Source organism: Ruegeria sp. K7, from assembly GCF_056531785.1.
Genome location: NZ_JBQFMJ010000002.1, coordinates 283,273 through 340,943, shown reverse-complemented (window position 1 = coordinate 340,943; position 57,671 = coordinate 283,273). Strand labels below are relative to the sequence as shown.

General features: G+C 57.8%; 47 protein-coding genes, 1 tRNA gene and 1 pseudogene (2 of these 49 only partly in view). 28 read left to right on the top strand and 21 right to left on the bottom strand.

Features of this window, described 5'->3' with window-relative positions:
- From yihA to rpmH, 9 genes and pseudogenes are all read right to left on the bottom strand, one after another.
- Positions 1-231: the start of a ribosome biogenesis GTP-binding protein YihA/YsxC gene (yihA, locus tag ACR0FE_RS06265; RefSeq protein ID WP_480527218.1), read on the bottom strand. Its footprint begins 423 nt before the window's first position; 231 of the gene's 654 nt are visible here — the first part of the coding sequence; it begins with the start codon at positions 229-231; its stop codon lies beyond the left edge, outside the window.
- Positions 228-965 (bottom strand): MOSC domain-containing protein, encoded by a 738-nt coding sequence (locus ACR0FE_RS06260; protein WP_480911737.1) that lies wholly within the window; start codon positions 963-965, stop codon positions 228-230. The genes yihA and ACR0FE_RS06260 overlap by 4 nt, the downstream gene beginning before the upstream one ends.
- Positions 962-2,791 (bottom strand): membrane protein insertase YidC, encoded by a 1,830-nt coding sequence (gene yidC / locus ACR0FE_RS06255; protein ID WP_480911735.1) that lies wholly within the window; start codon positions 2,789-2,791, stop codon positions 962-964. The genes ACR0FE_RS06260 and yidC overlap by 4 nt, the downstream gene beginning before the upstream one ends.
- Before the next feature lie 126 nt (positions 2,792-2,917).
- Positions 2,918-4,459 carry an EAL domain-containing protein gene (locus ACR0FE_RS06250; RefSeq protein WP_480911734.1) on the bottom strand — a complete coding sequence of 514 codons (1,542 nt, stop codon included), beginning with the start codon at positions 4,457-4,459 and terminating at the stop codon, positions 2,918-2,920.
- A 70-nt stretch (positions 4,460-4,529) separates the two neighbouring features.
- Entirely contained in the window at positions 4,530-5,423 is an 894-nt protein-coding gene (ttcA, locus tag ACR0FE_RS06245; protein ID WP_480911732.1) for a tRNA 2-thiocytidine(32) synthetase TtcA, read from the bottom strand.
- 44 nt (positions 5,424-5,467) lie between these two features.
- Entirely contained in the window at positions 5,468-7,084 is a 1,617-nt protein-coding gene (locus ACR0FE_RS06240) for an acyl-CoA dehydrogenase family protein (protein WP_480911730.1), read from the bottom strand.
- 70 nt (positions 7,085-7,154) lie between these two features.
- Positions 7,155-7,400 carry a membrane protein insertion efficiency factor YidD gene (yidD, locus tag ACR0FE_RS06235; RefSeq protein WP_480911728.1) on the bottom strand — a complete coding sequence of 82 codons (246 nt, stop codon included), beginning with the start codon at positions 7,398-7,400 and terminating at the stop codon, positions 7,155-7,157.
- Positions 7,397-7,823: pseudogene (gene rnpA, locus ACR0FE_RS06230) on the bottom strand (ribonuclease P protein component). The gene yidD and the pseudogene rnpA overlap by 4 nt, the downstream one beginning before the upstream one ends.
- A 26-nt stretch (positions 7,824-7,849) precedes the next feature.
- Entirely contained in the window at positions 7,850-7,984 is a 135-nt protein-coding gene (gene rpmH, locus ACR0FE_RS06225) for a 50S ribosomal protein L34 (RefSeq protein ID WP_005980833.1), read from the bottom strand.
- A 269-nt stretch (positions 7,985-8,253) separates the two neighbouring features.
- On the opposite strand from rpmH, the gene ACR0FE_RS06220 reads away from it, so the two are divergent.
- The 4 genes from ACR0FE_RS06220 to ACR0FE_RS06205 all read left to right on the top strand — a co-directional run bounded on the left by ACR0FE_RS06220 (position 8,254) and on the right by ACR0FE_RS06205 (position 11,976).
- Complete coding sequence (locus ACR0FE_RS06220) at positions 8,254-9,012, top strand: TVP38/TMEM64 family protein (protein ID WP_480440632.1); 759 nt, start codon at positions 8,254-8,256, stop codon at positions 9,010-9,012.
- A gap of 3 nt (positions 9,013-9,015) precedes the next feature.
- Positions 9,016-10,434 (top strand): FAD-dependent oxidoreductase, encoded by a 1,419-nt coding sequence (locus tag ACR0FE_RS06215; protein ID WP_170613706.1) that lies wholly within the window; start codon positions 9,016-9,018, stop codon positions 10,432-10,434.
- Positions 10,435-10,449: 15 nt separating this feature from the next.
- Positions 10,450-11,835, top strand: coding sequence for an ATP-binding protein (locus tag ACR0FE_RS06210; RefSeq protein ID WP_480911910.1), 1,386 nt, complete (start codon positions 10,450-10,452; stop codon positions 11,833-11,835).
- Positions 11,836-11,899: 64 nt separating this feature from the next.
- A tRNA-Arg gene (locus ACR0FE_RS06205) sits at positions 11,900-11,976 on the top strand.
- Positions 11,977-12,306: 330 nt separating this feature from the next.
- Here ACR0FE_RS06205 and ACR0FE_RS06200 read toward each other — a convergent pair.
- On the bottom strand, positions 12,307-12,492 hold the full coding sequence (locus ACR0FE_RS06200; protein ID WP_480911918.1) for a hypothetical protein: 186 nt from the start codon (positions 12,490-12,492) through the stop codon (positions 12,307-12,309).
- Here ACR0FE_RS06200 and ACR0FE_RS06195 point away from each other — a divergent pair.
- The 5 genes from ACR0FE_RS06195 (at position 12,415) to ACR0FE_RS06175 (ending at position 17,830) form a co-directional block, all read left to right on the top strand.
- Complete coding sequence (locus ACR0FE_RS06195; RefSeq protein WP_480911907.1) at positions 12,415-12,843, top strand: phage integrase central domain-containing protein; 429 nt, start codon at positions 12,415-12,417, stop codon at positions 12,841-12,843. The two genes, ACR0FE_RS06200 and ACR0FE_RS06195, sit on opposite strands and share 78 nt — an antisense overlap.
- A 302-nt stretch (positions 12,844-13,145) precedes the next feature.
- Entirely contained in the window at positions 13,146-14,096 is a 951-nt protein-coding gene (locus ACR0FE_RS06190) for an ABC transporter substrate-binding protein (protein WP_170613702.1), read from the top strand.
- Between the two features lie 79 nt (positions 14,097-14,175).
- Positions 14,176-15,213, top strand: coding sequence for a quaternary amine ABC transporter ATP-binding protein (locus ACR0FE_RS06185; protein ID WP_480911726.1), 1,038 nt, complete (start codon positions 14,176-14,178; stop codon positions 15,211-15,213).
- Complete coding sequence (locus ACR0FE_RS06180) at positions 15,206-16,795, top strand: ABC transporter permease (protein WP_480911724.1); 1,590 nt, start codon at positions 15,206-15,208, stop codon at positions 16,793-16,795. The genes ACR0FE_RS06185 and ACR0FE_RS06180 overlap by 8 nt, the downstream gene beginning before the upstream one ends.
- 54 nt (positions 16,796-16,849) lie before the next feature.
- Entirely contained in the window at positions 16,850-17,830 is a 981-nt protein-coding gene (locus ACR0FE_RS06175; protein ID WP_480490610.1) for an arginase family protein, read from the top strand.
- Here ACR0FE_RS06175 and ACR0FE_RS06170 read toward each other — a convergent pair.
- Together ACR0FE_RS06170 and ACR0FE_RS06165 are read right to left on the bottom strand one after the other, a co-directional pair.
- Positions 17,827-18,798, bottom strand: a complete 972-nt coding sequence (locus ACR0FE_RS06170) for an agmatinase (RefSeq protein WP_480911722.1) — start codon at positions 18,796-18,798, stop codon at positions 17,827-17,829. The genes ACR0FE_RS06175 and ACR0FE_RS06170 overlap by 4 nt on opposite strands.
- Positions 18,799-18,871: 73 nt before the next feature.
- Complete coding sequence (locus ACR0FE_RS06165; protein ID WP_480911720.1) at positions 18,872-20,392, bottom strand: trimethylamine methyltransferase family protein; 1,521 nt, start codon at positions 20,390-20,392, stop codon at positions 18,872-18,874.
- Between the two features lie 183 nt (positions 20,393-20,575).
- Here ACR0FE_RS06165 and ACR0FE_RS06160 point away from each other — a divergent pair, with 183 nt between their 5' ends.
- Entirely contained in the window at positions 20,576-23,011 is a 2,436-nt protein-coding gene (locus ACR0FE_RS06160) for a GcvT family protein (protein ID WP_480911718.1), read from the top strand.
- 89 nt (positions 23,012-23,100) lie between these two features.
- Positions 23,101-24,072, top strand: coding sequence for a LysR family transcriptional regulator (locus ACR0FE_RS06155; protein ID WP_170806004.1), 972 nt, complete (start codon positions 23,101-23,103; stop codon positions 24,070-24,072).
- An 839-nt stretch (positions 24,073-24,911) separates the two neighbouring features.
- Here ACR0FE_RS06155 and ACR0FE_RS06150 read toward each other — a convergent pair.
- On the bottom strand, positions 24,912-26,237 hold the full coding sequence (locus ACR0FE_RS06150; RefSeq protein WP_480911716.1) for a GH1 family beta-glucosidase: 1,326 nt from the start codon (positions 26,235-26,237) through the stop codon (positions 24,912-24,914).
- Positions 26,234-27,271 carry a LacI family DNA-binding transcriptional regulator gene (locus tag ACR0FE_RS06145; protein WP_480911714.1) on the bottom strand — a complete coding sequence of 346 codons (1,038 nt, stop codon included), beginning with the start codon at positions 27,269-27,271 and terminating at the stop codon, positions 26,234-26,236. Before ACR0FE_RS06145 ends, ACR0FE_RS06150 begins: the two co-directional genes overlap by 4 nt.
- A gap of 209 nt (positions 27,272-27,480) precedes the next feature.
- On the opposite strand from ACR0FE_RS06145, the gene ACR0FE_RS06140 reads away from it, so the two are divergent.
- The 5 genes from ACR0FE_RS06140 to ACR0FE_RS06120 are packed head-to-tail and all read left to right on the top strand — an operon-like array spanning position 27,481 to position 33,805.
- Positions 27,481-28,839, top strand: coding sequence for an ABC transporter substrate-binding protein (locus ACR0FE_RS06140; RefSeq protein WP_170619181.1), 1,359 nt, complete (start codon positions 27,481-27,483; stop codon positions 28,837-28,839).
- 55 nt (positions 28,840-28,894) lie between these two features.
- Positions 28,895-29,902 (top strand): carbohydrate ABC transporter permease, encoded by a 1,008-nt coding sequence (locus ACR0FE_RS06135; RefSeq protein WP_480911711.1) that lies wholly within the window; start codon positions 28,895-28,897, stop codon positions 29,900-29,902.
- A gap of 3 nt (positions 29,903-29,905) precedes the next feature.
- Entirely contained in the window at positions 29,906-31,054 is a 1,149-nt protein-coding gene (locus ACR0FE_RS06130) for a carbohydrate ABC transporter permease (protein WP_170613678.1), read from the top strand.
- Positions 31,055-31,063: 9 nt separating this feature from the next.
- Positions 31,064-32,719, top strand: coding sequence for an alpha-amylase family glycosyl hydrolase (locus tag ACR0FE_RS06125; RefSeq protein ID WP_480911710.1), 1,656 nt, complete (start codon positions 31,064-31,066; stop codon positions 32,717-32,719).
- A gap of 3 nt (positions 32,720-32,722) precedes the next feature.
- Entirely contained in the window at positions 32,723-33,805 is a 1,083-nt protein-coding gene (locus ACR0FE_RS06120) for an ABC transporter ATP-binding protein (RefSeq protein WP_480911709.1), read from the top strand.
- Between the two features lie 119 nt (positions 33,806-33,924).
- Here the strand turns inward: ACR0FE_RS06120 and ACR0FE_RS06115 are convergent, their stop codons facing one another.
- Positions 33,925-34,518: a TetR/AcrR family transcriptional regulator gene (locus ACR0FE_RS06115; protein ID WP_480911707.1), complete on the bottom strand. Its 594-nt coding sequence runs from the start codon at positions 34,516-34,518 to the stop codon at positions 33,925-33,927.
- A gap of 71 nt (positions 34,519-34,589) precedes the next feature.
- On the opposite strand from ACR0FE_RS06115, the gene ACR0FE_RS06110 reads away from it, so the two are divergent.
- Positions 34,590-35,063: a cupin domain-containing protein gene (locus ACR0FE_RS06110; RefSeq protein ID WP_321251132.1), complete on the top strand. Its 474-nt coding sequence runs from the start codon at positions 34,590-34,592 to the stop codon at positions 35,061-35,063.
- Positions 35,064-35,343: 280 nt separating this feature from the next.
- Here the strand turns inward: ACR0FE_RS06110 and ACR0FE_RS06105 are convergent, their stop codons facing one another.
- A complete protein-coding gene (locus ACR0FE_RS06105; protein ID WP_170613667.1) occupies positions 35,344-35,985 on the bottom strand; it encodes a TetR family transcriptional regulator C-terminal domain-containing protein in 642 nt (213 codons plus the stop codon).
- Between the two features lie 190 nt (positions 35,986-36,175).
- Here ACR0FE_RS06105 and ACR0FE_RS06100 point away from each other — a divergent pair, with 190 nt between their 5' ends.
- The 7 genes from ACR0FE_RS06100 to ACR0FE_RS06070 all read left to right on the top strand — a co-directional run bounded on the left by ACR0FE_RS06100 (position 36,176) and on the right by ACR0FE_RS06070 (position 44,977).
- Entirely contained in the window at positions 36,176-37,039 is an 864-nt protein-coding gene (locus ACR0FE_RS06100; protein ID WP_480812551.1) for an ABC transporter permease, read from the top strand.
- Positions 37,036-37,830: an ABC transporter permease gene (locus ACR0FE_RS06095; RefSeq protein ID WP_480812552.1), complete on the top strand. Its 795-nt coding sequence runs from the start codon at positions 37,036-37,038 to the stop codon at positions 37,828-37,830. Before ACR0FE_RS06100 ends, ACR0FE_RS06095 begins: the two co-directional genes overlap by 4 nt.
- A gap of 19 nt (positions 37,831-37,849) precedes the next feature.
- Complete coding sequence (locus ACR0FE_RS06090) at positions 37,850-38,965, top strand: ABC transporter ATP-binding protein (protein WP_480911704.1); 1,116 nt, start codon at positions 37,850-37,852, stop codon at positions 38,963-38,965.
- Positions 38,962-39,861: an extracellular solute-binding protein gene (locus tag ACR0FE_RS06085; RefSeq protein ID WP_480911702.1), complete on the top strand. Its 900-nt coding sequence runs from the start codon at positions 38,962-38,964 to the stop codon at positions 39,859-39,861. The genes ACR0FE_RS06090 and ACR0FE_RS06085 overlap by 4 nt, the downstream gene beginning before the upstream one ends.
- Before the next feature lie 247 nt (positions 39,862-40,108).
- Positions 40,109-42,175: an oxidoreductase gene (locus ACR0FE_RS06080; RefSeq protein ID WP_170613658.1), complete on the top strand. Its 2,067-nt coding sequence runs from the start codon at positions 40,109-40,111 to the stop codon at positions 42,173-42,175.
- A gap of 8 nt (positions 42,176-42,183) precedes the next feature.
- Entirely contained in the window at positions 42,184-43,383 is a 1,200-nt protein-coding gene (locus ACR0FE_RS06075) for an aromatic ring-hydroxylating oxygenase subunit alpha (RefSeq protein WP_480911700.1), read from the top strand.
- A gap of 25 nt (positions 43,384-43,408) precedes the next feature.
- Positions 43,409-44,977 carry a trimethylamine methyltransferase family protein gene (locus ACR0FE_RS06070; protein ID WP_480490596.1) on the top strand — a complete coding sequence of 523 codons (1,569 nt, stop codon included), beginning with the start codon at positions 43,409-43,411 and terminating at the stop codon, positions 44,975-44,977.
- Positions 44,978-45,190: 213 nt separating this feature from the next.
- On the opposite strand, the gene ACR0FE_RS06065 is transcribed toward ACR0FE_RS06070, so the two are convergent.
- Positions 45,191-47,014 (bottom strand): BCCT family transporter, encoded by a 1,824-nt coding sequence (locus tag ACR0FE_RS06065; protein ID WP_480911697.1) that lies wholly within the window; start codon positions 47,012-47,014, stop codon positions 45,191-45,193.
- 471 nt (positions 47,015-47,485) lie between these two features.
- Between ACR0FE_RS06065 and ACR0FE_RS06060 the strand changes: the two genes are divergently transcribed.
- The 4 genes from ACR0FE_RS06060 (at position 47,486) to ACR0FE_RS06045 (ending at position 55,109) form a co-directional block, all read left to right on the top strand.
- The gene (locus ACR0FE_RS06060; protein WP_480911695.1) at positions 47,486-48,373 is read left to right on the top strand and encodes an adenylate/guanylate cyclase domain-containing protein; all 888 of its coding nucleotides are present in this window, start codon (positions 47,486-47,488) and stop codon (positions 48,371-48,373) included.
- Between the two features lie 113 nt (positions 48,374-48,486).
- Positions 48,487-48,951: a hypothetical protein gene (locus ACR0FE_RS06055; RefSeq protein WP_480911693.1), complete on the top strand. Its 465-nt coding sequence runs from the start codon at positions 48,487-48,489 to the stop codon at positions 48,949-48,951.
- A gap of 15 nt (positions 48,952-48,966) precedes the next feature.
- The gene (locus tag ACR0FE_RS06050) at positions 48,967-53,385 is read left to right on the top strand and encodes a WD40 repeat domain-containing serine/threonine protein kinase (RefSeq protein ID WP_480911692.1); all 4,419 of its coding nucleotides are present in this window, start codon (positions 48,967-48,969) and stop codon (positions 53,383-53,385) included.
- A gap of 77 nt (positions 53,386-53,462) precedes the next feature.
- The gene (locus tag ACR0FE_RS06045; RefSeq protein WP_480911690.1) at positions 53,463-55,109 is read left to right on the top strand and encodes a hypothetical protein; all 1,647 of its coding nucleotides are present in this window, start codon (positions 53,463-53,465) and stop codon (positions 55,107-55,109) included.
- Between the two features lie 52 nt (positions 55,110-55,161).
- On the opposite strand, the gene ACR0FE_RS06040 is transcribed toward ACR0FE_RS06045, so the two are convergent.
- From ACR0FE_RS06040 to ACR0FE_RS06025, 4 genes are all read right to left on the bottom strand, one after another.
- Complete coding sequence (locus tag ACR0FE_RS06040; RefSeq protein ID WP_480812562.1) at positions 55,162-55,545, bottom strand: carboxymuconolactone decarboxylase family protein; 384 nt, start codon at positions 55,543-55,545, stop codon at positions 55,162-55,164.
- 28 nt (positions 55,546-55,573) lie between these two features.
- Positions 55,574-56,314, bottom strand: coding sequence for a sulfotransferase-like domain-containing protein (locus ACR0FE_RS06035; RefSeq protein WP_480812563.1), 741 nt, complete (start codon positions 56,312-56,314; stop codon positions 55,574-55,576).
- Between the two features lie 52 nt (positions 56,315-56,366).
- On the bottom strand, positions 56,367-57,185 hold the full coding sequence (locus tag ACR0FE_RS06030; RefSeq protein WP_480911687.1) for an aspartate racemase/maleate isomerase family protein: 819 nt from the start codon (positions 57,183-57,185) through the stop codon (positions 56,367-56,369).
- A gap of 64 nt (positions 57,186-57,249) precedes the next feature.
- On the bottom strand, positions 57,250-57,671 hold the 3' portion of the coding sequence (locus tag ACR0FE_RS06025; RefSeq protein WP_480911685.1) for an aromatic ring-hydroxylating oxygenase subunit alpha. Its footprint extends 667 nt past the window's final position; 422 of the gene's 1,089 nt are visible here — the last part of the coding sequence; its start codon lies beyond the right edge, outside the window — the gene reads right to left on this strand; it ends in the stop codon at positions 57,250-57,252.

The window sequence follows — 57,671 nt, the reverse complement described above, 5'->3', positions numbered from 1 at the left end:
CGTGTTCGATGCGCGCGCCAATCCCTTGGTCCCGGTCAGCGCGTTGATCAGGCTGGATTTCCCCACGTTCGAGCGGCCCGCAAAACACACCTCAAGCCGGTCGGGGGCGGGCAGGCCGTCCATGGCAACCACGCCTTTGACGAATTCGGACGGGCCAGCAAACAGCTTGCGCCCGGTTTCCTGCGCAATCGCATCCGGCGCGTCCGCCATTGGAAAAGGAAGCGTGCTCATACCGGTTCTACCTTGTCGCCGACACGGATATCTCCGCCCTGGATAACTTCGGCGTAGACGCCAAAATCCTGATGATCCCAAGCGTTCAGGGCGCCCAGCGTGTCTGCATCCCGCGTGCCGGTTTCCGGGTTGGCGGTCGTGGCCAGACAGCGCGTGATACGTTCCCGAACTCGCAGAACGGCCTGACCGATGCGAATGTCGCGGTTCAGCCAGTCAAATTCTTCCCACAGGGGCAGCCCGTCGAACCAGATGTTGCCGCGCCAGCGGACAAGGGACAGGTCCTGCCCCAGCTTCTGCTCGACCGCCCGGTGCGAGGCCATGTTGCACAGGCTGATCGAGGGGAAGTCACTGTCGGTCATTCCCCGTCCCGGAACCCGGATGATCCGCGCCGACGCAGCCCTGTCGACGGGCATCAGCGGTTTGACCCAGTCCAGAAAATCATCCTGCTGCGTGTCGGGATCGAAGTTGATCTCGGGGCGCCCCGGGTGGCTGAGCGTCACGGTGCCGCCGTTCATCCGGGCCGATATGGCCGCCAGTTGCGGGGCTTTGGAGCAGCGGCTGAAATTGGCACAGGGCGCCCATTCCGAACCATCGGCCTTTGACGCCTCATGCGCGACGGCCCAAACGCGATCCCCGGGCATTGTCTGCCCGGGGGTCACGGTTACATCACTCAGGCTTTCCCGCCCGTGACTTTTGATTGGATGCCGCCAGAGGCTGGTGACAGACCCGCTCATTTGTCATCCGTCTTCGGGGTCCGCTTGAACCCGGACTTGATGTTGCCGAAGACGTCCGGCGTGTAGCCCTGGCTGCGCATGATCAGGTACTGCTGCGTGAACGTGATCGTGTTGTTCGCAATCCAGTAAACCACCAGGCCGCTGGCAAACCCGCCCAGCATGAACATGAAGACCCACGGCATCCAGGCAAAGATCATCGCCTGTGTCGCATCCGTTGGTGCCGGGTTCAGTTTCTGCTGCAGCCACATCGAGATACCCAGCAGCAGTGGCAGGACACCGATGAAGATCAGCGCCATCAGCGTATCAGGCTGCGGTCCGGCCCAGGGCAGCCAGCCAAAGAAGTTGAATATAGAGGTCGGGTCCGGCGCGCTGAGGTCCTGGAACGGGCCAAACCAGGGGGCCTGACGCAGTTCAATGGTGACAAAGATCACTTTATACAGCGAGAAGAAGATCGGGATCTGCATTAGGATCGGCAAACAGCCAGCGGCCGGGTTCACCTTTTCCTTTTTGTACAGCTCCATCATGCCCTGCTGCATCTTCTGGCGGTCATCGCCGGCAGCCTCTTTCAGGGCCTCCATTTGCGGCTGAAGTTCCTTCATCTTGGCCATCGAGACGTAGGACTTGAACGCCAGCGGGAACAGGATCGCCTTGATGATCAGCGTCAGGCCGATGATGGACCACCCCATATTGCCGATCAAAACGTTGATGTTGTGCAGCAGCCAGAAAATCGGTTTGGTCAGGAAGTAAAACCAGCCCCAATCGATGCTGTCCACGAACTTCTGCACACCTTCCGCCTGATACTCGCGGATGGTTTCCCATTCCTTGGCGCCTGCAAACAGGCGGGTGGTGACTTCCTCGGTCGCGCCGGGCGCAACGGACAGGGTCGGCAGTACGGTTTCAGTTTGATAAATCTTGCGGCGCGCGTCGTATTTTGCCGCCGCCTTGAAGGCCGAACCTTCAGCCGGGATCAGGGTGGTCATCCAGTAGTGATCGGTAAAGCCGACCCAGCCACCTTCCTTGATCTGAAAGACTTCGGCTTGCGCGCGTTCATTCGGATCAATGTCGAAGTCGCGGACATCGCCATAATCGATCTCGTCCAGAACGCCGTCCGCCATGACCATGACGCCTTCGTGCAGGATAAAGAAGTTCTTCAGGCCCGGCAGGTCACCATCCTCACCCATCCCGTGGCGCGCCAAAATGCCATAGGGCGCCATGCCAACTTCGGACTGCGTGGTATTCTCGACCGATTGCGTGACCGAGAACATGTAGTCTTCATCAACCGACACGGTGCGTCGGAAGATCAGGCCCTTACCGTTGTCCCAGACCAGTGTGACCGGGCTGTCGACGGTAAGCGTGTCGCCTTGTTCAGTCGACCAGAGCGTGTTCGGCCCAGGGACATCCGCGCCGGCAACGCCCGCCCCGGGCGCCCAGCCATACAAGGCGTAATAGGCAGAATCGGACCCGACGGGCGAAAGCAGCTCGACGATCGGGGCGCCTGCTTCGATCGAGACCTTGTAGTCTTTCAGAAACAGCTCATCGATGCGCCCGCCGGCCAGGGACATGCTGCCAGACAGGCGAGGCGTGTCGATCTGAATGCGCGGGGCCTCGGCTTCGGCTTGTGCTTCTTCTGTGACAGCAGATGCATCGCCGACGGCTGTGTCACCCGCTGCGCTCGGAGTCTGAAGCTCACTGCCCTCGGAGGCGCTGACTTCCACCTGATCCGGTGTCGGTGCCTGTTCCGGGGGTGGGAAAAGGACGAACCAGACGAGGATCACCAGAAAGCTGAGCGCGGTTGCGAGGATGAGATTCTTGTTCTGATCGTCCATCTGGGACAGCCACCTTGAGCTGGGAAACACACCGGAGGTGTTCAACAGAGTGCAGCCCCAAAGGTCAAGTGGAATCGCCCGTCAATTTGCCACCGGAAGGGATTGCGCCTTGCAAAATCCCGGATTTCATCCGGTTTGCCGTCCAATCCCGGGAACCTTGTTCACTTTTGCGCGGTGCGAAGCGATCCAGTCGAGCGGCTGCTCGAGTGGCATCGGTTTGCCAATTCCGAACCCCTGCACATGATTGCAGCCAAGCTGCGCCATCAGGGCATGCTCGCCCGGGGTTTCCACCCCTTCGGCCAGTGTTTCCAGGTTAAGCCGTTCCGCCATCGTCAGGATGGCACTGGCCAATTGTTGCTGACCGGGATCCCGATCGGATTTTGTTACAAAGGACCGGTCGATCTTGATCCGCGAAACATCAAAGCGCTTAATGGACGCGATCGAGGCATGACCGGTGCCGAAATCATCCAGATCGATACAGCATCCCAGCGCGGCCATTCCGGTCACATTGCGGGTGATGACGTCATCGGGGCGTTTGGCAAATACCGTTTCGAGGATTTCGACCGCAAGTCTGTCCGGTTTCAGGTCAAACTGGTCCAGTTCCCATTTCAGGCGATCCATGAGCCCCGGGTCGCGGAGTTCATCGGACGAGAAATTGATACCGATCCGAGGAACCACAACGCCAGCCCGGTCCCAGGCCTGCATGGCAGTAAACGCATGGTGGCACATCGCATGGCCCAGCCGTTCCATCAGTTCCGCCTGCTGGGCGAAGGGTAGAAACACCTGCGGGCCCAACACACCTTTTTGCGGATGCTCCCACCGGGCCAGTGCCTCAAAACCTGTGACGCGCCCTGTGTCTGTCGAGATTTGAGGCTGAAACCAGGGGCGAATTTCACCATTGTCCAACGCTGCCTCGAAATCCTTGCGCAGGTTTGTGCGGATCCGGGACCGGCGGCGCGTTTCGACGGAATAGGCCCGAATGGTCGAAGGGCCGTTTCTTTGTGCTTCGGCAAGTGCGGCGTTCGCCGCCTCGATCCCGTCGGTTGCGTCACCGTCGAAGTCATGAGGCATCAGGCAAAACCCGATCGAGCACGAGACGCAAAGCCCGGCACCATTCAGCATGATCGGTTCTTCGATAGCAGTTTGGATGCGGCCGGACATCTGAATGCAGGATTCCAGGTCAAGATGCGGAGATGCCCCAAGACCCAAAGCGATTTTGTCTCTGCCGTCCCGGGTCACGATGTCCTGGGACCGGATCGTGGACAAGGTCCGGCTGCAGGCCAGTTCGGCGATATGGGCGGCCGCCGCCTGCCCGTGCAGGTCTAGCAGCGACCCATAGTCATCCAGTGAAATCACGAAACAGGCCGAGCTTTCCATATTTTTCCTCGCGCCATCCAGCAGGTTCCCCAACCTGGTACGAAACACCTGTTCCGGCATCATCCCGCCAGAGTTGTCGCGAAGTGAATTCCCAATCGCAGGCCAGATATTTGCAGCGCTCGCTCCGGCATGGATCAGGGGCAAGCCCAATGCGACGATCAACAGCACTTGCTCTCCGCCGATCCAGAAGGCTGCAAGGCTGAGTGCCGGTATGAAGGCCAGTGCGGAAGGGCCGTTCAGGCCCGCGACAATCGTGTTGAGGACTCGTTTAAAGATTAATCGGTTCCGCATTGGTTCTAACGGCCTTCAGCTTGGACTCAGCGCGCAAGCCCAACCGTAGGAAACCAAACTGAGTCAGTCGTTAACGCAGACGCGGAATTTTGTCCGATTTTTCGTTTTTTTGACCCGGATCAAGCGAAAGATTCGCGAAATCGAACAATTTCGGGTCCAGCAGATGCGAGGGCCGCGCGTTTGTCAGGGCCCGGAACATCACCTGACGCCGGCCGGGGCTGTTCTTTTCCCACTGATCGAGAATCTGTTTCACCTGTTGGCGCTGCAAGCCGTCCTGACTGCCGCAGAGGTCACAGGGGATGATGGGATAGTTCATGGCGGTTGCGAATTTCGCGCAATCGGCCTCGGCCACATGGGCGAGGGGGCGGAAAACGAACAGGTCGCCCTCTTCATTCACAAGTTTAGGCGGCATGGTGGCCAGACGCCCGCCGTGGAAGAGGTTCATGAAGAAGGTTTCGAGGATGTCGTCACGGTGATGACCCAGTACCACGGCAGAGCAGCCCTCTTCGCGGGCGATGCGATACAGGTTGCCGCGGCGCAGGCGTGAACACAGCGCACAATAGGTGCGGCCCTGCGGAACCTTGTCCATCACGACGGAGTAGGTGTCTTGGTATTCGATGCGGTGAGGAACTCCCATGCGTTCCAGAAACTCGGGTAGAACGGTGGCGGGAAAACCCGGCTGACCCTGATCCAGATTGCAGGCCAGAAGGTCGACCGGCAGCAGTCCGCGCCATTTCAACTCGTGGAGAACCGCAAGAAGGGTATAGCTGTCCTTGCCGCCTGACAGGCAAATCAGCCAGCGGGGCGGTTTGCCATCCTTGTCATGGGCGGACGGGTCCACCATCCTGTAATGCTCAATGGCCTCACGGGTCTGGCGCACGATGCGCTTGCGCAGCTTTTTGAACTCGGTGGTCGAGGGCGCACCAGCAAAAAGCGGGTGGATATCGTCAGCTTCGTCAAACATGGGCTGCCCCTACAGCAGTTGCGGCAACCGGGCAAGTGGGCGGGTCAGCCCAGACGCGCCAGCAGGGCGTCGGTGTCCAATCCTGTGACCGATCCCGGGATGCGACCGCTTTCACCTGACAGGCGCGTGGCAATAAACCCGTCGGCAACTGCGCCAGGGGCATGTCGTACCAACTGCGCCGCCGCCAACAACAGTGCTGTACGCTCGGCAAACCACCGTGCCTCTGCCTCGGGTGGCAGGTCGGGCCAACGGTCGCGATGCGCCTTCAACGCTGCGTCATAGCCCCGGTCTGCACCTCGTGCGGCGTCCAACTCGGCCTGCAGTACTTCGGCAGCCAGCGGTTCTCGGATTACGGTGCGCAGAATGTCGAGGCAGATCACGTTGCCTGACCCCTCCCAAATGCCGTTTAGCGGGGCTTCCCGATAGAGCAGGGGCAGAGGGGTATCCTCGACATAGCCCATGCCGCCCAGCACCTCCATCGCCTCGACCACGACAACCGGACAGCGCTTGTTGTTCAGGAATTTGGCCAGTGCGACGCTGATGCGGGCAAAGGCCCTGTCTTCGGGCGACCCGCCATCGAATGCCTTCGCGACCCGCATCGCCAACGTCAGAGCGCTCTCCCAATCCAGTGCCAGGTCGGCCAGCACGGCGCGCATCAGGGGCTGGTCGATCAGACGGCGCTGAAACGCGGTTCGGTGGCTGACCCAATGATGTGCCTCGGACAGGGCGGCACGCATCAGTCCGGCCGGAGCCATGGCAGTGCCCAGCCGGGTGTGGTGCACCATTTCGATGATGGTCTGCACGCCAGCGCCTACGTCGCCCAGCTGATAGGCCAGCGCGTCGTGGTATTCGATTTCGGCAGAGGCGTTGGATCTGTTGCCCAGCTTATCCTTCAGACGCATCAGATGGATCGCGTTGCGCTCGCCCTCCAACCAGCGGGGAACAAGGAAACAGGTCAGCCCACCCGGCGTCTGCGCCAGCGTCAGGAAGCCATCCGACATCGGGGCCGAGCAGAACCATTTGTGACCGCGCAGACGCCAGTGATGGCCATCGCGGGTGGCAATGGTGGTATTGGTGCGTACGTCCGAGCCACCCTGTTTCTCAGTCATCGCCATACCCAACGTGGCGCAGGCTTTTTGGTCGATCGGACGCGTCGACGGATCATAGCTGTGGGCCATGAGTTTTGGGCGCCAGACCGAGGCGATCTGCTGATTGACCTCAAGCGCCGGGATTGCCGCATAGGTCATGGTCATCGGGCAACAATGCCCCGGCTCGACCTGTCCCGCCAAGTAGACCATGGCTGCGTGGGTGGCGTGCCCACCCGGCTGACCGTCCCAGGCCATTGCGGCGTAACCGGCGGACTGGCTGATCTGCATCATCTGGTGGTAAGCGGGGTGAAACCGCACCTCGTCCAGACGCCGACCGCCCTGATCGAATACCCGGAGTTCGGGCGGCTGTCGGTTGGCTTCGCGCCCCAACTCTCGTGTTTCGGCACGTCCAAGTGTTTCGCCGAAAGCCGCCAAAGGCGCTGCGCGCGCGCCGGACATGTCCACCGTGTCTAGAAGCACCGGGTCGCAGGCCCACAGGTCAATGTCACCACGAATTTGCGGTTGGTTGTGGACGGTGTGCGTGGGCAGAGTGCGGCGTGCGTCTGGTGGCATCAGAACCTCGGGTTGGACTGATCCGAATGTTGAGCGCAGGTTCAACCGGGTCAAGTCTGACCGGGGGTCATTAAGTTCTGCGCTGCTCGTCAGGGCGTTCCGGCACGGGATCGTAGCCGTCACCGCCCCAAGGGTGGCATCGGCCAATCCGTCGGGCGGCCAGCCACGCGCCCTTGATCGCACCGTGTTTTTCCAATGCTTCAAGCGCATAGGCCGAACACGTGGGCTGAAAGCGGCAGTTGAACCCGACCCAGGGGCTGAAAACCAGCCGATAAGCCCTGACAGGCAGGGCAAGGATATGAGAGAACAGGGTCATTTCCGCCCGCCGTGGATTTTGCGCAGCGCATAGCGGAGGTCATCCAGAAGGGCGTCAAACGGGCGCGCGGCGGTCACTTCGGCGCGACCGACCAGTACATAGTCCCACCCATCAAGCCCACTGACGGGCAGCACAGCGCGGGCGGCCTCGCGCAAACGCCGCTTGGCGCGATTGCGGGCAACGGCATTGCCGACCTTCTTTGAACAGGTAAACCCGACGCGAATTCCGGTCGCTTCGTCAGGCGCGCGTTTGCGGCCCTGCACCATCATCGAGGATGTGCCCTGCCTGCGCGCGCGCGCGGCTTTCAGGAAATCGGATCGTTTCCTGAGAATGGTCAGAGTTTCAGGCGCGCAAACGGACGCCGCCGGGGGCGTTTCCCCGGGCTGGTCCTTACCATCCACGAGGGGCCTCCGGCGGCGTCATGTTCATAACCTGACAGGTCGAGCGGTTTACGCGCTCAGCGACTTGCGGCCACGTGCGCGGCGCGCATTCAGGATCTTGCGGCCGGCCTTTGTGGCCATGCGCGCGCGGAAACCGTGGCGGCGTTTGCGAACCAGGTTCGAAGGCTGATAGGTGCGTTTCATCGCTCCGTCTCCAATCTATGCGGTCGGGTGCGGCGCGGATTCGCCTGCCCGTGGTGTTCGAAGCCCGTCCTCTACTGGGTAGCGGGGGGTAAGTCAAACCCCAAGGTGGGGGTTTTGGCGGCTTTTGCAACAATTCTGTAACCCAGCCCGTGAAAAGGTTTCAAAAAGACAGGTCAGCGGCCCCAAACCCTCACATTCCCGGACAAAAACATCAAGGCAGCGTGAGGCCCCTGTTGCCGAGGCGCCATGCGGCGCATGTTGTTTGCAGAATGAAACACACGAAACCGGACAGCCACATGAGTGATGCAACTCAGGCCCCGCGCAGAGGGCTTGCGCGACATATTCCGTTGCTGGTGATTCTTACCGTTGCAGCGGTGGGGTTTTTCACACTGGGCGACTATCTGACGTTCGAAACTCTGCGCGACAACCGCGAGGCGCTTTTGGCGTGGCGTGACGCCAATTACTGGGCAATGGCCGGTGCTTTCGTGACGATTTACATCGTCATCGTGGCATTTTCTTTGCCGGGTGCGGCGGTGGCCTCGATGACGGGCGGGTTCCTGTTCGGACTAATCGCCGGAACCGTCTTTAACGTATTTGCGGCCACGGTCGGTGCATCGGTGATCTTTCTGGCCGCGCGCTGGGGGTTGGGCGAAGCCCTGACGGCCCGCCTCGAATCTTCGGAGGGCAGCATCAAAAAGCTCAAGGACAATTTGCGCGAGAATGAAATTCCGGTGCTTTTTCTGCTGCGCCTTGTACCCGTCGTGCCGTTTTTCGTGGCCAACCTTGTGCCCGCTCTGGTGGGCGTGAAATTCCGCAATTTTCTGATCACTACGGCGCTGGGCATTATCCCCGGAGGGATTGTGTACACCTGGATCGGCGTGGGGCTGGGCGGTGTGTTCGACCGGGGCGAGACGCCTGACGTTTCGCTGCTGTGGGAACCCTTTGTCATAGGTCCCATCATCGGCTTGTGTGTGCTGGCCGCTTTGCCGATTGTCATCAAATCCGTTCGAGGCCGAAAGGACGCCTGATTCATGCAAGATCTGAATGCCGATATCCTGGTGATCGGAGCCGGGTCAGGGGGGTTGTCCTTGGCCGCAGGGGCCAGCCAGATGGGGGCAAACGTCATCCTGCTGGAAGGCCACAAGATGGGCGGCGATTGCCTGAACTTCGGATGTGTTCCGTCCAAAGCCCTGATTGCCAGCGCCAACGCAGCCCATGCGCAGGCCCATGCCTCGGTGCTGGGCGTGGCGGATGTGGCTCCGCAGGTGGATTATGCTGCGGCCAAGGATCACGTCCGGGACGTTATCGCCCAGATCGAACCGATGGACAGCCAGGAGCGGTTCGAGGGCTTTGGCGTCAAAGTTATCCGCGAATATGGCAGTTTTGTTTCTCCGACCCATGTGCAGGCGGGTGGTCACCTGATCACTGCGCGGCGTGTGGTGATCGCAACGGGTTCTTCCCCCCTGGTGCCGCCGATCCCCGGGTTGGATCAGGTGCCGTATTTCACCAACGAGACCATCTTTGACCTGCGCGACAAGCCCGATCACCTTCTGATCATCGGCGGCGGGCCCATCGGCATGGAAATGGCGCAGGCCCATATTCGGCTGGGATGCAAAGTCACTGTGATCGAAGGGATGACAGCACTGGGCAAGGATGACCCCGAAGCGGCCGAGGTTGTTTTGGAGACTTTGCGCGCGGAAGGCGTGGTGATTCACGAAACGGCATTGGTCGCGCAGATCAGGGGCAACGCTGGCACGATTGAGGTAGTGACCGAGAATGGTGACGTCTTCTCGGGCTCGCATCTGTTGCTGGCGGCGGGGCGCAAGGCAAACACAGACCGCCTGAACCTTGAAGCCGCCGGGATCGAACTGTCCCCTACCGGGGTCAAGGTTAACGAGGCGTTGCGGACCACCAACCGCAAGGTCTATGCCATCGGTGACGTCGCCGGTGGGCTGCAATTCACCCATGTAGCCGGGTATCAGGCAGGGATTGTCATCCGCTCGGCGCTGTTCGGCCTGCCGTCCAAGGCGAAGACGGCGCATATCCCGTGGGCCACCTATACTGATCCGGAACTGGCGCAGGTTGGCCTGACCGAAGCGCAGGCGCATGCACACCATGGTGACAAGGTCGAGGTCGCCCGTTTTGACTATCATCACAATGACAGGGCGATTTCCCAGCGGAAAACGAAAGGCTTCATTAAGGTCATGGTCGTAAAAGGCCGGCCCGTGGGTGTTACAATCGTGGGTCATCAGGCGGGCGAACTGATCAACTTGTGGTCGCTGGCCCTGGCCAATAATCTGAAGATGGGTCAGGTCGCCGCGATGGTGTCCCCCTATCCGACGATCGGAGAGCTTAACAAACGCGCGGCGGGCGCTTATTTCTCGCCAAGGCTGTTTGAGAATCAGGCAGTTAAACGAGTGGTCAGGTTCGTCCAGCGCTGGATCCCCTGACCGGGAAAGGAGCGCATATTGAACTCGCTGTCGGGCCGATTTCTGATCCTGACGACGGTCTTCGTGATGTTGGCCGAGGTGCTGATCTTTGTGCCATCGATTGCGCGGTTCCGCGAAGATTTCCTGCTGAACCGGCTTGAACGGGCGCAGATCGCCTCGCTGGCGTTGCTGGCTGATGACATGCTGGCCGAAGATCTGGAGGCCGAACTTCTGGCCAATGCGGGCGTCTACAATGTGGTGTTGCGGCGTGACGAGGTGCGTCAGCTGATGCTGTCCTCACCGATCCCCGAGCCGATCACCAAGACCTACGATCTGCGCGACGCGAGCCCTTGGGTTCTGATCCGGGACGCGATGGCCCGGCTGTTCACTCCGGAAAACGAAGTCATCCGAGTGATAGGCGAGCCGGTCAAGGGTGCCGGGCTGCTGATCGAAGTGACGATCGACAGCGCGCCGCTGCGCATGGCGATGACGGACTACGGCCTGCGAATTCTGGGGCTGTCCTTCGTGATTTCCATCATCACCGCCTTTTTCCTGTTTCTTGCGGTGCGTGTCGTTCTGGTGCGTCCGATCAAAAGCGTGGTCGGATACATGCAGCGTTATGCCAGCGCACCTGAGGATGCGCGCGGCATCATCTCGCCGGATTCCCGGGTGACGGAACTCAGGGAAGCCGAGGAGGCCCTGCAAATGTTGCAGAAGGAGCTGACGCAGGCCCTGAAACAGCGTGAACGCTTGGCTCAGTTGGGTGGGGCCGTGGCCAAGGTCAGTCACGATTTGCGCAACATCCTGACCTCGGCACAATTGTTCACGGACCGCATCGAATCCAGTGACGATCCGGTGGTTCGGCGTCTGGCCCCCAAGCTGGTGAATTCGATCACCCGTGCGGTGTCCTTATGTGAAAGCACGCTGGCATTTGGCCGCGCCGAGGAACCGGCACCCACATTGACCATGGTCCGGTTGCGCGATGTCGGTGAAGATGTTGTGGCCAGTGAAAGGCTGGCGGTTGCCGATTCTTGCGTGGAAATTGTCAACAACCTGCCGCAGGACCTGATCGCCCGCGCCGACCCCGAGCAGATGTTCCGGGTCATGATGAATCTTGTCCGCAACGCCCGTCAGGCGCTTGTCGCCTCGGGCAAGCCCGGGAAGATCACGATAGAAGGCCGTGAAGACGACGATAGCTGGTGCGTTGAAGTCCGCGACAATGGTCCGGGCCTGCCCCCGAAAGCGCGGGAAAACCTGTTTACCCCGTTTCAGGGCGGCGTGCGCAAAGGAGGTTCGGGTCTGGGCCTCGCGATATCGCAGGAACTGGTGCGCGGACATGGCGGAGATCTGGTGCTGAAGCACACAGGTCCTGACGGAACCACCTTTGAAATAAGCCTGCCGCGCGGCGACCGGACTTTTTGAAAGTTTTTTTGAGAATCGACTTGCACGTCCCCGGACCTGGGTCTAAATACCGCCTCACCAACGCGGACCGATAGCTCAGCTGGATAGAGTACTTGACTACGAATCAAGGGGTCGGGGGTTCGAATCCTCCTCGGTCCGCCACTTGGTGATCTCCCTGAATTTTGTTGAACAACACTAGGTCGCTAAAACCTTTGCGTCATATGATTGTAGCCGCGCTAGCGGGTTTCATTGAATTTTCGCCAATGACACCAGTATACTTTCATTAAGTGGTATTTTTTGTTGTAGTTTCATGTCGGCGCTCAGCGGAAAGCTGGCAAAGAAGCTGGTAGAAAATCTTGGTCCGGGACGACACGGTGACGGTTCTGGCTTCTATCTTGTTGTAGATCCATTGGGCGCACGGTGTTGGATCGTACGTGTTACGGTCAAAGGGCATAGAACCGCACGGGCGCGCCGCTTCGAACGGAATTCGGTTTAGGCTGCGCGGATGTCGTCGCACTGAAACAGGCTCGAGAACGAGCCATCGAATTGCGGCGAATAGCGAAAGCGCGGTGGATCCCGCGCTTCAACGCCAAGCGCGAAATTCCAACTTTTGAAGAACTCAGCCGGCAGGTTCACATTGACCGCCTGCCAACATGGAGGAATGCCAAGCATCGCCATCAATGGCTCAACACTTTGCGTGATTATTCGTTCCCCAAGATCGGCCGTATGCCCGCAGATAGCATCGATCAGCCCGAAGTGCTGATGTGCCTGTCGCCCATCTGGACCGAGAAACACGAAACCGCAAAGCGACTGTCGTTGCGGATAAGGACGTTACTCGACGTGGCGAAGTCCAACGGCTTTCGCTCGGGCGAGAACTCGGTGACCGCAATCCGCGAAGGTAAGATGCTGCCCAACGTCAAAGCCAAGGTCCAGCACCATGACGCGATGCGTGGCGAGAGGTGCCCGCGTTCTAAACCGAGTTGCAGACCCGCTCTGCTGTGGCTGCCAAGGCGCTCATATTTGCCTTAAAACAGCGTTCGATGTGTTCTGTGTGACATACAAAAGCCGGCTTCGGGTTACTCGTAACATTACTTGCGAATCCTAAATAGTCGAAACTATTTTGCGATAATTTCTAATACAGGAACTAGAATAACGTATCTCTTGATGGGCAGCGCGCTCGCGTGCTTCACTTTTGTGGCTATGTCAGCCTCAAGTTTCGCTGGCCAAAAAGGACCGGAAGGCACGACCTTCCCGAAAAAAATTCCAAGCGCACCACCGTCCGAAACGGTGAGAAAAACAAGCGCGGAAATTTCCCAACATGGAGATACCAGATGAAAAGAATTGCAACGCTACTAGGAAGTGCTTCGGTCGCGATTGCCGGCCCGGCTATGGCCGCAGATATCGTGATCGGTGTGCCGAACTGGGCCTCGGTGAATGCCACGGCACATATTCTTGAGGTAGTGATCGAAGAAAACCTTGGTCTGGACGTGGAACTGCAAAACGGCACGAATCCGATTGTCTTCGAAGCCATGGACAGCGGCTCGATGCACGTCCACCCTGAAGTGTGGATGCCCAACCAGCAAAACCTGCACGACACCTATGTCAAAGAAAATGGCACGGTTGTCATGAACCAAAACCCGGTTCAGGCCGAGCAGGGCATGTGCGTCCCGACCTACATCGCTGAACAGCATGACATCAAGTCAATCGACGACTTGAGTGACCCGGACAAGATGGCGATCTTTGATACAGACGGGAATGGTACGCCTGAGGTCTGGATCGGTGCTCCGGGCTGGGCTTCGACCGTTGTCGAGAAGATTCGGGCCAAATCTTATGGCTATGATCAGATATTCGACCTGACGGAATACGAGGAAACCATCGCCTATGCCAACCTGGCAAACGCGACCAAGGCGGGCGATCCGTGGATCGGGTTCTGCTACAGCCCCCACTATATCTTCGTGACACAGGATCTGACCGTACTCGAAGAACCGGCACATGATCCTGCCACGTGGACAATTGTTCAGCCCACCGATGACCCGGATTGGCTGTCGAAATCCGAAGCGTCCACGGCCTGGAACGGCGCGACTCTTCACCTGCACTACGCGAAAGAGCTGGAAGAGAGTTATCCTGAAGTGGCCGCTCTGTTCAGCAACTATCAGATGTCAGGAGATGATCTGAGCGCGATGGGCAAGGCTCTGGCTGTAGACAACGTCGAAGCTGCGGATTTTGCCAAGCAGTGGGTGGCAGAGAATGAAGACACCGTGATCGGCTGGCTAACCAACTAAACCACGACCTTGCAGGCCGTCGCGGAAAATCGCGGCGGCCTTTTTTCTGTTGGGCAGGGCCATGCCCTGTGGGGGATAAATGGACGAACCTGTCGTAAAACTGGAAAACGTTTGGAAGATCTTCGGCGCACGTGCTGAAGAGGCAATGCAAGCTGTCCGAGACGAAGGAATCGGCAAGCCGGAAGTTTTGGAACGGTTCAACTGCGTTGTCGGTGTTCAGGGTGCCACATTCGAAGTGCCGCGTGGCGAAATCTTCTGCATCATGGGGTTGTCCGGTTCGGGCAAGTCCACGTTGGTACGACACGTGAACAGATTGATCGAGCCGACGGCCGGCCGGATCGAAATCCTGGGTCACGATGTATCGAAACTATCGGAATCCGAATTGCGCCGCATTCGCGCCCAGCAAATCGGCATGGTCTTTCAACATATGGCGCTTATGCCTCATCGTTCCGTCCGCGATAACGTGGCTTACCCCCTGGAGATCAGAAAGGTCCCGAAATCCAAACGTTGGGCTGTTTCGGATCACGCTTTGAGCCTGGTAAACCTAACTGGTTATGAGGACCGCCTGCCCAAGGAGCTTTCCGGCGGGATGCAGCAACGCGTGGGGATCGCGCGGGCGCTGGCGTCGGACCCCGAAATCCTGTTGATGGATGAACCCTTTTCCGCCCTTGACCCTCTGATCCGCCTGCAGTTGCAGGACCAGTTCAAGGCGCTTGTGGCGCAGCTTAAAAAGACCACGCTGTTCATTACTCATGATCTGGATGAAGCTATTCGTATAGGCCACCGAATCGCGATCATGAAGGATGGGGTGATCGTACAGATCGGCACGCCGGAGGATATTGTTATGAATCCATCCGACGATTACGTGCGCGAATTTGTTCAGGGCATCTCCAAGCTCAAACTGGTCAAAGCGCATTCCATCATGGAACCGATGGACAGCTATTCAGGGCCACTCGACGGTGCGCCCCGGGCGGACGAAGGCGCGGATCTGGACCAGCTGATCGATCTGGCCGTGAAGTCCGACTTGCCGGTCGTCATAACGGATGCGGGCAGTGACGTGGGTGTCGTGACCAAGCCACGCCTGTTGCGTGGTATTCAGGGGGGCAAAAATGACTGACGCAACTTCTGAGCTTAAAGTAACGGCCGCCTCTGACATCGAGGTTGATCGCGAGGCTCTTGATATTTCCATCAAGAAGTTCGCTGGTCCGAACGGAGCCTATTACGTCAACGCTTTTCACAAAATCCACGACGCTACCAGTGCAATTCCCAACACGTTCAACACGTGGGCGGCGGTGATGGGGCCGTTCTGGTCCGCGTCACGGGCCATTTGGGGCATGTTCTGGACGTTTCTGATCCTCGAGATCATCGCGTGGGTCCAAATCGGCAGAGGCGCGTGGGGCAATCCGGGTGCGGACTTTGCAGAGCGTGCCGCCCGTCAGCAAGAGCGCGCAGCCGAACTGCTGGCCCGAGCGGCGGACGCAACTGAAAAGGCGGATATCGATCGGTTCACCAAGCTGGCTGAGAACATTCAGAAAGCGGCTGATACCAGCTTGGAAAGGGCCGCTGCTGCCCAGTCCGAGGCCACGGGTATTCTTATCACCGGGTTGCTGATGTTGCTGGTTTTCAAGGTGGTTCAGGGTTTGTATGCCGACCGAGTCTACGAAAAACAGTATTCAAACTGGCGTATCGACCCGGGCAGCACGGAAAGCGGACGCTCGACCCGAAACACGGTTTTGGGCGCAATCCTTGTCGCCGCCATTGGTCCCTTGATCGTTTACAAGTTCACCGTAAACGCGTCGCTTCCTTTGCTGGATGCTTTCCCCGAGCAGCAGGTATCCGCGATGATATTGGGAGAGGGCAACGGCACGTTGTTCTCAAACCTGGCTGGCTGGATGGAAGAAAAGATAGACGCGGCCGCTGCAGCAGGGGGCGATGTCTTCGACGGGATAGTAGCCGGTGTGCGTTCTGTTCTTGATGCGTTGACAGTGGCACTTATCGGCTCACCTTGGCCAGTTGTCATGCTGGTCATCTGTGTGACCGCATGGCGCGCGGCGGGACCAAGGGTTGCCATCTTCACCGCAGCTTCGTTGGCCTATATCGCTTTGCTGGGATATTGGGACGTAGCGATGGAAACCGTTGCGCTGGTGGGTGCGGCGGTGTTGCTCTGCGTTGTCTTCGGCATTCCGCTGGGTATCTGGTTTGGCAAGTCTAAGCGCGCTTATCGCGCGGCGGAACCGGTGCTGGACTTGATGCAGACCCTTCCGGCCTTCGTTTACCTTATCCCGATCATTGCCTTCTTTGGCACCGGCAACCCGCCGGGCATTCTGGCCACGATCATCTTCGGAATGCCGCCGGTTATTCGACTGACGGCACTGGGCATGCGTGGGGTTCCGGAGAGCATCAAGGAAGCCGCCGTCGCCTTTGGGGCCTCGAAATGGCAGTTGCTGAAAGATGTTGAAATCCCGCTGGCATTGCCATCGATCATGACAGGTGTGAACCAGACAATTCTGATGTGTCTGTCCATGGTCGTAATCATCTCGCTGATAGGTGGTGGCGGCTTGGGCAAAGAAATCCTGGAGGCACTGCAATATGCCGCCAAGGGGCCGGGCCTGCTGGGCGGCTTCGCAATTCTGTTCCTCGCCATGGTCATGGACAGGATCGTGCAAGGCGCATTCCGGCGAGAAGACGAGAAAATCTAACCATCTGCGCCCCCGGTTCTTTCCGGGGGCGTTTTTCATTGACCGGAGAAAACAATGGCCGATCGCTACGAACAGTCCATGATGGACAATCTGTATTGGTGGGGCGTGCCTACTCTGTTTCGTTGCCCCAATGTCGGGCCCAAGGGGCAGGACATTGCATTAGCAGGCGTGCCGCACTCAACCGGAAACGGCACGACCGAGAGGGACCAGCATTTGGGCCCACGCGCCTTGCGGCACGTCTCGGCCGTTCAGCGCAGGGTGCATTCAGTTTTCGAGATCGACCCATGGAACAGCGCGCGGATTGCCGATGTGGGGGATGTGCCGTTCCCGAAGGCGAACGACAATGAGGATTGCATTGAACGGATCACCGAATTCTACAAGGACATCGACGCGGCCGGTGCACGCCCGGTTTCTGTCGGCGGAGATCACTCCATCACTGGTGGGATAGTACAGGCTTTGGGATGTGGAAAACTGGCAGGCGGAGAACCTGTCAGTTTCCTGCATCTGGACGCCCACACGGATGTTTTTACCAAGGTTGACCACTTCCTGGGGGCCAAGAAATCAGCGGCACACTGGGGGGCTTATCTGGCCGATCAGGGGCAGGTGGATCCGACCCGTTCGATGCAGATCGGCTTGCGGGGCCATCCACGCAGTCTGGACTGGCTGCAGCCTTCTTACGACTATGGCTACAACATCGTCACAATGCGCGAATTTCGTCAGCGTGGGCTGGAGGACGTTGTAGCCCAAACCAAAGAGGTGCTGGGCGACCGGCCGGTTTACATCACCTTCGATCTGGATTGCCTTGATCCAACCGTTGCGCCCGCAGTCTCTAACCTTGAGCCGGGTGAAAAGGGGTTTGACATCGATGAGGCGGTTGGAATCCTGAGGGCGGCGCGCGGGCTGAACATCGTGGGCGGTGATGTGGTTTGCATGATGCCCACAAAAGACAGCCCCAACAACATCACTGCCCTGACCGCCGCAGCAGTGATGTTCGAGATGATTTCGATGATTGCCGAGAATGTTGCCGAGGATTAACTGCGGCGCGCCTCGACAGCTTGGGCCAGAACACAAAGCAATTCGAACATCAGCGAGATACCCAGCCACGCTGTCCCACCCTCAGGATCGAAGGGTGGCGACACTTCGACAAGATCGGCACCGACAAGGTTCAGGCCAGCCATCTTGCGAATGACCTGCTGGGCCTGAAAACTGTTGGGCCCGCCAATTTCGGGTGTTCCGGTGCCGGGCGCATAGGTCGGGTCCACGAAGTCGATGTCATAGGTGCAGTAGGTCGGCTCCGTTCCGACAATGCTGCGCACTTCATTCATCACATCGTCGATGCCCCGGTCGAACAGTTCTTCGATGCGGATGATACGGATGCCCTGCGCTTCACCCCATTCGATGTCTTCGGTGTTGTATGCCGTGCCGCGGATTCCGACCTGAACAAAGCGTTTGGGGTCCACCAACCCTTCCTCAACAGCGCGGCGGAAGGGGGTGCCGTGCGTGAATTTGTGGCCGCCGAAATAGGTGTCGAACAAATCCGTGTGACTGTCGAACTGGATGAGACCAACCGGGCCCGAGGCGGCCAGGGCACGCAGGACGGGCAGGGTGGTCAAGTGATCCCCTCCGGCGGTCAATGGCGTGATTTTGCGCGCTTTCAGCTTCGAGTAGAAGCTCGTGACCCGATCCAGCGTGTCTTCTATGTCGACCGGATTGGGGGCGACATCTCCTAGGTCCGCGCAATTCACCTGCGAGAACGGCGCGACGCCCGTGACCGGGTTCATCGCCCTGATCATCGTGGAGTAATCGCGCAGTTGCCGCGGGCCATGCCGTGCGCCCGGGCGATTGGTGGTACCGCCGTCCCAAGGGATGCCGATAAGGCCCAATTCGACATCCGAGATGCGTTCGTGATCCAGATCCAGAATGGGCAGGCGCATGAATGACGGTATGCCCGCAAACCGGGCAAGCTCCATGGCTGAAACCGGTTGAAAAAATGAATCGGCCATGGCTTCCCATCCTCTGCAAGTTTCTTCAGTGACCCTAGCGGTTCAGCAACGGGCTGGGAATGCCTGTAAGACTTCAGGTCAGGATACGAAAACGTCGGCGAATTTCGGCGTCCTGCTCGGAGGTGAGATACTCGGGGTGATGCGAGCTCAAAACCTCTCTGGCGACTTGCCGGGCGGATGACCATGCGTCCCTCGCACCTTCGGTTTCCCATGTGCGCGGCTCCCGGCGATCAGCGAGCTGAGGATAAAAGTAATCTCTCTCCATTGCTTCATATGTATGTGCGCTGCCCAGAAAGTGCCCATCACCCAAAACCGAATTGCAAATGGCGTCAAAGCCGAGATTCGCTTCGGTGACCTCGATCCCGCGCAAGACCCGATAGGTGTGAGAGTGCATTTCGTTGTCCAGTACAAAGGCCTCGAAACTTGCACCCAACAGGGACGCAGTCATGCCTGAACTTTCATAAATCAGGTTGCCACCGGCCAATGCGGCTGCAAGCGACGTGATGCCTTTTTCAGCCCCGTACTGGGCATCAATGGCCTTGGCATCTGCCATCGAAGCGGCGACGCCCGAAGGCAACCCCAGCCAGTTCGTGATCTGCGCCGAGGCGGCATTCAGGATCGCTGTCTCGCCGCTACCACCGGCAAATGAGCCAGTTCTGAGGTCTACGATGAAGGGCCAATTGGAAAAAACCATCGGAAAGCCGGGTTTGATCGTGTTGACCATCACGAGACTGGCAAGCGTTTCGGCCAGTGACTGCGCCAGAAATCCGGCCAGGGTCGCCGGAGCGGTTGCGCCCGCTTGCGCAGCCGTGATGCAGGACATTGGTATGTTATGGGCGATGCACTCATAAACGACGTCCACTGCGTCTTCGCCATATCGCATCGGTGAAATGACCGGGCTGATGTGCGCTTTCAGGAAAGGGCGTTTGGCGAACTCACCGACCCCTCCGGCGACGATGTCCAGCATCTCGACAATGGGGCGGATATGTTCGGCCAGCGTGAAAGAGGTGGCGACTGGTTTGGTCGTATTCCGAACCAAGGCGTAAACCGTATTGACGTCCAGATCCAACACATCGGGGACATCCGTTGCAACGCAGCACCGGGTGAACCAACTGACATTGGCCAGTGTGTCCTGTAGTCGGGTGAAGTCATGCAGATCGACCAATGTGGAGGGGCGATAAAGCCCACTGTCAATGTCGAGCGTCTGAACAGCCGCGCCGCCAGTGCCAAAATACACACGATCCCCGCCCACATCGATAGACCGGCTTTCATCCCGGCCATGGAACATGAAACTTTTGGCAGCGGAATTAATGACTTGCTGGACCATTGAACGTGGGAATACCAGCCGCCCCGGTTCCCGGTCCCGTGCCCCTGCGGCCCTTAGATCGGCGGCAAGCCTATCCGGTACATTGCCCATGCCCAGCTCTTCCAGGAGCCGCAGGGCGGTATCAAATACCTGTTCTATTTCCACGTGGTTCAAAGGTTTGTACGAACCACCTGTCTGACCGGGTGGGCAGGGATCGAATGCTGGCTTGGCTGCACGCTGTGCGTGCCGCGCTTTCCGACCGCTGCGTTTTGAGCCCTCCGATGACATGTATCCCAATCTCTTTGCGTCTTCGTTGCACCGTAAGGCGCAAAACACACGGGCATCAAAGGAGAATTGCCGATTTCAGAATCCGAAATTGCGGTTTCGATTTTACAGTACCGGCGACTGCCCTGTTGTCTGCCCAACCCGTTATTCAGCAAGACTTGTGCCGAAACCGAGGGAGCACAGCCAATGAAGTCGCGTACCAGAGTCGTTGTGATCGGAGGCGGGATCGCTGGATGTTCGACACTGTACCACCTGACCCGAGAGGGTTGGACAGATGTGGTTTTGGTTGAACGGAACGAACTGACTTCGGGCACGACCTGGCATTCGGCAGCGCAGGTCACAAATTTCGGGATGAATCAGACCATGGTGGGTCTGAAATCTCATTCGATCCGCCTGTACAAGGAACTGGCCGACGATCCGGATTATCCGATCAATTACCATCACGGAGATGGCGGAATACGCCTGGCGAATACAGAAGCGCAGATGCAGGGCTACCGTCACTTCGCGTCTATGGCCCTGGGCATGGATGTGCATTTCGAGGTGATCGATGCGGATGAATGCGCCCGACGTCACCCGTTGATTTCGACCGACAACCTGATCGGTGGGCTATGGGATCCGTTGGACGGTGACATCGACCCGGCCCAACTGTGTCAGGCCCTTGCGCGACGGGCGCGCAAAGCCGGTGCGGAAGTGTACAGAAATACGCCTGTCACAGCTTTGACGCAGCACAACGATGATACCTGGACCGTGCATACCGAGCACGGAGACATCGACTGCGACATAGTCGTCAACGCATGTGGCTACCGGGTCAACGAGGTTGGCGCCATGATGGGGGTTCATCATCCGGTGTCGTCCATGGAACACCAGTATTTTCTGACCGAAGAGATCGAGGCCATCCGGGATGCCGGGCACCGGATGCCGCTGCTGCGCTGCCCAATCAGCGACTACTATTGCCGACAGGAAAAGAACGGTCTCTTGCTCGGGTTCTACGAGCAGGGGTGCAAAACATGGGGAATGGAGGGGATCGATCCAAACTTCGTGAACGCACTTTGTCCGGATGATCTGGACCGTGTAACTGATGTGCTCGAGGGTGCATTTGCGCGGATGCCTGCCTTGATGGAGGTGGGCATTCACACGGTCGTAAACGGGCCGATCACTTATTCAATTGATGGTGCCCCGTTGGTTGGGCCGATCCCGGGCAAGCGCAATGCGTACTGCATCATTGGTCTGCGAGCCGGGTTGGGCGAAGGCGGCGGGCACGGGTGGCTGTTGGCACAGCAGATCGTGCATGGTGAGGCATGTTATGACACTTGGTGCCTCGACCCGAGGAGGTTTACAGGGCACGCGAACGTAGAACTCACTGCTCTGAAGGCGATTGAGGATTATCAGAACGAATTCAGGTTCCACTTTCCACATGAACACCGCCCAGCCGGCCGTCCCGCCAAAACGACGCCTCTGACGCCTGTTCTCGCATCCGAAGGGGCGGAGTTCACGGTAGTCAATGGATGGGAAAGGGTGGATTACATCAAACCTCACCCTGATTTCGCGCCGTCACTCAGTTTCGATTTTGAGGAAACCTTCGATCTGGTTGCTGCCGAAGTCGATAACGTTCGCACCGGTGTCGGGTTGGCGGAAGTAAACGGGTTCAATCGGATCGAGATCACCGGAGTGGACAGGCACGCGTTTCTGGATCGGATGTTTTGCGGAGTTGTGGGCAAGCGCGAAGGGCGTGTTGGGCTGGGTTATCTGCTGAACCATCACGGTATGGTCAAGGCGGAAGCAACTGTTGCCAATCTCCCTGCCAGTGATCGCGGTCCAGCACGGGTTTGGTATGGCTCTGCCGCAGCGAGCGAGTATCACGATATGGACTGGCTACAGAAGCATCTGCGCAACGATGAAGACGTTCAGATGCGCAGCTTGACGAATGACCAAACCATTCTGGTTTTGGCTGGCCCCAAGTCGCGCACTGTGCTTTCTGACTGTGCCAGAGGTGATTGGTCTGCGGACGCATTCCCCTGGCTCAGCGTACGAGAGTGCTTTGTCGGCATCGCTCCTGCCACGGTCATGAACCTTAGTTTCTCGGGAGAGTTGGCCTATGAGATCCATGTCCCAAACGCCTCTCTCTATGCGGCCTATCTTGCGCTGCGGGAGGCGGGCGAAGGGTACGGGCTGAACCTGTTTGGTGCCAGAGCGGTTGACTCGATGCGCATGGAAAAAAGCTTCCTGCACTGGAAAGCCGATTTGATCACCGAATTTGATCCTTGGGAAACGGGGCTGGACAGGTTTGTGCGTCTGGACAAGGGCGAATTTATTGGGCGTGAGGCGCTGTTGAAGCGGCAGTCAGAAGGGCTTCGCCGCAAGCTGGTTCCCCTGCGCATTGATGCAACGCGTGGTCCGGCGCATCCCGGCGCGTCTGTCATGCTGGGCGATAAGGTCGTGGGGACTGTTACCTCTGGGGAATGGGGTCATCGTACAGGATTGAACCTGGCGCATGTATTTGTTGATCCGTTCATCTCTGAGGTTGGCAGCGAAATGGAGCTGGATAGTTGCGGGCAGCGTTTTGGCGCGACTGTCATAACGTCCAGCCCGTACGATCCGGATTTTGCCCGTATGAAAGCTTAGAAACGACATCTCAGCCAACTTCATTGTTGCCGCAAGGGCGAATCTTTGCTTCGCTAGTTTCGAACAAATCGAAACAATGGTCAGTTGCCGTGTCCAAATCGCTGAGCCTTAGGTGGCTGGAAGTTTTTCAGTTGATCGCCAAGTCCGGATCGATTCAGAAGGTTGCATCCGAAACGGATTTGTCGATCAGTACAGTTTCCAACCATCTGCGCAGCCTTGAAAACGCGCTGGGCATCGAATTGGTCGACCATGGACGCCGTCCAATGGGGCTAACGCCAGCAGGAGAAGTGTTTGCCCGCTACGTCCGTGAAGGCCTGACCGTATTGAAACGTGGCGAAGCTGAGATCCGTACGGGCAACTGGCAGCACGCGACGGACCTGCGATTGGCTTTGATTGACGATTTCGACAACCAGATCGCGCCCGATCTCGTTCGGTTTTTGGCTCAGGCACTTCCGCGCTGCAATTTCCGGCACTTCACACGCCCCAGTCACGAGATTCTCGCCAAACTACAAGAGCATAAATTGGACGTTGGTGTTGCCACAAGGCCGCCGGGACGCACTGAGGGGCTGATCGAATACCCTTTGATGCGCGATCCTTTCATCGTCGTTCTTCCCAACAAGTTTGAAGGTTCGCCCGAAGAGTTGTTTACACCAGAGGCGGAATTGCCTTTGTTAAGGTATTCGCGTGACTACGTGATTGGCAAACAAATCGAAATTCAGTTGGCCCGAAGCAAGTTCAGCCTGCCCAACCGGTTTGAACTTGAATGTAATCAGTCCATCATCGGCCTGGTTGCACAGGGCAGCGGATGGGCCATCACAACGGCGGCGTGTTTCCACCGAACGCAGCGGTTTCACAACAGTGTCAAAGCCATGCCGTTTCCTGGCAGGAACTTTGTGCGGACAGTGTCACTTTTTACGACCGAAGTGTACCCGGCGACTACATCACTGCTGATCCAGAAGGCCATGGGAAAACTGATCCGGCAGCATTTTACAAGACCGATGTGCGCCAGGCACACCTGGCTGAAAAACGAATTCCGCACCATGGAAATGGACAGTGCCTAGCCACCATCAATGACTGGCAGTTCTGGCATTCCAAAAAAACAAAACGCGGTTCTGATACCGGCCCGTCGGCATCTTCTGTGGTTCCGTTTGAGAACCCAAAAACTTCCCATGGGTCCAAACCAGAACCCGTCAGACCGATTTCCCGTCGGTCCTTCGGTTCTGAAACGGAACACTAAAACTTACCACTCCCTGCTACGTTAGGCAGGCATCCTAGAATACCGCGCGCTGCTGCCGCCATCGGACAATTTGCAATTCAGCACAGGACCGGGACCAAGCTTAACTATGAATGTCCGCTCTGTTCGCGACTCGGTGGTTTCTGTGGAATTGTCGAACGTTTGCGGAATGATATCGAAGCTATAGTCGAGAATTGGGTTTGTTTCTGGGTGCTGATGCCAAGCCGATATAAAAGTTACTTGTGTCAATGGGCCGCCTAAGTCCAACATGACGTGGTACTTTTGGTAGTATGGCAAGAAAATTTTTCAGAATTTCATCCAATAGATATATGTATAGCGGAAAATTTAGGCTCCTCCTCGGTCCGCCACTTGGTATTCTGTAAGGCACACATGGTTCTGGCGCCAGCGACAAAGACTTGCCGTTTTCACCTCATTCCCTTCATCCAGCGTCCAAAAACCGATTTCATAGATCCTGACTTCCTATTAGCAAAATCAGGGCCGACATGCGGATCAGGCTGGCACCGATTCATCCTAAAAAAGAAATTCAGAACTTGGCTCGTCAGAAGTGCTCGGCGGCAATCAATGCACGGCAAGTTGACCTGTGCGAACGTCGCATTTGGTGGAGAGCTACCATCAACAAAATAGCCCCAAAGCACCAGAACACAGTCATCTGGCAGCGGTATTGTAAGTGGACAGCATCTTCTTCAAGGCGAAGTATGAGGCTTTCGGAGTACGTTTCATCGTATCGAAATCCACATCAACCAGACCGAAGCGTTTTTCGTACCCCAAGGCCCATTCGTAATTGTCCAGCAGAGACCAAACAAAGTACCCCTTGACCGGAACATCCTGATTTAGGGCCTCCTGAACGGCGGCAAAGTGCTGATCCAGATAGCTGATACGATCAACGTCTTGTTGGCGCTCGGGGCTGGCCATGCCGTTTTCGGTCACATAGATCGGAAGGTCGCCAGTGTATTCTTGCGCTGTTCGGATCAGGAACCGGCTCAGCGCGGCTGGGTCGATTTCCCATCCCATTTGGGTCTTGGGCAAGGGCCCGGGGATTTCGGTCAGGCCGGGCCAGGCGGTGTCCGCAGGGGCGATCAGTTTGCGGGTGTAATAGTTCAATCCACACCAGTCGACAGGAGCGCCGATGATGTCGAAATCATCCTGCCAGCCGGGCGGAAGGTGGGGTTCCAACCCTTCCAGCACATTCTGAGGATAGGCCTTGTTGAACACGCCCCCCAGGAAGAACCGGTTATAGATCCCATCATAGAGATCAGCGGCCTGCCGCGCTTGCGGACTGTCATCGGCGGGTTCGGCCCATTCAAGATTGAACACACCGCCCAGATTGGACATGCCCAGGCCGCGCATCGCCTGAATGGCCTGGCCGTGGGCCAGCAGGACGTGATGCATGGATCGAGCCGTTGCCCGAATGTCCCGCAATCCCGGGGCGTGATGTCCTTCGAAATGACTCAGCCAGCTGACGCACCAAGGCTCATTGATAGGGGCAACGCTGTACATTCGGTCGCCGATCCGGCCCATGATGACCTCGGTGAAATCGGCAAACCAGCTGGCGATGTCCCGGTTGCGCCAACCGCCCAGGTCAGCCAGAGCCGACGGCAGTTCCCAGTGATAAAGCGTCGCGCACGGGCGGATGCCACGCTCCAGCAGCGCATCAGCCAGCCGGTCGTAATAGTCCAAACCTTCCTGATTGATCGGTCCGCGCCCCTCGGGCATCACGCGTGCCCAGCTGGTCGAGAAGCGATAGCAATCAAAACCTGCGTTGCGCACAAGATCGAAATCCTGTTCAAACCGGTTCAGGTGGTCGCAGGCCCGATCCCCATTTTCCCCCCGCACGACGTTGCCGGGTGTCGCGGCAAACGTATCCCAATGGGTGGACCCTGCACCGCCTTGGGCGTGACCTTCGATTTGATAGGCCGACGTGGCGACCCCAAACAGGAAATCAGACGGAAAATCGTTTCGCGTAAAGTTCATCGTCGGAACCTGTCGGGTGCAGGGCCGGTTGACTTGCCGACAACCAACTCGGCCTCAAGCAATCTGGTTTTGACCGGGTCCTCAGGCGATTTGATCCGCTCGATAAGCATCTCGGCGGCCAGTTCTCCTGCGTGTCGCACTGAAGAGCGCGTGGCTGTGAAAATGGGGACGTCCTGCCCGTTCTTTAGGTAAGAAAGGTCATCGTCATGAGCGATGACCGAGACATCCCGACCGATCCGGAGGCCCGCCTCGTCCAGCGCCCGCCGTACTCCGATCGCTGAAATCATCGAGGACGCCAGAATGGCAGTCGGCGGTTCATCCAATTGCAGCATGTCGTGAGTTTCGCGGTGGCCGTAGACTTCGGTCATCTCGGCGCTTCGCATCAGTTGCGGGTCCGAGGTCAAGCCTGCCTGTTCCAGGGCCTGTTGGTACCCTGTACGGCGTCGTTGCGCGAAATCCATATCTTCAAGCCCGTTGATCAGGGCGATCCGGCGATGCCCTAAATCGATCAGGAACTGTGTGGCGCGCATGAACGAGCTTTTGTTGTTTACGTCAATCCAGTCATATTCCACATCCGCCCCCGTCGAACGCCCATGCACGATGAACGGCACCGCCATCCGCGAGAGAAGATCAATTCGGTGTTCGTTAACTTTGGGGCCCTGCAAAACGACGCCATCCACGGCACCGCGCTGAAACAAACTGCGATAGGCCCCTTCGATCGACGTATCATCGGCGGTGGTGAACATCATGTCATAGCCGTGCGCGGCGTACGTGCGCGCCGCACCAGCAACAAAGTCACCGAAGATCGGGTTCACCATCTCGTGCTGGGACGAACTGGGGATCACGTGCCCGATCACCATGGATTTGCCGGTCGCCAGCCCCTTGGCGCGGATGTTCGGGCGATAGCCATGTTTGGCAGCAGCAGCCTGAACGCGCATCCGGGTTTCCTCGCTCACTTCGGGGTAGCCGTTCAGCGCGCGGCTGACCGTCGTTTGCGAAAGGGCAAGAATTTCCGAGAGCTGCTTCAGGTTCATGATTGCTTCAAAGCGCCTTCAAGTTTTGGCTGTTACCTGTTGTGTGGTCAAATGCTCGTTCCGTCAACCCGTTTCAATCAGCCTTTTAAAAATTGATGTTCTGCAACGTGAATGTTGACAGGCGAGAAATGTTAGCGGATAAACTGCATATCCAAAGCGCTTTGGATGCTGAGTCTCTGTGGCGCAAGGAACTGTTGGGAGGAAAATTCATGAGAAACGCGCTTTATGCAGGTGTGGCCACATTTGCTTTGCTGTCCGGAGGCGTCCAGGCGCAGGGCGAGATGATCCACGCCGTGGGCGAGGGCGGCTTTGACTGGGACGGCTTTCAGGCCTTTGCGGACGCCCATGACCTGGCCGGTCAGGACCTTACCATTTTCGGGCCGTGGCTTGCGGGCGAAGGGAAGTCATTCGAAAATCTGGTCGCCTATTTTGATGAGGCCACCGGAGCGAATTCCAGCTATGTCGGATCGGACTCGCTGGAGCAGCAGATCCTGATTGATGCGGCCGCTGGCTCCGCTCCGAACTTGACGGTTTTCCCGCAGCCGGGTCTCGCCGCGAACATGGCCAAGAACGGATACCTGACGCCGCTTGCCGAAGGGTCGGCGGACTGGATCAAGGACAATTTCGCTGCCGGCCAGTCCTGGGTCGATTTGGGAACCTTTGAAAACGCCGATGGCGCCAAAGATTTCTACGGCTTTTTCTTCAACGTCAACGTGAAGTCGCTGGTCTGGTACATCCCGGAAAACTTCGAAGACTTCGGGTACGACGTCCCGCAGACCATGGAAGAGTTCAAGGCGCTGATGGATCAGATGGTCGAGGATGGCGAGACGCCGCTTTGCGTGGGGCTTGCATCCGGCGGTGCGACCGGGTGGCCCGCGACCGACTGGGTCGAGGACCTGATGTTGCGTACACAGCCGCCCGAAGTCTACGACCAGTGGGTCTCGAATGAGATGAAGTTCGATGATCCGCGCGTGATCGCGGCGATTGAGGAATACGGCAGCTTTACCCGCAACGACGACTATGTCGTGGGCAACGCCGACGACACCGCCGCGATTGACTTCCGCGACAGCCCCAAGGGTCTGTTCGACAGCCCGCCTGCCTGCATGATGCACCGTCAGGCGTCGTTCATTCCCGCCTATTTCCCGGAAGGGACCGAATTGGGTGTAGATGCCGATTTCTTCTACTTCCCGGCCTATGCCGAGAAAGATCTGGGAACTCCGGTTCTGGGTGCGGGCACGTTGTTCACGATCACGAACCCGAACCCGGCGGCCGAGGTGTTCATGGAGTTCCTCAAAACGCCCTTCGCGCATGAGATCATGATGTCTCAGGACGGATTCCTGACGCCGCATCTGGGGGCAAATCCCGAGAATTACGCCAATGATACCCAGCGGGGACAGGGTGAAATCCTGACCAACGCAACCACGTTCCGCTTTGACGGGTCGGACCTGATGCCGGGTGCGGTCGGCGCGGGTACGTTCTGGACCGGTATGGTCGACTATTCCTCGGGTGCGAAGGACGCAGCCACAATTGCCGGAGAAATCCAGTCTTCGTGGGATGCTGCGAAGTAAGTGACGGCTGGGGCGGCCCTGACGCCGCCCCAATTTCCAAACCAACGAGGGCATCATGACACCGGCACTTCAGGGCCTGCTGACCATCGCCATCGGTGTGTCGGGTTGCGTGGGCTACTTCTACCTCTCCAACCAGTTTCTGGACAAAGTCCTGTTCCCGCCGCGCGGGCCCAACGCAGGGCGCAACATCAACCGGGCGAACATGATCCGGCCCTGGTTGTTCCTGTTCCCGGCACTTGCTGCGCTGGGCTTGTACCTGGCATACCCGGTGGTCGAGACGCTGCGCCTGTCGCTCACTGAACGCGTGCCCGGCGGTGGGTACAGATGGGTAGGCCTTGAAAATTACACCCAGATGGCCAAAGAGCCGAAATTCTGGGAGGCCATGCGCAACAACATGTTCTGGCTGATCGTTGTGCCGGCCATGTCCACCGCTTTCGGCCTGCTGGTTGCACAACTGACCGACCGCATCCGATGGGGTAATTTTGCCAAATCGCTGATCTTTATGCCAATGGCGATTTCATTCGTCGGCGCTTCGGTGATCTGGAAACTCGTCTATGACGCGCGCCCGGCGGAACAGGACCAGATCGGCATCCTGAACGCGCTTTATATCTTCTTTGGCGGCACCGAACCGCAGACATGGCTGACGGTTCCGTTCTGGAACAGTTTCTTCCTGATGATTGTTCTGGTTTGGATTCAGACCGGGTTTGCCATGGTGATCCTGTCGGCCGCCCTTCGCGGCATCCCCGAAGAAACTGTCGAGGCCGCCATCCTGGATGGCGCGAACCCGTTTCAGATTTTTTTCAAGATCAAGGTGCCGCAGATCAAAACCACGATTCTGGTCGTCTGGACGACGATCACCATTACCGTGCTGAAAGTCTTCGACATCGTCTTTGCCATGACCAACGGCCAGTGGGAGACACAGGTTCTGGCCAACTACATGTATGACAAGCTGTTTCGCGCCAACGACTGGGGGGTGGGCTCGGCCTCGGCCATGGTGATCATGTTGCTGGTCACACCGATCCTGATCTGGAACGTGCGCAATGCGCGCAAGGAGATGGAGTAGGCCATGAACGATATTGCGGGAACCAGACCGGCGCTGCGCTGGGTCGTTCATGCCTCGGTCGTCTTTCTGGTGGTCCTGTGGATCATTCCGACGCTTGGTCTGCTGATCTCATCCTTCCGGACGGCGGACCAGATTTCCAGCAGCGGTTGGTGGCGGTCTCTCTTTCCGTCCGAGCAGAATCTGACACTGCGCAGCGCGGCACCCGAAACGCAGGTGTTGGAGAATGAGCTTTACGTAATCCAGGGGCAGCTGTTTGGCGATGAAGAGCAAATCAGGATTTCAGGCTGGGGCATCAGCGCACGCGAAATTGACGCCTTCGCCCCCGGTGAAACCGCCGAGCTGCGCGGAGGCGGCACAATCACAGTCGATGCAGACGGCAACTATCGGATGGAGAATACCGAAGAATTCAGCGGCAAGCGCGGCGCGCGTGTATTTGTGACGGCTGAATTGCCGCCTGAGTTTACATTGGACAACTACAAAAAAGTTCTGTTGGACCAAAGCAGTACGGACAGTATGGCAAAGGCGTTCTTCAACACGCTGACAGTCACAATTCCCGCGACGATCATTCCAATCCTTGTTGCAGCCTTTGCAGCTTATGCCCTGGCGTGGATGGAGTTTCCGGGCCGGGCCTTGCTGATCGCCGCTGTGGTTGGCCTGTTGGTGGTTCCGTTGCAACTGGCGTTGATTCCGCTGTTGAAATTCCACCTGAGTATCGGGGTTGGGAAAGGTTATCTGGGCGTTTGGTTGGCGCATACGGGCTTTGGCATGCCGCTGGCGATCTACCTACTGCGCAACTACATGGCTGGATTGCCACGTGATCTGATCGAGAATGCGCGGGTCGACGGGGCGACCGAGTTCCAGATCTTCACCAAGCTGATCCTGCCGCTTAGCTTCCCGGCGCTCGCGTCCTTCGCAATCTTCCAGTTCTTGTGGACGTGGAACGATCTTCTGGTGGCCAAGGTCTTCCTGATCGACGCAACCGGCCAGACCACGGTGATGACCAACCGCATTGTAGAGCTTTTGGGCACCCGTGGCGGCAACTGGGAAATTCTGGCGACCGCAGCCTTTGTGTCGATCTTTGTGCCATTGGTCGTTTTCTTCGCAATGCAAAAATACCTGGTCCGGGGCCTGCTGGCCGGGTCCGTTAAATAGAGGCGTCTGATGAACGTGCAGAACACTGTGGAACTTTCCAAATCAACAAAGGCCACGTCAGACTGGTGGCGCGGCGGAGTGATCTATCAGATCTATCCGCGCAGTTTTCAGGACAGCAATGGCGACGGCATCGGAGACCTGAAAGGTATCACCCGGCGTCTGGATTACATCGCTTCGCTAGGTGTTGACGCGATCTGGATTTCGCCCTTCTTCAAATCTCCGATGAAGGATTTCGGCTATGACGTCAGCGATTACCGCGACGTTGATCCGATGTTCGGGTCATTGCAGGATTTTCGCGAACTGCTCGATCAGGCCCATGCCAAGGGGCTGAAAGTGATGATCGATCTGGTGCTTTCACACACATCAGACCAGCACCCGTGGTTCATCGAAAGCCGTGCCAGCCGGGAAAACCCGAAATCCGACTGGTATGTTTGGGCCGATCCGAGGCCGGATGGCACACCGCCCAACAACTGGTTGTCGATCTTTGGCGGTCCTGCGTGGCAGTGGGACCCGCGCCGCCTGCAATACTATTTTCACAATTTCCTCACGTCGCAGCCGGACCTGAACTTCCACAATGCACACGTTCAGGACGCCTTGCTGGATGTTGCCCGGTGCTGGCTTGAGATGGGCGTGGACGGGTTTCGTCTGGACACGATCAATTTCTATTTCCACGACAAACAGTTGCGCGACAACCCGGCGCTTCCGATCGAAGAGCGCAACGCGTCGATCGCGCCAGCGGTGAACCCCTATAACCACCAAAACCACCTGTATTCCAAAAGTCGGCCTGAAAACATTGCCTTCCTTGAACGCTTGCGGGCGCTGACAGACGAATATGATGGTCGCGCCTGCCTGGGCGAGGTCGGCGACGCGCAGCGTGGGTTGGAAATCATGGGTGAGTACACGTCCGGCGACAAGCGGATGCACATGTGCTACGCCTTCGAGTTTCTCGAAAAACGCGCACTGTCGGCTGATTATGCGAAACAGGTTTTTGATCAGCTTCAGGCCAAAGCCGGGGATGCATGGCCGTGCTGGGCGTTCTCGAACCACGACGTGCCTCGCCACGCCTCGCGCTGGGGCCTGGACGATGCGGCCATTCGACAGCACGCAGTCTTGATGATGTGCCTGCGCGGTTCCGCCTGTCTGTATCAGGGTGAGGAGCTGGGCCTGCACGAGGCCGATGTTCCGTTTGAAAAACTGCAAGACCCTTACGGCATTGAGTTCTGGCCCGAATTCAAGGGCCGGGATGGCTGCCGTACGCCGATGGTCTGGACGGCGCAAGACGAACATTCGGGCTTTAGTACGGGTGAGCCGTGGCTACCGGTCAGTCCCATGCAATCCGAACGGGCCGTGGACCGGCTGGAGGTGGACGATCAATCGATGCTCCACCACTATCGCCGCGCAATTGCGTTGCGCCATGCTCATCCTGCGCTCGCCTCGGGCACGCAATCCGATATGAACCAGGTCGGTCCGGCCCTGACGTTCTACCGCGAAGACGCTTCTGAAACGGTGTATTGCGCGTTCAACCTTGGAACAGAAGCAAGACAGATCGAACTGCTAGAAGGCAACTGGCGGGTCATCGGGCAAGACCTGGGCGGTGTTGATGGCGAACGCGTCGTGACGCTGCAACCTTCGCAATTCTGCCTGATGGTTAAGGACAAGGGGTAAACCATGTCGGAACTCAAGCTTACAGATGTGGCGAAGTCCTATGGTCCGGTCGATGTACTGAAGCATATCGATCTGGACATCGAGAAAGGCGAGTTGATCGTCTTCGTCGGCCCTTCGGGGTGCGGCAAATCTACCTTGTTGCGGATGATTGCCGGGTTGGAAAAGATTACTGGAGGAACGCTGGAAATCGAAGGGCAGGTCATGAACGATGTGCCGCCCGCCCAGCGAGGCATCGCGATGGTGTTTCAGTCCTACGCGCTCTATCCACATTTGACCGTGCGCGAGAACATGGCGTTTGCGCTCAAGATCGCCAAGATGCCCGCCGCCGAGATCGATGCCGCCGTCGAACGCGCCGCACAGACCCTTCAGCTGGATCCGCTTCTGGATCGACTGCCCAAGGCCCTGTCGGGAGGTCAGCGCCAACGTGTCGCCATCGGGCGGGCCATTGTACGGGACCCCAAGGTCTATCTGTTCGACGAGCCGCTCTCAAATCTTGACGCTGCTTTGCGCGTCGCAACCCGTATCGAGATCGCGCGACTGAAAGAGGCAATGCCCGACAGCACCATGATCTACGTGACCCATGATCAGGTCGAGGCGATGACCCTGGCCAGTCGGATCGTGGTTCTGGCCAACAAGGGCATTGCGCAGGTGGGCACACCGCTGGAACTGTACGAAACACCGGACAACGAATTCGTGGCGCAGTTTATCGGCTCGCCTTCCATGAACTTGATGTCCGGCAAAATATCCGGGACCGGGGCACAGACATCGGTCAAACTTGATGCGGGCGGCACTGCAGTTTCATCCATTCCAACCAATCCCGATCAAATGGGTCTGCCGGTAAACGTTGGCGTACGCCCCGAAGACTTTTTCGCCGACGATGCCTCTGGGTTTCTGGACGGCAATGTCGATTTCATCGAAGCCTTGGGAGAAGTCACCCTTCTTTATTTCGCCAGCAGGGCAGGGGCCGAAGGCATCGTCGCCAAGTTTCCCGGTGTCGAACGAAATCTGCGTGGACAAAATGTTAAACTGAACGCCGATCCGGGCAAGGTGCATCTATTTCACAATGGCTTATCTTTGCGGAAATAATGATCGGCCACCCAATCAATGTTGTGAGAATGGGAGCGCAATTCATCTGGGCCTGACGTTGCCCACTTGGCTTGGCCAATGCATCCATCATCAAAGCACAGAGAAAAGTCGAGAATTTTCTAGTCTGGCAAATATCGTTCAAGCAGAGCATCTACCAGCCCTTCTTGAAGGCGGTAGCCTGTCGCCTGGTCAACACGCAGAATGTCTTCAATGATTATAAATTGCTCCATGCCAGTCGTCATGGACAACCGCATCGCCAAGTCTTTAATTTCCTTGGGTTTCATAGATTTTTGCACTGGTTCAAGTGCCTCAGCAAAAGCAGCAACCCGTCTCGCGCCCCGCATTTTGGTCGTACCCTGCTCAAGCGATGCTTTCAGAGACTCTGCAAGAAACTGCCGGAAATAAGCTTCATGTTCGCGTGAGAAATCCAGATAGTAACGCGCGACTGCGTGTACTCGAACCCGGACATCATGAACCCCCTGAAGCAGCTCAGACGTTGGTTTGACTTCAATGTCCAGAGTCGCATCCAAAGCCAATACGCCCGGATCGGAAAAGTATCGGTAGACCGTCGCACGACTGATTTTGGCATGTTCAGCCACTTTTGCCAGCGTCACTTCCTGTCCCTCCGACATCAGTTCACGGGCGGCCGAAAGAAGCGCATCACGAGTTCGTTTAATTTGGTTTGTTCGGCGCGCCAAGTTAATTCCTTTCATAATACACTTGTCTCATAAGTGGATTTATGTATCATAATGGTATTAATTTTCGAGTAAAGGGAGTAGCTGCAATGACTGAACCTCGCCCTCGGGTTTATCATCTTCTTGGAAATCTTCTGACATTCCATGCTTTTCCCAGCGAAACAGGAAATCGATGTACAATTGTCGAGATCAAAACGGCGCCGGGGGCCGGCGCACCGCCCAACCATCATGCCGGTGAAGATGAAAGCTTTTATGTGCTTGATGGGGAATTCGAGTTTCTTGTGAACGGCGAAACCCACAGTGTAGAGAGTGGTGATTTTGTAAAAGTGCCGGACGGTGCCGTTCACGCCTTTACATGTACCGGAGCGAGGCCCGGTCGATTGCTCTGCATTAATGCCCCTGGCGCTATGCATGACACGTTCTTCACTGAAGCTGGTGAAGCCATGCCCGACGGAACAACAGACATTCCTGCCCCGGATGGACCACCGGATATTCCCGCAATCATGGCCGTAGCCGACAGGGTTGGAATGACGATTCTGGTGCCCACCGAAGTCCCCAGCTAACAGAATTTCAGTTTGGGCCCGGAAGCAACTTATCAGATGCTTCCGGGTCCAAACTCGCGCATGCATTGGTCTCTAGTTGCTCGCTCGCCTCGCCATGCGTGAGCTTCTGCTACGCATTGCCTTGCGGAGGGTCTTTTCTCAAGGGGAAAGGTCGTCGTTAGATGAGCCAAAATTGAATCCAATTTTGCTTAGATTGACCTTCTGCACCCGGTTCACGCTCTGACTTGCCAGTCGGGGACTATTCCTATCGACTGCAAGCTGACACATTTGGTCGCAACAGTCATTTTGGCGACAATGCGCCGCCAAGGTCGAAGTGGTTTGGAAACATTGAGCTCAAGAAGCGGAAGATGATCCTTATTGCCTCGGTTCGGTCAAAAGAATCCGGGTGCAGCAGGTAATCGGTCCACATCCCTTCCAGCATAGCAAGCGTGCCATGAGTTGCGTCACGTGCAACCTGATTGGGGTGTTCGATTTCAGCTTCCTTCGCAATCCGGGCGAACGCGTTGAAAACAAGGTTCCGTAGCTTCGCGTCCCGCGTGTCGGAGAAGGCGGCTATCGCCGCTCGGTTTCTGGCCTCACCGCGAAACGCGTACCAAATTGAAACGCTTTTCTTGTTGAGGATGGTTTCACCCAAATCACCCCGAACAATCATCTCGATATGCTCCTGGCCAGTTTGCCCGGTCGTTTCCAGCAAGGCATAAATGCCATTGTAGTATTGCTCGGACGAATAGCGGGCAGCTTCGTTAACCAGGTTGTCCTTGCCGCCGAAATGAAGGTGAATCATGCCGCGGGACAGCTCGGCGCGCTGGATGATTTCGCTTACGGATGTCTCTGAAATACCCTTCTCTGCGACCGAGTCGAGCACCGCTTCGATCAGGGACAGGCGATTTCGTTCGCGTATTTCTTGTCGTCTTCCGGTCATATGGTCAGGCGGTTCTGTTTGTTTTCAGCCTATTGCGGTGCCTTCTAGCGGCCATTGTGACTTTGGCCAGCCCTAGTTGTGAAATTATCTGTTGACACAGCTGGCCTGAAAATTCCAGATTTAAATGGACGATTGTCCATTTTGTGATGTATGTCGTCGCACCACCGCAAGCAAAACTCAGCAGGGAAGCATGGCTGGAGTCATCAGAAGCGAAACGGGCAAGGGCCTGGCACTGAGCGCGCCTGCGACGCTCTATGTCGGCTTGCTTGTGGCCGTGCCTCTTTGCATTCTGGTGGCCTACAGCTTTTGGACCCAAACCTATGTCGAGATTGATCGCACCCTGACCTGGGCGAACTACCAAGAGGCGTTCACCGACCCCTTGGTGCGGCACCTGATGATCCGGTCGGTTGCAATAGCGGGGGCGGTGACACTGTCGACGGTGTGTTTGGCCTATCCCATCGCCTATTTCATTGCGTTTCGGACGCAGAAGAAGACCCTGTGGCTATTGCTGATCACCATCCCCTTTTGGAGCAGTTACCTGCTGCGGGTGTTCAGTTGGAAACTGATCCTTGGATTTAACGGCGTGATGAATTCGGCCCTGATTTCGCTGGGGCTGATTCAGGAACCGCTGACATTCCTGCTCTACAACGAGTTTGCCGTTGTGCTCACGCTTGCGCATGCCTGGGCGCCGTTTGCGATCCTGCCGATTTACGTGTCGCTCCAAAAGATCGACCGTAGCCTGTTGGAGGCCGCAACCGACCTTGGGTGCAGCAAACTTGAAAGGTTTGTTCGCGTGACGCTGCCCCTGACGGTGCCGGGGATCATCGCGGCTTGCCTGATCATTTTCATCCCGACTGTGGGCGACTATGTCACCCCGGCTCTGGTCGGTGGATCGCAGGGTAAAATGGTGGCGAACCTGATCCAGGTACAGTTTGGCGCCGCCAATAACTGGCCATTGGGCGCAACCCTGTCTCTGCTGGCCATGCTTTCGGTCGGCTGCGTCGCGATCCTGTTCGTGGTGGTCGTCACCGCCTTGGGGCGGAGGATCCGATGACCAAGGCATTTCGTATCCCATGGTTGCTTGTCTATGCCATCGCCTACCTGGTGTTTCTCTACCTGCCGGTTCTGCTTTTGCCGCTGTTTTCGTTCAATGACGGAACCATCGTGGCCTTCCCGCTAAAGGGCTTCACTTTGAAGTGGTACGCGCAGTTGGGTCAGCAGGACACGCTGTTGCAGGCGATGGTGAACTCGCTGATCGTGGGCAGCGTGACCGCCCTGATGGCAACGTCCCTGGGCCTGTTCGCCGCGCGCGCTTATGTCCGGTATCGCTTCACGGGGCGCGAGTTGTCCGAGGGACTGGTCATGCTTCCTTTGGTCATCCCCGGCATCATCGTTGCCAGTTCGATGCTGGTTCTGTTCATCAGCATCGGGCTGAAACCATCGCTGACGACCGTGATCCTTGGACATGTGTTCGTGGCTCTGCCCTTCGCAGTGTCGATCATGAAATCCGCCTTTGACGATTTCGACCAGTCTTTGGAGGAGGCCGCCTTCGACCTCGGCGAAAGCGTTGTCGGGACGTTTCGGCGCGTCACTCTGCCGATTGTTGCTCCGGGCATCATCGCCAGCTTGCTGGTCACGTTCACCGTGTCCTTTGACGAATTCGTGCTGGCCTTCTTCCTGTCCGGCAACAGCCCGACACTGCCGGTCTACATCTGGAGCCAGATCCGGTTCCCCGCAAAGCTGCCCAACACGCTGGCCCTGGGATCGCTGCTTTTGCTCTCGTCGGTCCTGCTGCTGCTGATTGCCGAATACTTCCGCCGCCGCTCCACGCAATCTTCGGATTGAAGCCAAAGGAACAAACAAGATGAGCGAACAGAACATCATCGAGATTAAGGGCGTCGAAAAACGCTTTGGGTCCTTTGTGGCGGTGTCCGATCTGAACCTGACTTTGAAAGAGGGTGAGTTCTTTTCGCTGCTGGGGCCATCGGGTTGCGGAAAGACAACAGCTTTACGCATTATTGCGGGCTTTCAGGATCATGAAGAGGGTGAAGTCCGGATCGATGGACGCACCATGGGCGAGGTGCCTGCAAACAAGCGGCCTACCAACATGGTGTTCCAAAGCTATGCGATCTTTCCGCATCTGAATGTGGGCGACAATGTAGGGTTCGGTTTGCGCAAGACAAAGCTGTCGCGGAAGGAAATCAAGGAACGCGTTGCCGAAGCGCTTGAGATGGTGGAACTCGGCGGGTTGCAGGACCGCAAGGCCAACGAGTTGTCGGGCGGGCAGCGGCAACGTGTGGCGCTTGCACGGGCGCTGGTCATGCGGCCAAAGGTGTTGTTGCTGGATGAACCACTGTCCGCGCTGGACAAAAACCTGCGCGAAGCGATGCAGTTGGAAATGCGCCGCCTGCAGCAGAAGCTTGGCATTACCTTCGTGATGGTGACGCATGATCAATACGAAGCCATGACCATGTCCGACCGCATCGGTGTGATGTTCGCCGGTCAGCTCAAACAGGTCGACAGACCCGAGGTGCTGTACTCGCAGCCATGCAACCGGGAAGTGGCCGCTTTCATCGGCGGTATGAATTTCCTGAATGCTGTCGTGACTGCTGAAAACGCCGACACGCTGGACGTGAATGTTCAAGGGTTTGGCTCGATGACAATTGGGGTGAACCCGAATGTTCAGGTGCATGACAAAGATCTGCTGGTGGGCGTTCGGCCTGAGCAGTTGGAAATCAGCGCGGAAAAACCGGATGGATATGACGCGAATGTTCAGGGCAAGGTGTCGGACGTCGCCTTCTATGGCGAAAGCGTCCACTATTATGTGCGCGTCGACGGGTTGCCGGAAAGCATCGCCGTTGCAGTGCCAAACTACTTTCACACAGTCGATCACAACCGGGGCGATACTGTCTGGCTTGGCGTTCAAAGCGCCTCAGTGATCGACTTGGGCAAACGTGAATCTTTGGGAGGAGAGAAATGAATAAAGCAGCATCAATCGCCGCAGCAGTGGTTGCCACCTTTACCGCCAGCCAAGCGCTGGCCAACGCGGCGGACCTGACCGTCTTCGACTGGTCCGGATACGAGGATCAGGGGTTCTACGGCGACTATGTCGAAAAGTACGGCGGCGCGCCCAGCTATACTTATTTCGGTAGCGTGGAAGAAGCGTTCACCAAGCTTCAGTCCGGGTTTGAAGCAGATCTGGCCCATCCCTGCACGGATGCGCTGAGGAAATGGGTCGCGGCGGATATGCTAAAGCCGATCGACACCAGTAAGCTTGAAAACTGGGACAAGCTGATGCCCAAGATCAAGGAAGTCGATGGCATCACGATCGACGGGCAGACCTATATGGTGCCGTTCGAATGGGGCAACACCGGCCTGATCTATCGCACCGACATGATTTCGGCGGATGATGTGTCGCTGCAACTGCTCGCGGATCCTGCCTATCAGGGCAAGGTTGCCATTCCGGATGCCGCCTCCAGCGCATTTGCCATGGCCGCATTGGCGACCGGTGCCTCAAGCTATACCGATATGAGCGACGAGGAATTCCAGAAGGCGGCGGATTACCTGCGCGCGATTCATCCCAATGTGCGCTTCTACTGGTCCGATGCGGGACAATTGGACCAGGCGATTGCCAGTGGCGAGGTGACACTGGGTTGGGGCTGGAACCAGTCGGAACTGAACCTGATCTGGAACGAAACCCCGGCCGTCATGATGCGTGATGTGGACAAGGGTATCGCCACCTGGGTCTGCGGCTATGTGCATCTGAAATCCGCCAAGCAGTCGGATGAGCAGGTCTATGACATGCTGAACGCGCTCAGCTCTGCCGCCAGCGGCAAGTACATCATCGAAAGCTGGGGGTATGCCCATGCCAACTAAGACGCGTTTGCACAAGCAGACCCGGAGCTGATCGAAACCTATGGTTTCTCGGACGTGGACAGCTTCTTTGAGGGCAGCCTGTTCTTCGACGCGGTCAACCCCGAGCTGGAAGCCAAGATGCTGAAAGAGTTCGAGCGCATCAAAGCAGGCTTCTAAGCAGACCTTAACAACACAACCGGGAATGGCGGGACAGACGGTCCCTCCATTCCCACGACAACATTTCCAATTTTCTGGAGGAAGCGCGGCAATGTCAGGCGCTGACGGATATTCTGTTCTTTTCGAACCGGTTCGGATCGGGCCAGTGACGGCCCGAAACCGGTTCTACCAGGTGCCCCACTGCAACGGCATGGGGCATCTCAGACCTCAGGCCGAGGCTGCCATGCGGGCGATGAAGGCCGAGGGTGGTTGGGCTGTCGTGTCCAATCAAGAGACGGAAATCCATCCGACGTCCGACCTGTCGCCTTTCGCCGAAAACCGGCTCTGGGATGAGCGGGATATTCCCGCCCTGCGCCTGATGACCGAGGCGGTGCACGAGAAGGGCTCGCTGGCGGCCATCGAACTGGCGCACAACGGCCACCATGCGCAAAACCACCTGAGCCGCGCGCCCTTGCTGGCCCCATCAGAGCTCGCCCTGCAGACCGCGTATCCCAAGCAGGCCCGCGCGATGGATAAGTCTGACATTCGCGAGTTTCGCCGGTGGCACCGTGCGGCGGCGCGACGCTCGCGTGAGGCGGGTTTCGATATTGTTTATATCTATGCCGGTCATCACATGACCCTGCCGCATCACTTTCTGTTGCCGCAGTTCAACGACCGGACCGATGAATATGGCGGTTCGTTGGAAAACCGGGTGCGCCTGACCCGAGAGCTACTGGAAGAAACCAAAGAAGAGGTCGGCGATGATTGTGCCATCGCCCTTCGGTTCGCGGTCGACGAAATGCTGGGGCCCGACGGGATGCAGGCGCAGGAAGAAGGCCGGGCCGTTGTTGAACTGCTGGCAGAACTGCCGGATCTCTGGGACGTCAACGTCGCGAATTGGAGCAATGACTCTGCGACAACCCGTTTTGAACCCCGCGACGGTTTTCAAACCTCGTATATCGAGTTCGTCAAACAGGTCACGTCCAAGCCGGTTGTTGGTGTCGGGCGCTTTACGTCTCCGGACCTGATGGTGTCGCTGGTCAAGAAAGGTATCCTTGATTTCATCGGGGCGGCACGACCGTCCATTGCCGATCCGTTTCTTCCCAACAAAATCAAGGAAGGTCGCATCGAAGAAATCCGCGAGTGCATTGGATGCAATATCTGCGTTTCAGCGGATTCCTTGGGAGTGCCCATCCGGTGTACTCAGAACCCGACTATGGGCGAAGAGTGGCGGCGTGGTTGGCATCCTGAAATCATTGAGCGCCGGGGAAAAGAGGAAGCCGCGCTTGTTGTTGGCAGCGGGCCAGCCGGGCTGGAATGCGCCATGCAACTGGCGCGTCGTGGCTACGACGTAACTCTGGCCGAAGCAAAGCAAGAGCTTGGCGGCCGCGTATTGCAGGAGTCCGGCCTGACCGGCCTGTCTGCCTGGAAACGCGTGGCAGATCACAGGATCTACGACCTGCAACAACGCGGGAACGTTCAACTGTTCACCGACAGCCGCTTGTCGGCGAATGAGGTTGTTGAGCTAGGCATTCCCAACGTCTTTCTGGCAACCGGTTCAACTTGGCGGCGGGATGGTCGCGGGAAATCCGCATTTCGCGGCATAGCAATAGAGGCTGGCACCCGGGTTTTCACTCCGGACGACATCATGTCAGGGCAGGTGCCGCAGGGCGGTCCTGTTCTGATCTATGACGATGATCAGGCCTATCTTGGTGGCGTGCTGGCGGATCATCTGGCTCAGGCCGGGCGTGAGGTTGTCTTTGTGACCCCGGCCTCGATGGTTTCGCCATTTACCGAATTGACGTTGGAACAGATCAAAGTTCAGCGCAGTCTGTTGGAAAAGGGCGTTCGATTGGTTCTGTCCAAGACCTTGGCCAGCATCGCGCCCGGTCAGGCAAAAGTACAATGCGCCTATACCGGCCGAGAACAATCCATCGAATGCAGTTCTGTGGTTTTGATCACGCAGCGAACGCGAGAAACCGGCCTCTATGATGAACTTCGTGGTTTGACCGACAGCCCGATGACAAAGCTGGAACTGATCGGCGACGCGGCAAACCCCGGTTTGATCGCGGACGCTGTATTCTCGGGTCACATGGCTGCCAGGAATTTCGAACGCGACGCGGGCGACATCGACCGCGAGTATTTCCGCCGGGAAATCGTTTCCCTTGAAGCTGAATGAGGTGCGCCATGCCAAAAGATGACTTGCAAGTAATGCGCGAACTGATGGAGGCGCAGCGGGAAGGGTTCGCCTTGCCGCGCCATTTCTATACCTCTCAGGCGGTTTATGACAACGACATCAGTACGTTCTGGAACCGCAACTGGATCTGGGTCGGGCATGTCAGCCAGATCGCTGAACCGGGTGACTATTTCCTGTTCGATTACGGCCCCGAGTCCGTGATCATCGTTCGGGATCGCGAGGGCGAGGTGCGCGCGCATCTGAATGTCTGCCGTCACCGGGGATCGCGGGTTTGCATTGAACAGAAAGGCAAGGCGCGCAGTTTCATTTGCCCCTATCACGCGTGGACCTTCGACCTGAACGGCAAGCTGCGAAACGGGCGATCAATGGGCCCGGACTTTGATCCCGGCCAGTACGGGTTGTTCCCGGTTCAGGTGAAGATTTTCCAGGGCCTGATTTTTGTCTGTGTCGCTGAAGACGCCCCGCCTTTGGATGCAGCGCTGGAAAGGCTGACCCCGCTTTCAAAGCCATTCGACCTAGAGAACCTGAAGGTCGCGCATGAAGCCTCATATCCGGTTCCGGCAAATTGGAAGCTGGCCTTGGAGAACTATCTGGAATGCTATCACTGCGCACCATCCCACCAGGATTATTCCCGCAGCCATTCCCTGAAAGACCCGGCGCAAGTTCTGGAATTCAGCGGGGCACTTCACGAGCGGATGGAAGAAGCCGGAATTCCCGCTGAACAACTGGACCTCACCGGGGAAAATGCAGTTGCGCCCGGCGCAGATGTCTATTGGCGGCGCTACCCGCTGTTCCCCGGCTACATGACGGGCAGCAAGGATGGCGCGCCTCTGGCGCCACCCTTGGGTGATCTGAAAACTCACGATGGCGGCGCCACCGATCTGGGGGTTGGGATGCTCAACTACTTCCTCGTCTACGCAGATCACGTAGTTGGTTATCGGTTCGTCCCACGCGCCCTTCAGGAAACGGACATTCAGATCGTCTGGTACGTGCGCGGCGACGCTGAAGAAGGTCGCGACTATGACAAGGATGCACTGACATGGCTTTGGCATGTCACGTCGCTCGATGACGAACGGATCATCCGCCACAATCAGGAAGGCGTGAATTCACACCATTTCGTCCCGGGGCCGCTGTCCGAGATGGAATGGAGCATTCCCGGCTTCTATCGCAACTACTTCAGCATGATCTGAGACGCGCAAAATTCGGAGAAGAACGATGACAGAAATTACGCAGCGCAGATCACGACGGCGCGGGGGCGGGCGTGAAGCACGCGCGGCCGTACGGACCAGCAATACCGCCTCGCAGGCAATCTGGCCCGGCATCCCCGGTGGCCGATACAAGCCGCTGTCAGACGCCGATATGGCACGAATCCACGAAGCCGCGCTCGGCATTCTGGAACGCACAGGCGTCGGCGATCCCACGCAGGAAGTCCTTGATCTTGTGCTGCCCAAGGGGGCGACAGTGAACGAGCACGGCAGGCTGTGCTTTCCGCGCGCCCTGATAGAGGACCTGTTGGCCAAGGCCGCCAGTGAATTCTATGTCCACGCACGCGGATCGCGGGCCGGCAAGGACGACATGCATTGCACCAAGGACAAGGTGTACTACGCAAACTCCGGCACCGCTGTGACAACGTTTGACGCCGAAACGCGCAGCTACCGGCCATCAACCCTCAAGGATATTTATGATTTCACCCGTCTGGTGGATCGGCTCGACAATATTCACATGACCGGCGACACGGTTCTGGCAACGGATGTTCCGCAGGATTACGAGCATGACATGAGCATGCTCTATGCCATCCTGGCGGGTAGCGAAAAACCGTCCTGCCTGACCTTCCGCACGCGCGAGCATATTCAGGACGCGATCCATCTGTTCGATCTGGCTTCGGGCGGGGAGGGCAAGTTCCTTGAAAAGCCCTCAGTCATCTTTGGTGGCTGCCCAATCGTTTCTCCCCTTCGCTTTGGGCGGGATAATCTGGAGATCCTGATCGATACCGCGAAAATGGGTCTCGTTTGCGATCTTGCAGTTCCGCCGCAAGCCGGGGCGACATCACCCGCGCCGCTGGCGGGGACCTTGGCGCAGGCGGTGGCCGAGACCCTGTCATGCGTCGCCATTGCCAACCTGCTCAACCCGGGCACACCGGTCGTCTTCGCGGCCTGGCCCTTCATCACCGACCTGCGCACCGGGTCGTTCACGGGCGGCAGCGGTGAACAGGCGCTGATTTCGGCCGCAGCCATTCAGATGGGCAATTTTTACAACCTGCCGACCAGCGTCGGATGTGGCATGACGGATTCCAAGATCCCCGACGCGCAATATGGTCTGGAAAAGGCGCTGACCTTCGCCTTGGCGGCCCATGCCGGGGCCAACCGGCTCTGCGAATTTGGCGGGATGGTCGGCAGCCTGATGGGGTGCAGCTTCGAGTCCATGGTCATCGACAATGAGGCCGCCGGAATGATCTCGCGAACGCTCCGTGGAATTGAAGTGAGCGACGAGACGCTTTCCGTCGACGTCATCCATGAATGCGCGATTGACCCCGGCCACTTCCTCGGCAACGCGCAGACCTTGCAATACATGGAGACCGAATATGTCTATCCGACCCTGTTAGACCGGGAACTGACCGACACATGGGAAAAAGCCGGGCGTCAGGACATGTTTGAACGCAGCCGCTCGGTGGTGGATGACATTCTGTCCAATCACTACCCGAACTACTTTGGCAGCAAGGCCGATGCGGAAGTGCGTTCGAGGTTCCCGATCAAACTGCCGCCCGAGGCGATGCGGGCGGGGTGAACTCTGCGGTTAACAGCAAAGGCATCGCAACGTGCAGGATTGCGATGCCGCGCTGTTGTAGTGCCTAAGTCCAAAACGCGCCCTTGTGCGTCAGGTCTTTGATTGCCAGACGGCCTCCAATTTCAAGAAGGCCGAACGCCTGGTTCAACTCGCCTACTGACTTGCCAAATCCAACCACCCTTCTTCGGGTTCTGAAACCGCTAGGCAAGGCAATCATGAACCCGTCGGCCCCTCCGCTTGCGTCTCGTGGTTCAAGCGGCGCAGATCATTTATCATTGCTTTGGCCAGCGAGATGCACATGAGCAGCAACACTACGCTGAACGGTAGCGCGCCAATGATCATCGAATTGGTCAAAGCCTCTAACCCGCCGCCACCGGCAATCAGCAAGGTTCCAATGACAAGCGTCAGCAGCGCGCCCCAGATAACGCGATGAAGCAAACCGGTGTCTTCAGACCCACCGGACATGATCGTGTTCATCACGAGAATGCCGGAGTCGGCGGACGTGACGAGGAAGGTCATGGTCAACACCACACACATGACGCTCATGATGATGAGGAAGTCGCCCGAAATCATTTCCCCCAAGGTGACAAACAGTGTCGCTGTTGTTGATGCGGCAAGGATTGACCCGTTGGCGTCCCCATTCAGCTCCATATCGATAGCGGCCCCACCCAGAATGGCCATCCAGGCGAAGCACACAAGGGACGGAGCAATAACCGCGCCAAGGATGAATTCGCGCACCGTGCGCCCCTTCGAGATACGCGCCAGAAAAAGACCCACGAAAGGCGAGAACGCGATCCACCACGCCCAATAGAAGGTCGTCCATCCGGCCTGCCATTCAAACAAGCGCCCCTGTGTGCCCGCGTCATAAGCCGCAGTCTTGGTTGCGTCGGAAAGATTGGCGGTATCGTTTCTCAACCCTTCCAGGAAGGCAGCTTTTGTACCCCAGGCATCTGTTGCGCCCGCAAACAGCTCTTCGACAAAGGGAGCCGCCTCGGCCGGCAGTACGGACGCGTACTCGATCTCCGATATTGGGCGATAAGCCTGAAAACTCAGCGAGATGAAGTTCTTGACGTAGTCGACCAGCGCCGTTGCATAAGTCGTTGCGGCAAACGCAAACGAGCCAAAAACAATGAACACTGCCAGCAATACCAGGGACAACAGCAGGTTGATGTTCGACAGGTATTTGACGCCGCGCCCCACACCAGAAACGGCCGAGAGTGTCGACATCATCATGACCAGAACCAGCGCCGTGATCAGTCCGGCGGTCGACGGCTTCATTGCGGTCGGCGCACTTTCCACAAGCCAATTCGCGCCGGTAATCAGAAACGCGCCATCGACCAGTTGAGAAACGCCATAACCGATCGTCACAGCCACGCCGAGTATCGTCGCCACGACGCCGAGTATATCGATCACATGGCCTGCAATTCCGTTGGAGTATTCTCCGAGCAACGGTGTCAGCGCCGTCCGAATTGTCAGCGGCATGCCCCGGGTATTGGCGTAGTAAGCAAGGCTCAGGCCGGTGACCACGTAAATTGCCCAAGCGTGAAAGCCGGTGTGCAAAAACGTATAGCGGTAAGCGCCTTCAATTGCCTCCTCACTTTTTGGAGCAACTTGCCCGGAAACGGTCAGTGGATTTGTCTCCCACAAACCCAGTGGTTCAGCGGTTGCGTAGACCATAAGACCCACGCCGAGACCCGCGCCAAACATCATCGAAAACCATGAAAAGTTTGAAAATTCCGGCGTCTCAACTTCTGCCCCAAGCCGCATTCGCCCGGTCGCCGGAACAAGCGCAACAAGAAAAAGGAAGAATACAAACAGACCGACCGAAATGTTGTAAAAGGCGTTGAATTCGGCCAGCAACCCTGACTTCCAAGAACGCAACGTGTCGTTTGCAGATAGCGGCCAAACCAACGCCCACAGGACCAGCAGCGAAACCGAGAATTTGCTGAACAGCGCAATCGGCAGGTTATATCCTTTGTAAAACCCGGTCCGCTGCGTTTCTATTTTGAGGTCTGTGAAGGGGTCCTCAAGCGCCATATTCTAACGGTCTCACATAGGTTGACTGTTTCACTTATGGCGCCGCAGCGCTAATCCCTTTGCAAGAACGCGCGACGCTTTCGACAACCAAAGAATAGACCCGAACAACAACTGGTTTCCACCTTCACGTTTTCTGGTTGGTCAGATGTCTCACAGAAAGTCTCGGTAATTCTGTTGGTTGGGTATTGTGCCAAACATCCTGGTGTTGATCGTGGCAGGTTCCGGGTGGCGCAGTTTTTTGTGTTGGTTCATCAGTTGCACGCAGCGTGCCGTTGTCAGCTTGGCGTGTGTGAACACACGCGGCCAAACTCCAATCTGAAATGACCATTGGGGATCAAATCAAACGCCATGGGAAGGCGGAACGTGTACGCCTCATAATCAAATCGATCGGGTGCGTAACAAACCCGCTCGGTTCAGGCCGCCATGTGCCATAATATCTCGGACCACAGTCACTCAGATGCGATAAACACATTGGATACCAAGCTCGCCACTACGATTATCGCCGATATCTCGGACAGCACTCCGTTCTATGAGTCGATGGAGGATGATCAGGCGCGGAAGCTGATACAATTCGAGATCGACCGACTGCGCGAAGTGACAAGAAAATTTGGCGGAATTGACGTGGGGCAGAAAGGGGATGACGTCCTTTGCTACTTCTTTGATCACGCCGCCGCCGTTCATGCGGCGCTTGAGATGGTCAGCAAGCCCCCGGGAACGGTGCTGTCCGTTCATGCAGGGGTCCACAAGGGCCCCATCGTCATTGCCGAGAATGATATATTCGGCGAAACCGTAAACCTGACGGCGCGGCTGGCGGCGGCGGCCAACCCGGGCGAGGCCTGTCTGAGCGAAACCGTTGTGACCGGATTGCGATCGAACATCCGAAAGCAGTTGATCCCGATTGGAGCGCTGCGCCTGAAAGGCGTCAGCGATCCGGTCAGGGCTTATTCCCTGGTTGCAGCTACAGACGGTCTGAGTACGGTCATGCATTCGCCAACCCGATCCGGCGATGTTCCGCTGGGACAACAGGGCGAGAGTTTCACGCTTGTGCTGTATCACGACGACCAGTCCTGGAGGTGCAGGGACGGCGAAGAGCTTAGCATCGGAAGGTCCAACCAGTGCGACGTGATATTGCCTCAGCCCTGGGTTTCGCGGCTGCATGCCGTATTCAGCGTCAAAAGCGGCAAGCTTACGCTGACCGACCGAAGTTCGTCCGGAACCTTTGTTCAGATCGAAAACGCAAGGGAAATCCAGCTGAAGCGAGAGACCGTCATGCTGGCTGACAGCGGGCTGATATCGCCGGCGCTACCTGTCCTGCACGCCGATGCGCGCCCGTTGGAGTTTGAAATCGTCCGCCGCTGAATATGATCTGTGTACCGTATTCCCGCTTCTGTGGCGAAAGTCTCAGAAGGAGACCTGCATTTATGTTAGGATCGGCGCGAAAGGTTGTTCTCAGCAAACTTCAGGAGGGAAAGATGTCATTGAATTCTTCTGGAAACCAAGTGCGCCGGGGCTGTCTTATCTTTGGGGCGATCACCTTGTTCGGCAGCATGACCGCCTATGCGCAGTCCACGATGCCCAACGCCTGCCCGGTGGACGGGTGCGAGGTTCAGATTGTTTCGGTCGAAAAAAACGGTGAAGAACTGGTGGTTACCTACGAGGCGAATTTCACGCCTGATGTGTCAAAGAACCACTTTCACGCCTGGTGGGGTGACAGCTATTCGGTCGGACAGGTTGGCCGCAATGCCCAGAGCGATTTCAACGTTGAACAGGGCCGCTGGCACCGGCATGATGAATACCCGAGCTATGTCACCAAAGAGGCGGCTTCCACGGCAGCGCGCGACGGAGGCACGATGATGTGCGTGACTGCCGGCGATCGGGACCACAATATCCTGGATGCGACCAAGTTCCATTGCGTTGACGTGAAAGAGCACCTCTAAGACGCAGACCGCAACATGAGTTTTCCTGCGTTCATTGGCCGGTATGCCGTCGAAAGGGAAATAGCCAGCGGAGGTTTTGCGGCAGTTGTCCTCGCGCGGGATGAGGAACTGGAGGTTCCTGTAACCCTCAAGATCCTCCATTCGAATCTGGCCGCCAATGAAAGCGTCATAGCGCATTTTCTTGAGGAGGCGCGCTTGCTGCGGCGCATCCGGTCACCGCGCGTCGTGTCGGTTCATGACGTAGGGCGGCTGGAAGACGGTCGTCCTTATTTCGTTATGGATTATGCGGACCGTGGGACTCTGGCCGAGCGGCTTAAGCAATTGGACCCCGCCGTGCTGGCAAGGCGCGAGGGTCTGGGCACTCTGATCGATGCACTGGCGGATGGCTTATCGGCGGTTCACGAGGCGAATGTCGTTCATCGTGATGTCAAACCCGCGAATGTTTTGCTGCAAAGGGTCAAACGCAGCAGGGACAACGGCAACTCAGCCTCGCTTGACGCACTGGTAGAGCCGGACGAACGCGTCTTTTTAGCCGATCTCGGCATCGCCAAGGATCTTGCGATCGATGTGACCGGCGCGACCATGATGGCCGGCACCCCGTTGTATCAGGCCCCGGAACAGGCTGAACATGGGCATCCTGTCACGCCGATGACGGATATCTATTCCGCCAGCGCGTTGATGTGGCATGTCTTGACCGGCAGGCCCCCACCGCCGTTCCATCATGTTTCTGAACATATCTCCGGGCTGCCGGACATGTGGCGCGACTGCATTGAACACGGCATGGCGATGGACCCCGAAGCCCGGTTTCAGGAAATGTTATCCTGGCGCAGTGCAATGAACGATGCGCTGGATCGCGACCGGCGCGAGGCTGCATCCGAAGCTGTAACCCAGATTTCGGAAAGCCGGGTGGAATGCCCCTATAAAGGGCTTGCTGCCTTTCAGCCCGAAGATTCTGGTTACTTCTTCGGGCGAGAGGATCTGGTCGAGGACCTCGTCAGCCGGCTACAAAAAAGTCGCATTCTGGTGTTGGGCGGTTCGTCAGGCAGTGGCAAATCCTCGGTCCTGCGGGCTGGTCTTCTGCCGGCGGTTGCTGCAAATGCGATATCGGGCAGTGAAAACTGGCGGGTTTGCATCTTTACGCCAGGTCGGGATCCGATGACTGATCTGTACTTTCAGCTGATCGGGGACAACTCGCATCTGACGGCCCAGATTTCCCTGAACGACTTTATCGCCTATCCCAGCGCCGCGCGCCGTCTAGCAACCGCCAACAAGGGCGAGCTACTGATTTGTATCGACCAGTTTGAAGAACTGTTCACGCTGGTCACGCAAGAGCGCAGAGGCAAGTTCATCGAAGCCCTGTCGGCGATGACCGATCCAGCCGACAGCCGCGTGCGCATCGTGCTGACAATTCGGGCGGACTTCTATGCGTCTTGCGCTGAAATCCCTTGGCTTGCAGATCGCATTTCCGAGAACCAGTTGCTGGTCGGCCCCATGACGCGCCCCGAGTTGCGCAGGGCGATCAGCGAACCTGCGCGCGCGGCCGGGTTGCATATGGACAGATCTCTGATCGACGCCATTGTTGATGAGGCCGGGCGAGAGGCCGGTTCGCTGCCACTGGTGGCGCATTCTCTCTATGAAACGTGGAGCAGGCGTAAAGGCGCGGTTATGTCACTGGACGGCTATCGGCAGGCTGGCGGGGTTGCGGGCGCGATCAGCCAGACGGCCGAGACGCTTTATTCGAGCAGTTTTGACAAGAAACAGCAGGCGGCAACGCAACGGCTGTTTCTGCGTTTGGTCACTCCGGGCGAAGGCACACCCGATACGCGCCGGTTGCTGCCGATAGACGATGTCGAGCGTGACATTGACCCGGACACGACGCGGCGGGTTGTCGAGGCTTTGACGGATGCGCGGCTTTTGACGGTGGATGAAAAATCCGTGCAGATCGCGCATGAAGCGCTGCTTCGTACCTGGCCACGGTTGGATTCGTGGATCGAGGACAGCCGCGACGATCTGCGCATGCGCCAAAGGATTCAGCACGACGCGGCAAAGTGGCAGGCGGAAGACCGAGAACCGGATCTGCTGTATCGCGGAACCCGGCTGCTGGCTTCGCTGGAATGGTCCGAATGCCATGAAAACGTGCTGGGCAGTCAGGAACGCGATTTTCTGGACGCGGCGCGGGAGGCGCGCGAACGGGCTCTGGCCGTCTCCAACCAGCGCAGGATGCGGCGGCGGCGCATCAACCAGATTGCGGTGGGCGCTCTTGCCTTGCTCGCCGCAGGCGCGACGTCAGCTTCATTTCTGGCGCTTCGCGCCTCGCAGCTTGCGGAAAGCAACCGTGAGATGGCCGTTGCGGCCACCGCCGAAGCCAACGAGCGGTTTGCCCGCGCGCTGGGTGCGGCCGCGAACGGCTTGTCGCAAACCGATCCGCTGCTAGCCCTTTCCCTAAGCGCCGAGGCCATCGCCCGCGCCAAATCCGCCGGTTCCACGTCCGAGGCGCGAACCGCAATGCTGATGGCGCGGCAGCAACTGGAAAAACCCGGCCTGATCCCGTTGGGCAGCCCGCTGACAGTTGGCGATGCTCAGACCATGGCCTTTGACCCTTCGGGCCTGAGAGTTGCCGTGGGGCTGCGCGACGGGCGTATTATCATTCACAGTTCCAGCGCAGACGAGGGTGTTCTGGCGGAACTGGTGGGGCATTCGGGTGGTATCAGAGACCTCGCTTTTTCACCCGACGGAACGTTACTTGTTTCTGCGGCGACTGATGGGGATGTCCGCCTGTGGAATGTCATCCCGTCCCGGACCGGCCCGGTCACGACACTGTTTTCCGGCGATGACGTGGCATTTGGCGTGGCTTTCGACGCAAGCGGCCAGCGGGTCGCCTCGGCCACCGGCGACGGCACCGTCCGGCTGTGGGATGTCTTGACCGGGATGCAGATCGGCGCTCCGCTGGCGAAAATGCCACTGGGGTTCAAAAGGGTGGCGTTTTCGCCTGTGTCCGACGGGTTGGTCGCGGGAAATGTGGATGGTGCCATTTTCGGCTGGGTTGACCAGGAATGCGCCCCGGCGTTTCTGCCCATCCCGGGCGGCCCGCTTGGACCTGATCCGGATCATCTGTCCTTTGACAGCACAGGAAGTTCCTTCGCGGTATCCCACACCAACGGCAAGGTTTCGACGATCGGGTTTCCGCAAGGCGCGCCGATCATCGAACGGTTCCCGGATGCGGGACCCATTGTTGCAGCAACTTTCTCGGGTCCTGAAAACGTTTTGATAGGTGCCAGTGCCGATGGAACACTGCGCATGGAAAGTGCAGCCCTGTCGCCCTTGGGTGACGTGGTGCAGGCGCACAGTCAGAGTATCGTGGATATCGGAGTGGCGCGCGAATCGCCGGTGATGGCGACATTAGGCCGGGATCAGCAGATTCGTCTGTGGCGGGTCAACCCGGAACCTGGCGATGGTGATATGCTGGCCTTGCCGGACGGGACGAAAGCGCTGGGGGTAGCGTACAGCCCGAATGGCACGTCTATTGCCGTGGGCGACGACAACGGCAATGTCTGGATCTGGCATGTCGGGTCGGCGATGAAACCCATGTTGCTAAGGGGGCACGGCAATCAGGTCTGGGCCGCGGCGTTTTCAGCTGATGGCCAAATGCTTGTGACAGGTGACAGAGACGGCGACATTCGTGTCTGGGATACTGCGACCATGCAGTCAAAGCAGCGTTTTAACCTGGGCAAAACGCCGGTCTGGTCGGTAGCGGCTGCGGGACCTTCTGCGTTCTTCGCGGCAACTGGGTCCGGACTGTTTCGCTTGGATGTGTCTGAGAGCATCGCTGTCAACCCGGTTGAACCGGGCGAAATCGCCCTGAACCGCGTTGCGGTTTCGCCCGACGAAACCCGCGTTGCTGCCGCGTCACCGGACGGAAAACTCTACATCTGGACGACGGCTAATAATCAGTTGGAACGGGTTATCGAAGCGGATGATAATACCGTGTGGAGCGTTGCTTTCAGTGCCGACAGCGCGCGAATCGCATCCGCCTCGAGCGACGAGGTGGTCAAGATCTGGGACGTGCAAACCGGCGCTGAACTGGCGTCATTTGGTGGCCATAAGGGCGGCGCGACCGATCTTGCCTTTCTGGCGGATGGTGCAACATTGGTCGCCATCGACAGATCCGGTGAGCTTCATTGGTGGGATACGGTTGCCAATTGGCGGCTCATGCCTGTCCAAAGGGTACATAAGGGACCAAGCTGGCGTATCGCTCTGGCGCCCGGCGGCCAGACCTTTGCGACATCGGGTGAAGAGGGAACCGTCCGTATCTGGGACAGGCTGAGCCTGGAGATTGCCTGTGCGCTGGGCGGCCCGACTTTCGACAAAAGGCGCAGAGGACAGTATCTGGGCAGCGCGGAACCATCGACAAGTTGCGATCGACCGGAGCGTTAGCACGCGTCTGGCGGCTCACTTTCTTCAAAACGCCCGATGTAGTAGTCTGCGCCAATGGGAAGAAGGAGGCCGCTGCAATGGACTACTACGACCTTGGAAATTACTCCCGGCCGGTTTCGACCACGTCAAACGAGGCGCAACTTTGGTTCGACCGGGGCCTGGCCTGGACGTATGCCTACAATCACGAAGAAGCAATCGCGTGTTTTCGTAAAGCCGTGGGCGCTGATCCCGGTTGCGCCATGGCACATTGGGGCATCGCCTATTGCATCGGCCCCAACTACAACAAACCCTGGGAGGCTTTCGAGGAAGAGGAAAAGCCTGACTGCATCGATGTGGCCGGTGCCTCGGTCAAGACCGCCATGGGGTTGCTGGATGATGTTACTCCGGCCGAACGAGCCCTGATTGAAGCGTTGTCGGTGCGCTATCCCGAGACGGCAGAGATTGCGGACTTTGCGCCTTGGAATGACGCCTTTGCCAATGCCATGCGCGAGGTCCATGCAAAACACCCAAACGATTCGGATATCTGCGCGATTTTTGCCGAGGCGATCATGAACCGCACACCCTGGCAGCTTTGGGATTTGCCGACAGGACAACCGGCCGAGGGTGCAGACACCGAAGAGGCCATCGCCGTTCTCGACAAGGCATTCGAAACGCTTCCGGGTGCCTGGGCACATGCCGGGCTGTTGCACATGTATATTCACCTTATGGAGATGTCCCCGCACCCCGAGCGGGCATTGCGCCATGGCGATGCGCTGAGCACTTTGGTGCCTGATGCGGGCCATCTGTTGCATATGCCGACCCACGTGGACGTGCTTTGCGGGGATTACATGAATGTGGTGCTGCGCAACGAAGCGGCAATTGTGGCGGACCGGAAGTTTCTGAAACGCGAGGGTGCGGACAATTTCTATTCGGTCTACCGGTGTCACAACTACCATTTTAAAATCTACGGCGCGATGTTTCTGGGTCAGCCCACTGCGGCGCTGGAAGCGGCCGATGAACTGATTGCGACCCTGCCGTCAGAAACACTGCGCCCGATGGCAGACTGGTTCGAGGGTTTCATCCCGATGAAACAGCACGTGTTGATCCGGTTCGGGCGATGGCAGGATATTCTGGATCAGTCCTTGCCCGACGATGAAGAGCTGTACAGCGTCACGCGCGCTATGATGCGCTACGCGCGAACAGTGGCGTTGGCCAATACTCAGCGTCTGGACGAGGCGGAAACGGAACGAGACCTGTTCTATCAGGCGCTGGATCGGGTGCCGGACAGCCGGATGCTGTTCAACAACACCTGCCGCGATATCCTGAAGGTGGCCGAACAGATGATGCTGGGCGAGCTGGCCTATCATCAGGGTCAGTTTGAAACGGCCTTTGAACACCTGCGCAAATCGGTCGGGATCGACGATAACCTGCCATATGACGAGCCGTGGGGCTGGATGCAGCCGACCCGCCATGCGCTGGGCGCGCTGTTACTTGAACAGGGGCAGGTCGAAGAAGCCGAGGCGGTTTATCGTGCCGATCTGGGGCTTGATGCAACGCTCAGCCGGGCCTGTCAGCATCCGGGCAATGTTTGGAGCCTGCACGGTTTGCATGAATGTCTGACGCGGCGTGGTGAAACGGTGGAGGCAGCGCATATCAAGCTGCAACTCGACAAGGCGGTTGCGCGTGCGGACGTTCCGATCCGCGCGTCCTGCTACTGTCGTCAGAAAAACCTGGCCGCCGCGTAAGAACCTCGGTGTCGAAGGTGTGGGGCAAACCGGCCCCACACTGCTGACGGACTTAGCCTTGTTCTATGACTTTGCGCGCCACCCGGAAACACTCCAGCGCCTGCGGTACGCCGCAATAAATGCCGATTACGTGAATGATTGCCCGAATCTCTTCGGTGGTGACACCGTTGTTGATGGCACCCCGGCAGTGGATTTCCCATTCATGCATCTTGCCGAGCGCGCCGATCATTGAGAGGTTCATCATCGAACGCGTCTTTGCGTCGATGACGTCATCACCCCAACCGAACCCCCAGCACCACGCGGTCATGGCTTCCTGAAAAGGGCGGGTTAAATCGTCGGCGGCTGCCAGATTTTTCTCGACATATTCAGCGCCCAGCGTTGCTTTTCGCTGTTCCAGTCCTATCAGAAAAAGGTCTTCGTCAAAGATGTTCGCCATTCGGAACCTCCGGTTGGTTTGGGTGAATTCAGGACTTCAGGCGATGCCTGTACAGGTGATCATAATGCGGCTTCATCCGGCGATGAACCTGCCGGACCCTTTCGGGTGCATCTTCGATCGAGATGTGCTTGCGTGGCTGTGGCGCAAGGCCGGTGGAGTTGGCCAGATTGGCGTGAAACGATCCGCCATCCCACCAGCTATGGGCAGACGGATCGCCGCCAGCCTCCCAGGTCAGAGCGTCTTCAATGAATGGTATGCCTATGGAATCGCAAAACTTTTGCGTCATGCTGTGCGGATCTTCCAGCAAGTCGTCGCTGTCGATCACGGGCGGCGGGGTGCCGTTTAGCGCTGTCAGCAGATCAAAAAGGGCGCGTTGTTCGGGGAAGCCGACTTCGCCTTCGGCAAAGTCCGGCCATTGCCGGTACATGGAAGTGATCGTTTTAGCAGGATCGCGGATCAGGAAAGCGTGAGTGAAATGAGACAGCAGCTCAGCATCCCACATGTGGTTGATATAATGCGGAAAATCCTTGAGGAACACCGGCCCCTTGCGGGCGCGCGCCCGGACGTCTTCCCAGACACTTTCAAGGGTCAGGCCCGGCGTGGTCTTTTCGCCCGGCCGAAAGCGATGCCAAAGCGGTTCTTCGCCCTGATACCACGCTTCACCAAAGGGTTCGTGCAGGCAATCGAGATCGCCGCGCTGGCGCATCATCCACTCGAAGGCCGTCGAGGTTGACCGGGGTACAGCCCAGAGCGCGAAGATTTGGTGCATTTGAACGACCTTTCGACTGCCATTCTTGTCTTTGTACAAGGCAAAATCCCGGCTACAGACGCCGCAGAAGCTGCCCGTGAGGTGTTTGGGGTGCGATGCCAAGCGATTTGAAGATGCGCCAGTACAGCGCGATGTCGTGGCCGATCACGGGCTTGCCGATTGCGGCCTCGAGATCATCGGCCAGATGCAAGGGACGTTGCGGAAGACCGCCCGGACCGGTTCGGAAATTGCACATGCCGTTGATCAGGATCGCGTCGGCCTTCGGGGCTTTGTCGGCAACATATTCGAAACTGCGGCGGGCCAGATCGCCGTCGAACACCCAGCGATGACTGTTGACCTCTTCCTGGCTGGAAAACCAACCCTGATCGTGAAAATTGCCGGCCCAGACCACGTCAAACCCGGCCTCGCGCAGGAAGCCGACGGTGCCCTGCCACCATTCGGGCCAGTGATAGGCCGCGTTAAGGGCGACCTTCTCGATGTTCATGTCCCGAAGCGCTTCGACCATGGCATAGCCTGCCATGTGAAACTCCGTGCCGTGTTTGTCGGACAAATCAGCACAGTGCTGCCGCACCCCGTCGACGCCCAGCCCGCAGGCATGGACCCAGTTCGACCCGACCTGACCGCAGACATCCACGCCATTGCGTGACATGCAATGCACGAAATCTTCGAGCATGCCAAAGTTCTTTTTCCGCTGATCCAGCCCGTGGACGTAATCCGGGACATGCAGCATCCAGCCATGCACGCCGACGGTTTCGGGGCACATGCGCAGGAAGTCCGATGGCGCGGCATCGAAATCGAACGGCGGAGAGGAGAAGCCGACCTGATAAGGAAAAAGCTTGTGTTCAGGCCGCCATTCTCCGGGCATCAGCATAATCGGCCTGTCCTTTCGAAGGCTGAGAAAACTCGACGCATTCCTTGGGACAAAGGCACCGGCGTCATTCGACGGCCTCGCGCATCCATTGTTGCAATTTGGCGATCGAATGTTCCGACATCACGCCGCAACCCGGGTCCAGCACCAGCGGGCCGGGACGATAGCCGCGCGACTTGAGCCCGCGGTGCACGGATTCGACAAGGCGGATGTCTTCCTCGACCGTTGTTTCACGATCCTGTACGGCCAGTTGCCGGATCACCGCGCTTTCCGACCCGCCTTCGGTGTACCAGCCCCGCCAGACGGTGCAGTGATCGGCATCGTTGGCGCGCCAGTGATAGGTGTTCAGCACGTTGCCCGGGTAGCACTGGAACGAGAACATTGGCCACAGAAACCATGACTGGTAATCGCCCGCATGCGGTACTGACAGGTCAATAGGGTAGGTCATCTTTTCCAGGCTCTGACATTCGGTCGTGTGACGCAGCACAT

Coding starts and splice junctions, on each gene's coding strand:
- ACR0FE_RS06260 (WP_480911737.1), bottom strand. CDS start 965: ATGAGCGGGTCTGTCACCAGCCTCTGGCGGCATCCAATCAAAAGTCAC.
- yidC (WP_480911735.1), bottom strand. CDS start 2,791: ATGGACGATCAGAACAAGAATCTCATCCTCGCAACCGCGCTCAGCTTT.
- ACR0FE_RS06250 (WP_480911734.1), bottom strand. CDS start 4,459: ATGCGGAACCGATTAATCTTTAAACGAGTCCTCAACACGATTGTCGCG.
- ttcA (WP_480911732.1), bottom strand. CDS start 5,423: ATGTTTGACGAAGCTGACGATATCCACCCGCTTTTTGCTGGTGCGCCC.
- ACR0FE_RS06240 (WP_480911730.1), bottom strand. CDS start 7,084: ATGCCACCAGACGCACGCCGCACTCTGCCCACGCACACCGTCCACAAC.
- yidD (WP_480911728.1), bottom strand. CDS start 7,400: ATGACCCTGTTCTCTCATATCCTTGCCCTGCCTGTCAGGGCTTATCGG.
- rpmH (WP_005980833.1), bottom strand. CDS start 7,984: ATGAAACGCACCTATCAGCCTTCGAACCTGGTTCGCAAACGCCGCCAC.
- ACR0FE_RS06220 (WP_480440632.1), top strand. CDS start 8,254: ATGAAACACACGAAACCGGACAGCCACATGAGTGATGCAACTCAGGCC.
- ACR0FE_RS06215 (WP_170613706.1), top strand. CDS start 9,016: ATGCAAGATCTGAATGCCGATATCCTGGTGATCGGAGCCGGGTCAGGG.
- ACR0FE_RS06200 (WP_480911918.1), bottom strand. CDS start 12,492: ATGGCGATGCTTGGCATTCCTCCATGTTGGCAGGCGGTCAATGTGAAC.
- ACR0FE_RS06190 (WP_170613702.1), top strand. CDS start 13,146: ATGAAAAGAATTGCAACGCTACTAGGAAGTGCTTCGGTCGCGATTGCC.
- ACR0FE_RS06185 (WP_480911726.1), top strand. CDS start 14,176: ATGGACGAACCTGTCGTAAAACTGGAAAACGTTTGGAAGATCTTCGGC.
- ACR0FE_RS06180 (WP_480911724.1), top strand. CDS start 15,206: ATGACTGACGCAACTTCTGAGCTTAAAGTAACGGCCGCCTCTGACATC.
- ACR0FE_RS06175 (WP_480490610.1), top strand. CDS start 16,850: ATGGCCGATCGCTACGAACAGTCCATGATGGACAATCTGTATTGGTGG.
- ACR0FE_RS06170 (WP_480911722.1), bottom strand. CDS start 18,798: ATGGCCGATTCATTTTTTCAACCGGTTTCAGCCATGGAGCTTGCCCGG.
- ACR0FE_RS06165 (WP_480911720.1), bottom strand. CDS start 20,392: ATGTCATCGGAGGGCTCAAAACGCAGCGGTCGGAAAGCGCGGCACGCA.
- ACR0FE_RS06160 (WP_480911718.1), top strand. CDS start 20,576: ATGAAGTCGCGTACCAGAGTCGTTGTGATCGGAGGCGGGATCGCTGGA.
- ACR0FE_RS06150 (WP_480911716.1), bottom strand. CDS start 26,237: ATGAACTTTACGCGAAACGATTTTCCGTCTGATTTCCTGTTTGGGGTC.
- ACR0FE_RS06145 (WP_480911714.1), bottom strand. CDS start 27,271: ATGAACCTGAAGCAGCTCTCGGAAATTCTTGCCCTTTCGCAAACGACG.
- ACR0FE_RS06140 (WP_170619181.1), top strand. CDS start 27,481: ATGAGAAACGCGCTTTATGCAGGTGTGGCCACATTTGCTTTGCTGTCC.
- ACR0FE_RS06135 (WP_480911711.1), top strand. CDS start 28,895: ATGACACCGGCACTTCAGGGCCTGCTGACCATCGCCATCGGTGTGTCG.
- ACR0FE_RS06130 (WP_170613678.1), top strand. CDS start 29,906: ATGAACGATATTGCGGGAACCAGACCGGCGCTGCGCTGGGTCGTTCAT.
- ACR0FE_RS06125 (WP_480911710.1), top strand. CDS start 31,064: ATGAACGTGCAGAACACTGTGGAACTTTCCAAATCAACAAAGGCCACG.
- ACR0FE_RS06120 (WP_480911709.1), top strand. CDS start 32,723: ATGTCGGAACTCAAGCTTACAGATGTGGCGAAGTCCTATGGTCCGGTC.
- ACR0FE_RS06115 (WP_480911707.1), bottom strand. CDS start 34,518: ATGAAAGGAATTAACTTGGCGCGCCGAACAAACCAAATTAAACGAACT.
- ACR0FE_RS06110 (WP_321251132.1), top strand. CDS start 34,590: ATGACTGAACCTCGCCCTCGGGTTTATCATCTTCTTGGAAATCTTCTG.
- ACR0FE_RS06105 (WP_170613667.1), bottom strand. CDS start 35,985: ATGACCGGAAGACGACAAGAAATACGCGAACGAAATCGCCTGTCCCTG.
- ACR0FE_RS06100 (WP_480812551.1), top strand. CDS start 36,176: ATGGCTGGAGTCATCAGAAGCGAAACGGGCAAGGGCCTGGCACTGAGC.
- ACR0FE_RS06095 (WP_480812552.1), top strand. CDS start 37,036: ATGACCAAGGCATTTCGTATCCCATGGTTGCTTGTCTATGCCATCGCC.
- ACR0FE_RS06090 (WP_480911704.1), top strand. CDS start 37,850: ATGAGCGAACAGAACATCATCGAGATTAAGGGCGTCGAAAAACGCTTT.
- ACR0FE_RS06085 (WP_480911702.1), top strand. CDS start 38,962: ATGAATAAAGCAGCATCAATCGCCGCAGCAGTGGTTGCCACCTTTACC.
- ACR0FE_RS06080 (WP_170613658.1), top strand. CDS start 40,109: ATGTCAGGCGCTGACGGATATTCTGTTCTTTTCGAACCGGTTCGGATC.
- ACR0FE_RS06075 (WP_480911700.1), top strand. CDS start 42,184: ATGCCAAAAGATGACTTGCAAGTAATGCGCGAACTGATGGAGGCGCAG.
- ACR0FE_RS06070 (WP_480490596.1), top strand. CDS start 43,409: ATGACAGAAATTACGCAGCGCAGATCACGACGGCGCGGGGGCGGGCGT.
- ACR0FE_RS06065 (WP_480911697.1), bottom strand. CDS start 47,014: ATGGCGCTTGAGGACCCCTTCACAGACCTCAAAATAGAAACGCAGCGG.
- ACR0FE_RS06055 (WP_480911693.1), top strand. CDS start 48,487: ATGTCATTGAATTCTTCTGGAAACCAAGTGCGCCGGGGCTGTCTTATC.
- ACR0FE_RS06050 (WP_480911692.1), top strand. CDS start 48,967: ATGAGTTTTCCTGCGTTCATTGGCCGGTATGCCGTCGAAAGGGAAATA.
- ACR0FE_RS06045 (WP_480911690.1), top strand. CDS start 53,463: ATGGACTACTACGACCTTGGAAATTACTCCCGGCCGGTTTCGACCACG.
- ACR0FE_RS06040 (WP_480812562.1), bottom strand. CDS start 55,545: ATGGCGAACATCTTTGACGAAGACCTTTTTCTGATAGGACTGGAACAG.
- ACR0FE_RS06035 (WP_480812563.1), bottom strand. CDS start 56,314: ATGCACCAAATCTTCGCGCTCTGGGCTGTACCCCGGTCAACCTCGACG.
- ACR0FE_RS06030 (WP_480911687.1), bottom strand. CDS start 57,185: ATGCTGATGCCCGGAGAATGGCGGCCTGAACACAAGCTTTTTCCTTAT.